This is a genomic window from Bacteroides faecalis, from assembly GCF_003865075.1.
GTDB classification, from domain to species: Bacteria; Bacteroidota; Bacteroidia; order Bacteroidales; family Bacteroidaceae; genus Bacteroides; species Bacteroides faecalis.
Genome location: NZ_BHWB01000002.1, coordinates 575,407 through 633,077, shown reverse-complemented (window position 1 = coordinate 633,077; position 57,671 = coordinate 575,407). Strand labels below are relative to the sequence as shown.

Annotated in this window: 38 protein-coding genes (2 of these 38 only partly in view); 20 read left to right on the top strand and 18 right to left on the bottom strand. The window is 39.5% G+C overall.

The window, feature by feature from the left end; genetic code table 11:
- The 4 genes from EJF25_RS05335 to EJF25_RS05320 form a co-directional block, all read left to right on the top strand.
- A protein-coding gene (locus EJF25_RS05335; protein ID WP_125040269.1) for a hypothetical protein crosses the window boundary here: on the top strand, positions 1–785 show its 3' end. Its footprint begins 826 nt before the window's first position; the window shows 785 of its 1,611 coding nt (coding positions 827–1,611); its start codon lies beyond the left edge, outside the window; it ends in the stop codon at positions 783–785.
- Positions 786–879: 94 nt separating this feature from the next.
- Complete coding sequence (locus tag EJF25_RS05330) at positions 880–3,171, top strand: NADP-dependent malic enzyme (protein WP_125040270.1); 2,292 nt, start codon at positions 880–882, stop codon at positions 3,169–3,171.
- On the top strand, positions 3,168–3,344 hold the full coding sequence (locus EJF25_RS05325) for a hypothetical protein (RefSeq protein ID WP_125040271.1): 177 nt from the start codon (positions 3,168–3,170) through the stop codon (positions 3,342–3,344). Before EJF25_RS05330 ends, EJF25_RS05325 begins: the two co-directional genes overlap by 4 nt.
- A gap of 163 nt (positions 3,345–3,507) precedes the next feature.
- Positions 3,508–4,842: an NADP-specific glutamate dehydrogenase gene (locus EJF25_RS05320; protein ID WP_025075175.1), complete on the top strand. Its 1,335-nt coding sequence runs from the start codon at positions 3,508–3,510 to the stop codon at positions 4,840–4,842.
- Between the two features lie 86 nt (positions 4,843–4,928).
- Here EJF25_RS05320 and EJF25_RS05315 read toward each other — a convergent pair whose 3' ends face one another.
- The 8 genes from EJF25_RS05315 to EJF25_RS05280 all read right to left on the bottom strand — a co-directional run bounded on the left by EJF25_RS05315 (position 4,929) and on the right by EJF25_RS05280 (position 15,266).
- The gene (locus tag EJF25_RS05315; RefSeq protein ID WP_125040272.1) at positions 4,929–5,810 is read right to left on the bottom strand and encodes a M48 family metallopeptidase; all 882 of its coding nucleotides are present in this window, start codon (positions 5,808–5,810) and stop codon (positions 4,929–4,931) included.
- A gap of 418 nt (positions 5,811–6,228) precedes the next feature.
- The gene (locus EJF25_RS05310; RefSeq protein ID WP_125040273.1) at positions 6,229–6,903 is read right to left on the bottom strand and encodes a DUF4493 domain-containing protein; all 675 of its coding nucleotides are present in this window, start codon (positions 6,901–6,903) and stop codon (positions 6,229–6,231) included.
- Between the two features lie 2 nt (positions 6,904–6,905).
- Positions 6,906–9,059, bottom strand: coding sequence for a DUF4493 domain-containing protein (locus EJF25_RS05305; RefSeq protein WP_235016721.1), 2,154 nt, complete (start codon positions 9,057–9,059; stop codon positions 6,906–6,908).
- A complete protein-coding gene (locus EJF25_RS05300) occupies positions 9,052–10,665 on the bottom strand; it encodes a PCMD domain-containing protein (RefSeq protein ID WP_235016722.1) in 1,614 nt (537 codons plus the stop codon). The genes EJF25_RS05305 and EJF25_RS05300 overlap by 8 nt, the downstream gene beginning before the upstream one ends.
- Before the next feature lie 17 nt (positions 10,666–10,682).
- Positions 10,683–11,414, bottom strand: a complete 732-nt coding sequence (locus EJF25_RS05295; protein WP_125040275.1) for a hypothetical protein — start codon at positions 11,412–11,414, stop codon at positions 10,683–10,685.
- A gap of 8 nt (positions 11,415–11,422) precedes the next feature.
- A complete protein-coding gene (locus EJF25_RS05290) occupies positions 11,423–13,093 on the bottom strand; it encodes a DUF4493 domain-containing protein (protein WP_125040276.1) in 1,671 nt (556 codons plus the stop codon).
- Positions 13,094–13,110: 17 nt separating this feature from the next.
- Positions 13,111–14,430, bottom strand: a complete 1,320-nt coding sequence (locus EJF25_RS05285; protein ID WP_125040277.1) for a DUF4493 domain-containing protein — start codon at positions 14,428–14,430, stop codon at positions 13,111–13,113.
- Positions 14,431–14,441: 11 nt separating this feature from the next.
- The gene (locus EJF25_RS05280) at positions 14,442–15,266 is read right to left on the bottom strand and encodes a DUF4493 domain-containing protein (protein WP_125040278.1); all 825 of its coding nucleotides are present in this window, start codon (positions 15,264–15,266) and stop codon (positions 14,442–14,444) included.
- A gap of 235 nt (positions 15,267–15,501) precedes the next feature.
- On the opposite strand from EJF25_RS05280, the gene EJF25_RS05275 reads away from it, so the two are divergent.
- Positions 15,502–16,788, top strand: coding sequence for an IS1380-like element ISBf12 family transposase (locus EJF25_RS05275; protein ID WP_009040242.1), 1,287 nt, complete (start codon positions 15,502–15,504; stop codon positions 16,786–16,788).
- A 338-nt stretch (positions 16,789–17,126) separates the two neighbouring features.
- Here the strand turns inward: EJF25_RS05275 and EJF25_RS05270 are convergent, their stop codons facing one another.
- Positions 17,127–20,102 (bottom strand): PEP/pyruvate-binding domain-containing protein, encoded by a 2,976-nt coding sequence (locus tag EJF25_RS05270; protein WP_125040349.1) that lies wholly within the window; start codon positions 20,100–20,102, stop codon positions 17,127–17,129.
- Positions 20,103–20,530: 428 nt separating this feature from the next.
- Between EJF25_RS05270 and EJF25_RS05265 the strand changes: the two genes are divergently transcribed.
- The 3 genes from EJF25_RS05265 (at position 20,531) to EJF25_RS05255 (ending at position 25,574) form a co-directional block, all read left to right on the top strand.
- Positions 20,531–22,642 (top strand): prolyl oligopeptidase family serine peptidase, encoded by a 2,112-nt coding sequence (locus EJF25_RS05265; protein WP_125040348.1) that lies wholly within the window; start codon positions 20,531–20,533, stop codon positions 22,640–22,642.
- A gap of 218 nt (positions 22,643–22,860) precedes the next feature.
- Positions 22,861–24,198, top strand: a complete 1,338-nt coding sequence (gene gdhA, locus EJF25_RS05260; RefSeq protein ID WP_125040347.1) for an NADP-specific glutamate dehydrogenase — start codon at positions 22,861–22,863, stop codon at positions 24,196–24,198.
- A gap of 191 nt (positions 24,199–24,389) precedes the next feature.
- A complete protein-coding gene (locus EJF25_RS05255; RefSeq protein ID WP_125040346.1) occupies positions 24,390–25,574 on the top strand; it encodes a M24 family metallopeptidase in 1,185 nt (394 codons plus the stop codon).
- A 498-nt stretch (positions 25,575–26,072) separates the two neighbouring features.
- Here the strand turns inward: EJF25_RS05255 and EJF25_RS05250 are convergent, their stop codons facing one another.
- Entirely contained in the window at positions 26,073–27,524 is a 1,452-nt protein-coding gene (locus EJF25_RS05250; RefSeq protein WP_125040345.1) for a CCA tRNA nucleotidyltransferase, read from the bottom strand.
- A gap of 163 nt (positions 27,525–27,687) precedes the next feature.
- Between EJF25_RS05250 and EJF25_RS05245 the strand changes: the two genes are divergently transcribed.
- The gene (locus EJF25_RS05245) at positions 27,688–28,527 is read left to right on the top strand and encodes an outer membrane protein assembly factor BamD (RefSeq protein WP_125040344.1); all 840 of its coding nucleotides are present in this window, start codon (positions 27,688–27,690) and stop codon (positions 28,525–28,527) included.
- Positions 28,528–28,741: 214 nt separating this feature from the next.
- Here EJF25_RS05245 and EJF25_RS05240 read toward each other — a convergent pair whose 3' ends face one another.
- From EJF25_RS05240 to EJF25_RS05215, 6 genes are all read right to left on the bottom strand, one after another.
- Positions 28,742–30,601, bottom strand: a complete 1,860-nt coding sequence (locus tag EJF25_RS05240) for a family 43 glycosylhydrolase (protein ID WP_160119376.1) — start codon at positions 30,599–30,601, stop codon at positions 28,742–28,744.
- A gap of 331 nt (positions 30,602–30,932) precedes the next feature.
- Complete coding sequence (locus EJF25_RS05235; protein ID WP_125040342.1) at positions 30,933–31,922, bottom strand: DUF3843 family protein; 990 nt, start codon at positions 31,920–31,922, stop codon at positions 30,933–30,935.
- 36 nt (positions 31,923–31,958) lie between these two features.
- Entirely contained in the window at positions 31,959–32,564 is a 606-nt protein-coding gene (ruvA, locus tag EJF25_RS05230; RefSeq protein ID WP_125040341.1) for a Holliday junction branch migration protein RuvA, read from the bottom strand.
- Positions 32,565–32,651: 87 nt separating this feature from the next.
- A complete protein-coding gene (locus EJF25_RS05225) occupies positions 32,652–33,920 on the bottom strand; it encodes an MFS transporter (RefSeq protein ID WP_125040340.1) in 1,269 nt (422 codons plus the stop codon).
- A gap of 393 nt (positions 33,921–34,313) precedes the next feature.
- Complete coding sequence (locus tag EJF25_RS05220) at positions 34,314–37,217, bottom strand: coiled-coil domain-containing protein (RefSeq protein ID WP_125040339.1); 2,904 nt, start codon at positions 37,215–37,217, stop codon at positions 34,314–34,316.
- Between the two features lie 370 nt (positions 37,218–37,587).
- Positions 37,588–38,526 carry a tyrosine-type recombinase/integrase gene (locus EJF25_RS05215; protein WP_306308331.1) on the bottom strand — a complete coding sequence of 313 codons (939 nt, stop codon included), beginning with the start codon at positions 38,524–38,526 and terminating at the stop codon, positions 37,588–37,590.
- A gap of 154 nt (positions 38,527–38,680) precedes the next feature.
- Between EJF25_RS05215 and EJF25_RS05210 the strand changes: the two genes are divergently transcribed.
- From EJF25_RS05210 to trhA, 5 genes are all read left to right on the top strand, one after another.
- Entirely contained in the window at positions 38,681–39,580 is a 900-nt protein-coding gene (locus tag EJF25_RS05210) for a diaminopimelate dehydrogenase (RefSeq protein ID WP_125040337.1), read from the top strand.
- A gap of 96 nt (positions 39,581–39,676) precedes the next feature.
- On the top strand, positions 39,677–41,689 hold the full coding sequence (locus EJF25_RS05205; protein WP_125040336.1) for a DUF3858 domain-containing protein: 2,013 nt from the start codon (positions 39,677–39,679) through the stop codon (positions 41,687–41,689).
- Positions 41,690–41,712: 23 nt separating this feature from the next.
- Complete coding sequence (locus EJF25_RS05200) at positions 41,713–43,719, top strand: DUF3858 domain-containing protein (RefSeq protein ID WP_125040335.1); 2,007 nt, start codon at positions 41,713–41,715, stop codon at positions 43,717–43,719.
- Positions 43,720–43,752: 33 nt separating this feature from the next.
- Complete coding sequence (locus EJF25_RS05195; protein WP_125040334.1) at positions 43,753–45,633, top strand: transglutaminase domain-containing protein; 1,881 nt, start codon at positions 43,753–43,755, stop codon at positions 45,631–45,633.
- Between the two features lie 161 nt (positions 45,634–45,794).
- Positions 45,795–46,445 (top strand): PAQR family membrane homeostasis protein TrhA, encoded by a 651-nt coding sequence (gene trhA, locus EJF25_RS05190; RefSeq protein ID WP_125040333.1) that lies wholly within the window; start codon positions 45,795–45,797, stop codon positions 46,443–46,445.
- A 12-nt stretch (positions 46,446–46,457) separates the two neighbouring features.
- Here the strand turns inward: trhA and EJF25_RS05185 are convergent, their stop codons facing one another.
- A complete protein-coding gene (locus EJF25_RS05185) occupies positions 46,458–46,679 on the bottom strand; it encodes a helix-turn-helix transcriptional regulator (protein WP_235016727.1) in 222 nt (73 codons plus the stop codon).
- Positions 46,680–46,683: 4 nt separating this feature from the next.
- Positions 46,684–47,121, bottom strand: coding sequence for a hypothetical protein (locus EJF25_RS05180; protein WP_125040332.1), 438 nt, complete (start codon positions 47,119–47,121; stop codon positions 46,684–46,686).
- Positions 47,122–47,329: 208 nt separating this feature from the next.
- On the opposite strand from EJF25_RS05180, the gene rpiA reads away from it, so the two are divergent.
- The 6 genes from rpiA to EJF25_RS05150 form a co-directional block, all read left to right on the top strand.
- Complete coding sequence (gene rpiA, locus EJF25_RS05175) at positions 47,330–48,031, top strand: ribose 5-phosphate isomerase A (RefSeq protein WP_125040331.1); 702 nt, start codon at positions 47,330–47,332, stop codon at positions 48,029–48,031.
- Positions 48,032–48,116: 85 nt separating this feature from the next.
- Positions 48,117–48,812: a type 1 glutamine amidotransferase domain-containing protein gene (locus tag EJF25_RS05170; RefSeq protein WP_125040330.1), complete on the top strand. Its 696-nt coding sequence runs from the start codon at positions 48,117–48,119 to the stop codon at positions 48,810–48,812.
- A 248-nt stretch (positions 48,813–49,060) separates the two neighbouring features.
- Positions 49,061–51,478, top strand: coding sequence for a TonB-dependent receptor (locus EJF25_RS05165; RefSeq protein ID WP_125040329.1), 2,418 nt, complete (start codon positions 49,061–49,063; stop codon positions 51,476–51,478).
- A gap of 1,643 nt (positions 51,479–53,121) precedes the next feature.
- Positions 53,122–54,531: an IPT/TIG domain-containing protein gene (locus EJF25_RS05160; RefSeq protein WP_125040328.1), complete on the top strand. Its 1,410-nt coding sequence runs from the start codon at positions 53,122–53,124 to the stop codon at positions 54,529–54,531.
- A 23-nt stretch (positions 54,532–54,554) separates the two neighbouring features.
- The gene (locus EJF25_RS05155) at positions 54,555–57,638 is read left to right on the top strand and encodes a SusC/RagA family TonB-linked outer membrane protein (RefSeq protein WP_125040327.1); all 3,084 of its coding nucleotides are present in this window, start codon (positions 54,555–54,557) and stop codon (positions 57,636–57,638) included.
- Between the two features lie 22 nt (positions 57,639–57,660).
- Positions 57,661–57,671, top strand: partial view of a RagB/SusD family nutrient uptake outer membrane protein gene (locus EJF25_RS05150; RefSeq protein ID WP_125040326.1) — the 5' end (the start) only. 2,029 nt of this gene lie beyond the right edge of the window; the window shows 11 of its 2,040 coding nt (coding positions 1–11); the start codon lies at positions 57,661–57,663; its stop codon lies beyond the right edge, outside the window.

Below are 57,671 nucleotides of genomic sequence, written 5' to 3'. Positions count from 1 at the left end.
TGTGGACTTATCGGTTTTATTGGCCGTTACTAGGACTGATTACGATAGTAGAAGCATTTCTGGCAACAGAACACGTATTAGAAGAAGTCTTTTATGAAGAGGTGATGAAATATGAAGAAATGGTCAGTGTACAATTAGATTGGTTTGCTATCATAGGTATTATTGGTGGTTGCCTGTTTTCTTACTGGTGGATGCACGTCAAACAATATAATTATGTACGTCTTATCATTGTCGGATTTGTTGGACTAATAGGTTACTTAATCGGATATTACCTGACTCTTTCGACTGACATTCATATCTCCCAACTCTATCTGCCAACGATTTGTCGAGGCTTTGCTTATGCAGTATTAAGTGCCACTTTCATGGTATGTCTGGAAGAGATTATGACCTTCCAACATTTCTTTCAGGGATTAAGTGTATTCAATATGCTCCATATGGTAGTCGGCGGAGTACTGGGCTGTGCAATCTATTCACAAGGATTGGCTTACTACGTACCCGACAATCTGGGACGTTACGGATCGGCGATCGATCATGTATCTTTCAGTAACAATCCATTCCATCTTGGTCATTATATGGAAGAATTTATTAGTCAAATGATGGAAGTGAGCATCAAGCAAATTTACGGCTGGGTGGCCTATGCATGTATTTTCCTCTTTCTGCTGTTATTACTCTACGACTTTCCGATACGCCGTTCTTTAAAACGTATGCCCAATTGGAAAAATGTAGCCCGAGAAGTTAAAAATACATTTTGGCGTACATCACATGCTCCATCCGATAAAAGATAATAAAATAACATATAATTTTGCCATAAAGCTACAATTCCAAACTTTTATTCCTACATTTGCAGCCAATTGATAATTTACAAAAAATACAACTAGTATGGCTAAGATAACCAAAGAAGCCGCTCTGCTCTATCATTCACAAGGCAAGCCCGGCAAGATTGAGGTAGTTCCTACCAAACCTTATAGTACACAGACAGACTTATCACTCGCTTATTCTCCCGGCGTGGCAGAACCATGCCTCGAAATAGAGAAGAATCCACAAGATGCTTACAAATATACAGCCAAAGGAAATCTGGTAGCCGTAATCTCTAACGGTACAGCAGTACTTGGTTTAGGTAATATAGGTGCTCTTAGCGGTAAACCCGTAATGGAAGGTAAAGGTTTACTTTTCAAAATTTATGCAGGAATTGATGTATTCGATATTGAAGTAGACGAAAAAGACCCGGATAAATTTATCGAAGCTGTTAAAGCAATTGCTCCCACTTTCGGTGGTATCAATCTGGAAGATATAAAAGCTCCGGAATGTTTTGAAATCGAACGCCGTCTGAAAGAGGAACTCGATATTCCCGTCATGCACGATGACCAACATGGAACTGCCATCATCTCCAGTGCAGGATTGGTAAATGCACTGCAAGTGGCCGGCAAAAACATTGCAGACGTAAAAATCGTAGTGAACGGTGCCGGGGCCTCTGCTGTCTCCTGTACTAAATTATATGTATCTCTGGGTGCACGTCTGGAAAACATCGTGATGTTGGATAGCAAAGGAGTCATCAGTAAAGCACGTACTGACCTGAACGAACAAAAGAGATATTTTGCAACGGACCGTACTGACATTCATACTTTGGAAGAAGCCATTAAAGGTGCTGACGTATTCCTCGGCTTGTCAAAAGGAAATGTGCTAAATCAGGATATGGTACGTAGTATGGCTCCCATGCCGATCGTATTTGCATTAGCGAATCCGACACCAGAAATCTCTTACGAAGACGCCATGGCTGCCCGCCCAGACGTATTGATGGCAACCGGACGTTCCGACTATCCGAACCAGATTAATAATGTAATCGGATTCCCTTATATTTTCCGCGGTGCATTGGATACACACGCCAAAGCAATCAATGAAGAAATGAAGATTGCAGCTGTACACGCTATTGCTAATTTGGCAAAACAACCTGTACCTGATGTGGTAAATGCAGCATATCATGTAAACAATTTCTCGTTCGGCCCTGAATATTTTATTCCGAAACCGGTAGACCCACGCCTCATCACAGAAGTTTCCTGTGCCGTAGCCAAAGCTGCCATGGAAAGTGGAGTAGCACGTATAGAAATCGAGGACTGGGACGCTTATCGTGTCCATCTCCGCGAATTGATGGGATATGAATCAGAATTAACCCGTCAATTGCACGACACAGCTCGCCGTAATCCACAACGCGTTGTATTTGCCGAAGGTGGCCATCCCAATATGCTGAAAGCTGCAGTCGAAGCCAAATCCGAAGGCATCTGTCATCCTATATTATTAGGTAATGACGAAGTGATCGCCAAAATGGCTCAGCAATTAGACCTTAGCTTGGAAGGTATTGAAATCGTAAATCTCCGCCATCCGAACGAATTGGAACGTCGTGAACGCTACGCTCGTATTCTAACAGAAAAACGTGCTCGCGAAGGTTTTACTTATGAAGAAGCCAATGACAAAATGTTCGAACGCAACTACTTCGGAATGATGATGGTTGAAACTGGTGATGCAGATGCTTTTATCACCGGAATTTATACCAAATACAGTAACACCATCAAGGTAGCAAAAGAGGTTATTGGTATCCAGCCCGGATTCAAACACTTCGGTACGATGCATATCCTCAACTCAAAGAAAGGTACTTTCTTCCTTGCCGATACGCTAATCAACCGTCACCCAGACACAGAAACTCTGACTGATATAGCCAAACTTGCTGACAAAACAGTACGTTTTTTCAATCATATCCCTGTTATGGCTATGCTCTCTTATTCCAATTTTGGAGCTGATACCTCAGGTAGTCCTGTAAAAGTGCACGAAGCAATCAACTCTATGCAGAAGGAATTTCCTGATCTTGCCATTGATGGTGAAATGCAAGTAAACTTTGCTCTCAATCGTGAACTTCGTGACGCTAAATATCCGTTTACACGTCTGAAAGGTAAAGATGTAAATACGCTGGTTTTCCCTAACCTGAGTTCGGCAAACATAGGTTACAAATTGCTTCAGGCAATGGATCCCGATACAGAATTTATTGGTCCTATCCAAATGGGATTGAACAAGCCGATTCACTTCACCGACTTCGAAAGTTCTGTTCGTGATATCGTTAACATTACTGCCGTAGCAGTGATTGATGCTATCGTTGAAAAGAAGAAAAAAGGAAATCAATGAGAAAACCATTATCCAAATCACAAATAGTTTGCGTCAGCCTACTTTGGCTGGCGCTTTGCTATTTGGTTCTAACAAAAGCCGAACGTATTGACGGAATGACAGTAGTAATGCTTATCATTTCGGCAGCATTAGTCTTTATTCCTGTCTATAAGTCTATCAAAAAGAACAAATAATATCTTTTTTCCCATTTTTTATGCGATAAAATATCAAATTTGATATTTTATCGCATTTTTCTTTATAAAATGTTTGCTAGTTTAATTTTTATCTTTACTTTTGCAACCGCATTAGAGAAATAGATAATCGAATTTATAACAACCAATAAAAGACAAAAAGATTATGAATGCAGCTAAGGTATTAGACGATTTGAAAAGACGGTTTCCCAATGAACCGGAGTATCATCAGGCAGTAGAAGAAGTTCTTTCAACTATTGAAGAAGAATACAACAAACATCCTGAGTTCGACAAAGCAAACTTGATTGAACGTTTGTGTATTCCTGATAGAGTATTCCAGTTCCGCGTAACTTGGGTAGATGATAAAGGCAACGTGCAGACTAACATGGGTTACCGTGTTCAGCACAACAACGCGATTGGCCCGTACAAAGGCGGTATCCGTTTCCACTCATCTGTAAACCTTTCAATTCTGAAATTCCTTGCTTTTGAGCAGACATTCAAAAACTCACTGACGACATTGCCAATGGGTGGTGGTAAAGGTGGTTCCGACTTCTCTCCACGTGGAAAATCAAACGCTGAAGTAATGCGTTTCGTACAAGCATTCATGCTGGAATTGTGGCGCCACATTGGTCCTGAGACTGACGTTCCCGCCGGTGATATCGGTGTTGGTGGTCGTGAAGTAGGTTTCATGTTCGGTATGTACAAGAAATTAGCTCACGAATTTACCGGAACATTTACAGGTAAAGGCCGCGAATTCGGTGGTTCATTGATTCGTCCGGAAGCTACTGGTTACGGTAACATCTATTTCTTGATGGAAATGCTGAAAACTAAGGGTATGGATTTGAAAGGCAAAACTTGTCTGGTATCCGGTTCTGGTAACGTTGCTCAATACACAGTAGAAAAAGTACTCGAATTGGGTGGTAAGGTTGTTACCATGTCCGACTCTGACGGCTATATCTACGATCCGGAAGGTATCGACCGCGAAAAGCTGGATTACATCATGGAACTTAAAAACCTGTATCGTGGACGTATTCGCGAATATGCTGAAAAATATGGTTGCAAATATGTAGAAGGAGCTCGTCCTTGGGGAGAAAAAGCTGATATCGCTCTTCCTTCTGCAACTCAGAACGAAATCAACGGCGATGACGCTAAGAAGTTGATTGCTAACGGTGTGATAGCTGTTTCTGAAGGTGCAAACATGCCTTCTACTCCTGAGGCTATCCGTATATTCCAGGAAGCTCAAATCCTTTACGCTCCGGGTAAAGCTGCAAATGCCGGTGGTGTATCAGTATCTGGTCTGGAAATGACTCAGAACTCTATCAAACTGAGTTGGAGCTCTGAAGAGGTAGATGAAAAACTGAAGAGCATCATGAAGAATATCCACGCTGCTTGTGTTCAGTATGGTACTGAAGCTAACGGATATGTAAACTATGTGAAGGGTGCCAACGTAGCTGGATTCATGAAGGTTGCAAAAGCAATGATGGCACAAGGTATTTTATAATCAGCCACAATACAATTATTAGTAAGCTATAGTTAATAAATCCCCGTTCTTTCTTTTTTAGGGAAGACGGGGATTCTTTATATCTCTTATTTCGTTACTTTCTCAAAGCGATAGGGTTGTTTATCGGAAGATTTTCCAGAAGTCTGCTTTAGCGACTGTCCCGGCAGTTGCGTTTGTCCCGGTTGGTAATATTTCATTGCCTCTGGTATTAATTTCTTTATATTGTTGATACGGGACACATCCGAAGGGTGAGTACTCATAAACTCCGGTATTTTTTGTGCTCCCGCTGAAGCCATACGTTGCCAAAAAACTATAGCTGCTTCCGGATTGTATCCTGCCATTGCAGCAAACACCAACCCCAGATGGTCAGCCTCACTTTCATTTTTACGGGAATAAGGCAACATCACTCCATATTGTGCTCCCAATCCGTAAACCTGTTGTGCTAAAGCTTGTGTAGCAGTAGATTTGTTGGAAAGCACTCCATTTAATATTTGCCCGCCATAAGAAGCCACCATTTGCTGGCTCAGCCGTTCAGCAGAATGTTTGGCTACAGCATGGCCAACTTCATGCCCCAAGACAATGGCAAGTCCTTCTTCTGTTTGGGTATAAGGTAAAATACCCTCATTAACCACAATCTTTCCACCCGGCATACAAAAAGCATTCGGTTCTTTATCTTGCACCAGATGAAACTCCCAGGCAAAATTCTGAATCTGATCAGCCATACCGTTATTACGCAGATATGTCTCTACCGCATTGGCTATTCGCTTACCTACCCGGACAACCATCGCAGTATTTGCCACATTTGTAGAGGCTTTCGCAGTTTTCATATAATCCTGAAAACTTGAATTACTCAAGCTCATGACTTCAGAATCAGAGACCAGTAGCAGTTGTTTACGTCCTGTCAAAGCAACGCTACTGCATCCGGATAATAACAAAAGCATAGAAACAGCAACAATTCCTTTTTTCATAATTATATTATTATAGTAATACCCTTTTTTCATTAAACAAAAATAGCACTTTTATAATAATGAACAATCAGGAATTTATTTTGATTTAATAGATCCAAAATATTTAGTTCACTTCGGAAACCTTAAGTCTCTGGATATAAAATGATAATCAATTAGAAAAAAGAAGTGCAATAGTTGGTCAAGAGATATTCCGGTAATTGCAAACCTAAATAAAACAGTTAATTATTACAGATATACAACTATTGACAAAGCAACATATTAGAATTAAATGGACCAACTGTTTTTCTAAGAATTCGGAAGTATAAAAAAACAGTGTCAACAAAGAATAATTTCACTTACTTTGCTAACACTGTTTAGATTACAACAAATCTTTATTTTTCTATAATCTGTATTTCTTTTACTCCTGTAATAATCAAATTCAATTAGACAAATCCAGATGAATGGAGTAATTCTTAGCCGAAACAATGTCCACTATTTCTTTTGTTAAAGTCATTTCTTCTTCATCTGCATTGTAAGCCGTTACAGTATATTTTAGTTTTCCGTCAGAAGGAATAGCAAAATAATAATACGGAGACGAAGTATCTATATCTGCAATAACAATCGAACGTCCAGTCACAGAAGCTATAGTAACAGATAAATTATGAAAATTCACCTTAAATTCATCTGATACATTAACACAAACTCCTACATTAACTTGTGGAACAACCAAAGAAATGCTAGTTATATCCCCTTCCCTTACTTCAAAGGAAGAAATTGTTTCATAAACAGGTACACCTATTTGACCATTAACCGCTTCCGATTGATCTGGAGTAAAAGTTTTTAATGTATACTCCCCTACTGGAAGCACAATACGTTTCGATAAATCTTCTCCAGGAGCATAATCCTTTACGATTTCTCCCCCTTGACAGATCTGTAACTGAAGAGATGTATCCACGGCACGAACCAAAGGATGAACCTCTTCATCGCAACTCAAGAAAAGGTTCGAAATAGAAAAATATCCAAAAGACTTATTGGTATAATGTTGCTCTTCACTACAAGATACAAAAGAAAAACTTACCAATAAGAAGATTATAATAATATAAATCTGTTTCATATTTATTTATCGTAATGCAATTCAAAAGAATCGAGCCAAAATTGGCTACCTCTGATATAATAGTTAGAATAAAAACTTCCACTTCCTTCCTTAGTAAACTTATCTTCCAAATGATCCTTATCTTCTTTCGTTCCTGCTTTAAATATTATTCTCAAATGAGAGATAGGTAAACGTTCCTGAGTCGGATCATAATCAAAAGACAGACTTTCTGTTTGATAAGAAGAATAAGCAATGCCGGATTTCAGAAAGGCTTTTCCTATCACTACAACCTTACCATCAGTTATATTCTCCAAATAAGCCTCTACCTGATATTCATCTCCATTGTAGGGAGAGGCTTTATATACAAAAGATAGACTGGTAGGACGGATATATGCCGCTTTACCATAAACGGAATCTTCAGAAGCGCTATATTCTCCCACACAAACAATACCAGCTGAAATGTTATTTATGATACTTCCACTTTTGTTCCCAAAACTACAAGAGTTTCCGGCTCCCCACCCTATTGTCATCATGTGTGCTACCGTACTTCCATTATCAGAAATAGGAAGAGTACTCGATTTTGAAACATAAAAAGCATTCACACCGTTAGTATGACAAGTCAATGGATTTCTGGTTCCAATCCATCCGCCCTGAAATGTATAAAGCGGATTTTTACTTTTAGGATTGGTAGTATCATACCCATCATCCAAAGAAGCATTGGGTATAGTAAGAGCCTCATATGTCCTTACCTCTGTAACACCACTAGTTAATTCATCACGATACAAAGCCCGTACATAGTATGTTGTTCCGGGAGCAAGTCCCTCTTTACGCAAATCTGAAAGCAAAGGAATCCATGAATTACCATCTGTGCTAAATTGATATTGAACGTCAGTTACAATTTTATCAATATTTCCTGTTTTTATATCGGTTGCCATAAGTGGATTAGCCGTTAATTCTTTAGTCCAGATATTGCCCGGATAGACTGATACTGCAAACTCAGGTTTTAAAGTCCTTATTGTATACGTTTTTTCTTCACTCCATCTTCCGTTGGCCTTTACCTTTACACCAATTAGGTTATTTACATCGCCTTCATTCTTTGCCAGTAAGTTAGCAGTCATTGCAGATAAATCCAATACACCCTCTACCACATTCAAAGTTGGCAAAATAATATTCACAGCTTCCAATGAAGTACGTTCGTCTATTGTAAGCGTAGACAATAAGTACGTTTTATTCAGTGAAGAAAGCTTCTCATCTTCAAAATTCAAAGTAAACTCAACATCTTCTACCGGACGCACAGCTTTATAGGCAATTTTAGCTGTAGTTGCATCAGCCGTTTCTACATATGTCAATGCATTAGAATCATCAAATCCGATTGCTTCTACTTTAGGCTTTGGTAACCACTCTTGGGGGACAGTTTCATTCACCGTAACCGTTTCAATAGAGGTTTCAATCTGTAAATCAAAAATCACACCTGTCATATTGGATGTATCTATATTGAGTGTATACACATAGTTTTTACCTTTCTGCGCCGGCATGATTACAGCAAAATTTTTGCTATACCCTTTATTATTCTCTATCCACGTTCCTTTCAAATAAAGTTCAACCGTGGAACCTGCCCTGAAATAAGGGTTCTCTATATCACCCGGATGCCAAACCACAGATTGGTCACCTACCACTAATTCTATATAATAATCCTTCAAAACCTTCTCAAGTTTATCCTGATTTCCAAATTTGAAAGAAGCTAAAGAATTGCCAACAAAACAAGGAATCGTCAATTCCTTCGTCTTACCGGATTCTATATCAAACGCAATCGTTTTCGACGTATAATAAGGAGCATCCAATGCAAGTTCCGGATTTGTCCCATACGAAGCTACCACTTCATACTGCCCCGCCACAAACAAATGAGGTGCAGAAACGTTAAAAGCAGAAAGAGTATTATCAAAAACAACTTTATCTTTCTCGAGATTTTGCATCTTAATAATAAATTGCCCTGCCGTCTCAACTGATAAATCCGGTAAAGAACGAACTTTTAGAGCTGCTTCTCCATCCGTTAGAGTAATAGACAGATTTCCGCTTTCAGAAATCAATTCCTCCCTCTGACATGAAATCACGAAAAACAAAATGACTAAACAACTTATATGTAAAGCTTTGATCCTCATTCTTATTCTTCTATTCATATAACAATTCAAATTCATCTACATAAAGAGTACTGCCGTGCCCAACTTGCCCAACGACTTTAGCTCCTTCAAATTCTCCACCGTAACGACTGGATGTAGCTACAATAGTCATGGCAGCAGGACGAGCATTCAAATTCTTATAATCAATATCAATTGTAAATTTAGTATATGATGTTACTTCTACCGAACCAACAAACTCCCCATAAGCAAATTCATTGCCCGCAGTATCCCATAATTTTATATATATATGGCATTGGTCTTTGGTCAAAGTACCCGGAATGCTTCCTCCATTATTTATCGGTTCAGGCTTATACTTATAATATCCCGTCATCTTTGTGGGACGCGCACCCGTATAAGGCCGTCCAAAAGTGACACTGGCAGAAGGTTTCATCATATTCGTTTTATACTTCCCAATAAATAAATTACCTGCCGCAGCACCAACTAACGTAACTCCGGTAATACTACGTAAACGGGCCGCTTTTCCTTTGTAAGCGTCACTTCCTTCTACCGGAACCGTAATAGGATCATTGCCACCAGCCAAAGAAGAAGTAACACCCTCATTTCCCGTAGCCCAATAGGCTCCGGCAGCTTCATAATCATCAGCAATCGAATTTGCAAACCAGTTCTTTCCACTCTGTATCCAAGTATCGAAGTTTAGATTGGGAACCACTGTTATCTTCTCTGTAGTAAAAGATCCTACACTGCCGGCAACACCATCTACTAAAATGCGCCACTGATAAACCGTACCGTCCTCCAAACCTGCAATCGTTGCTTTAAAGGAAGTAGCACTTAACATATTTACAGCAGATGCGTCTAACTGACTCCAACTGCTATCCAACGCTTTCTTATATTCAATGGTAGGCGTACTCCCAGCTTTCACTCCACCGCTCACAATTGCTTTTTTCGCCCAGATCTCCACCTCTCCAACAGAAGAAGTAGTCTCAGTTTGGACAACATCCACAGTCCACAGACCAAGATATTTTTCTCCGCGATAAACAGCAAACTGTTGCGGACGGCTGAAATCCTTCACACCGCTTGGGTCAGGCACTAATCTCCCATTGCGTCCTCCTAATTCCAATGCGTTAATCTTCACATCTTTCAGCGATTGAGAAGCTGACACATAGATCAAGACAATATGGTTCAGTTCATCTATAACTGGCTGTCCTACCTGATTTTCTACATTTATAGTACGGTTAATCACTTGATTGACCGTAACAGTCCACGGATAATCCTGATAAGTACGTAATAGAATCTTAACCGGATTTGTGAAGTTTATCTTTGTATTGGCATTACTGGGCAAATCACTCAAAGAGGTAAAACTAAAATCAGGAAACTGCTTGGCAGAAGCGCAAACAGCTTCATCCGGAAGAATTTTTGCTTCAGAATTAGCCACCAACTTTGTGACTTTCAATTCTTCCAGTTCCACCAACTCGTCCACAGTAAGTACAACGGTACGTTTGGTTGCATCAATCTTTGTATCCTCGGTCTGCCCTTCTATTTCAAACTCTTGAATTTCACCTGGAATATAGGGATAAGGAATATCATTTTCAATACAAGCTCCCAATAGAAAAGCCAGTAAACCGATGCCCAAAATATATATTCTCATTTTTTTCCTCATTTGAATTAAAGATAAAAACACATTCCGATATTCAGCGAAAATATATCAATCTTAAAATTCGCAGAACTACTCCTGCGATATCCACTCTCTACCTGATTGGTTTTCTGGTTTATCCATTTAAAATCAAGTCCAACAAGACCGATGGAAACTTCTACTGCTATATTATTTGTTACAAAAGCTGTTAATCCGGGGGCAGAGCCCAACTGCAAGCGATGTATATACTGATATGTACCTGTCAGATCATTCTCTACTCCGGAAGTGTTTTTCCCTTGTCCGTAACCATATGACAAACGAAGTTCATTGAAGAAGCCGAAAATTTTGCTGTTTCCCAACCCCATATAGGTACGCAGAAATCCGGAAGCATAGACAGTATGTTCCAAATATTTATAATCTTTTATATCAAAGGTAAGATCGTCTCCCAGATCCAAATCGAGATTGCCGATGTCAATGTAAGAGCGTGAATAATTGAGTCGTGCTCCTGCCGCCATATTATCAGCAAAGAAATATCCGGCATACGGACTGACTTTGAAATTATATCCGCTTGCTTTGACATTATCCAGAACTAAGAACTTGTAATTGTCATTTGTTTGCTCAGAATAGGAAAAGGAGCAGCCACCCATCCAAGTGCCTTTAGGAACAAAAAGAGAGGATTTTATTTTACGGTCAAATCCCCGTTGTGCGCAGACGGTTGCCACGCACAATAGGGAAATGAAAAAGATGACATATCTTTTCTTCATTCAGTTAATTATTTATAGTATGACAACTCAAACTCATCTATCCAGAGTGTACTACCATTTCCAACCTGCCCTACAACAGCAGAGCCGCTAAAATCTCCACCATAATGACTTGACGTTGCAACAATTGTAATCGTTGCCGGTTTTGCCGTCATATCCGTATAGGTAATATCAAAAGAAAATCTCGTATAAGATGTAACTGTCTCTGTTCCGACAAACTCTCCAAAACCAATCTGGTTACCGGAAGCATCCCACAGTTTTACATAAATATTGCATTCATCGGTAGTCAATGTACCCGGCTTAGAACCTTCGTTAATAGGCTGCGGACTATACTTATAATATCCTGAAAGTGAAACAGGACGAGCTCCAGTATAAGGACGGCCGAACGTAACACTGGCAGAAGGATTAGACATATTCGTTTTATAACTTCCGATAAATAAATTACCAGCAGCAGATTTTACTAAAGTAACCCCTGTTATCGTTCTCAATTTGGCGGCTTTACCCGAATAAGCATCATCTCCTTCTACAGAAACAGTGATTGGATCTTTAGAACCTGCCAAGATAGAAGTAACACCGGTATTGCCCGTAGCCCAATATGAGTCACTTGCATCTGCGTTTGCAAAATAGTTCTTTCCACTTTGCGACCAGGTATCAAAGTTTAAATTCGGTATTTCCTGATACACCTCGGTAGTGAACATATCGGTAGCTCCTACCTTTGTACCACAAGCAAGGCGATAAACATAGCTCGTTCCGAATTCCAATTCTTCAGTTTTCGCGCTATATACTCCGTTCTCTACTGTTGTACTTACACTTTTCCAAACTCCTTCTGATGATTTTTTATACTGAAAAACAATAGGTTCAGTTTCTCCGGTCAAAGTGGAAGCCCCATACATATAAGCAAACTTACCAAATGCGTTTGAGCCTGTCACCTTTAAATTCGGATCGGCATCAGATGTCATAGGAACAGTTATATTTACCTCATACTCATGAGTCGTTTCATCTACTGTAAAATTAAAGCTACCATTACCTTCATTAGTAACATCGTACTTAACCTTATAATAATAACGTTTTTCAGCCTTTTCTGTTATTACTTTATTAAAAGTAAAGGAATTTCCATCGGTATTTGTCACTTTCAAAACAGCATTCAAAGATTTCCCAGTACGACAATAAGCAGGACGTGTTTCCTGAGATGTAAAATCTATGCTTCCATATTCATTGGAAACCACACAGTCATACGAAGAGAAAGCATTTTTAAAGTTTTGTGAATAGCTGACAGCTACCATGCTTTGAACCATAGAACAAACAATTTCCACCGAGCGAGAAATGTCTTTCTCTATCTTCACAAGTGTTTCACCGAGATAATAGGGCGCAACCTCAAATCCTTGCTGCGTGGAATCCTTATCCATTGAATATGCTCGCAAAAAATAATTGCCTACAGGAAGCAACAGACTTTCACTTTGTAATAGCGTCCAGTCATCTACGTGCTTCACTACTGTTCCCTCTTGCAAAATGTCCAGTCCCATCTTCTCTACAGCTCTTGCCTGTGGTATTACATTTTTATCTAATCCCACAGAAGAAACCTGAAGATAACCGTAACCATCACTCGAAGAAGTCTCATCCTGACAAGCTATCATAATAGCTAACAAGCACAAAGTAAATGTGCTAAAAATAAATCGTCTCATTATGATTATAGTTTAGGTTATTCTTGCGCTGTTACATTCACTTTCAAATCACCTTGGATATCCGAATTGATACCATCAGATACAGTAATAGTAAAAGTATTCTCACTTGCACCGTACAATCCCAATAAGGACATAAAAGAAGTAACATCAAACGAATAACTTGTTTTATCCTTGATAGGGTCATTAGCATCGATTAATCCTATTCCTTCCTGTGTCTCCAAAGACCCGGACAATACTCCCTGTAAATCACCCGGATTGGCCAAATCGAATTCACCACCTAAGCCAAAACCTTCTAAAGTCTCCATAAAGCCCTCGTTATCAGAATTAATCTTTACCAACAGCTTTTTAATTCCATTAGGAACCGAGAAATCAACTTTTACAGTAGGAACATCTTCTGACAAAGCTACAAATGAATAAGTTTTATCTAAGCCGACAACATTCATTTCTCCTTTATTTGTATCTCCTCCTTCTGAACCTCCTCCGGGATTAAATACAATATTTTCCGTTGGAATCTCCACAGTCGTTCCGGTCTCAGTCCAAGTTAAATCAACGGTAATCCCCAGATTTATCTTCGTCACAGGATCAATGACTGGATTATCTCCCGGATTGATTGTCACTTTAAACGAGTCCCCGTTTTCCAACTTGCTACTATTTTCAGAGTTCTCCGGTTTAGTAATTGTATAAGACTGTGCAATATCCGTACCATCTGTAGAAGTAGTCGCTTTCACACTCATCAATATGCTAGATGCATTTTCCGGTACATTAAAATAGATTTTCTTACCCACGTTCTCCTTCTTAAAAACGTAGTTGCCCGTACCGCCGTTCGTGATGGTGATCGTATAATCATCTTTGAAGTTTTCTTCGAAACTCTTAGCCAGAATCAGATTCACCTCCACACAACTTAAACGACAAGTCGTATTAACCGTTGTTGTCTTTCCCGGCAATATCTGAAAATCAGTCTGTCCTTTAAAATACGGACGTTCCGAAGCACCTACATTTTCACCATTATAATTGTAAGCCCTCACACGATACTTCCCGGCAGTCAGCTTCACTGAACCTCCCTCTGCTCTTAAATCGCCATAGGAAGTCTCTTTTACCACACCGTCAGTAGATGCATTAACAATTTGAACCGTATAATTTTCCACATTCACTTCCTCATCAGGAAAAGCTCCACGAGAAATTACGATATTAGAATAGTCCTGAGCCAATAAATCCAGACTTACTAACCCTTCATTATCATTCAATGCATTTTTCCCTTTCAATTCATCGCGCATTTCACAAGCGCTCAATCCAATCACGAGACTAATTCCCGTCAATATATAGGTAATTTGTTTCATGCTGCAATCTTTTAATTATTAACAGTGGTATCCTCGCCCGGCATAAACTCATCCGGTAGAGTAACATCTATATTCTCCTCTTGCACTCCATTATCTATTGTTACAGTGATACCACTGATTTTTCCACCCTCAATATCTATCAATTTAGGTTTTACTGTAATAGTCAGAAAATCACGTGGTTTGATGGTCACAGTCTGAGCACCGAAATTAGCAGGCGTAACGGTAATACCATTTTTATCCTTCAAAGCAAAAGTCAAAGAAAGATTTTCGTTACCGACTGCCTTCAAAAACAAATCTTTATCTACATCAGCCTGCGACATCTCAAAAGCTTCCGTCAGATATTGGGTTTTCAATCCCACCGTACAATCAGAATAGAATGTATAGAAGTCATCAGAATATTTCAGATTCACTTTAACATTTGCCGGAGTACAAGCAAAAGAAACAGTTTTATTATCTCCTTTCACTACTGTAATGGTTTGTGCACCTTCCATATACAGCTTATCATATCCGGCATTTACGTTTTCACCATAATACGCACGTACTGTATAAGTACCGGGAGTCACTTCCTGAGTCAATTCCATTTCGGAATAAAGTTTTGACTGAAGAACATTTCCCGAAGCGTCTTTCAACTCCACCGTATAATTTGCTACATTTTTATACGGGGTCAGATCCATAGCTCGTGCCTTACTCCCTTTTGAAGCATATGACACGTCAGAATTTAAGTCAATCATCATTTTTCCCTTTGCTGCTGAAGCATCGTTCCCCTCACTACTTTCACAAGCGATAAAAAACAAAGAAGAGAAAAACGTGAAGCATAAAATAAAACTTTTCTTCATAATAATCTCTCATTATTTAATATAAAGTTATACACTATATAACTTAACCACTAATATTTTATACAAAACTCAGGCAAATATAATAGTTTTCAATATTTAACCTTAATTCCGCAACACTATTATAAATTAAACTTTTTAAGTACCTGAGCAACAAAAAGTTGCTCAGGATTTTGCCATGTCAGAATTTTCACTTATCTTAGTGTTGCAAAAAAAACAAGAGAATCCGACGATAGACATGGCGAAGATACAAATTAAATCTGAGAGACTCACTCCTTTTGGGGGATTATTTTCAATCATGGAGCAATTTGACTCCACATTATCATCTGTAATCGACTCAACCCTCGGTCTAAGGTGTAGATCGTTCGGTTATCAGTACAGCGAAATCATCCGTTCTCTCATGAGTATCTACTTCTGTAGCGGTTCATGTATTGAGGATGTCACTACTCATTTGATGAACCACCTCTCGCTTCATCCGACACTTCGCACTTGTAGCTCTGATACTATCCTCAGGGCGATAAAGGAGTTGACGCAAGAAAACATTTCATACACATCAGATATGGGCAAGACCTACGATTTCAATACGGCTGACACTCTCAATACTTTATTGCTCAATTGTATATTTGCATCTGGCCAACTGAAAGAGGGTGAGATGTATGATGTTGATTTCGACCATCAGTTCATAGAGACAGAGAAGTATGATGCAAAGCCTACATACAAGAAGTTCCTTGGTTATCGCCCTGGCGTGGCGGTTATTGGCGATTTGATAGTCGGTATAGAGAATAGCGATGGTAACACAAATGTTCGTTTCCATCAGAAGGACACGCTGAAGAGGTTCTTTGCGAGATTTGAACAGAATGGGCTCACTATCAATCGCTTCAGAGCTGATTGTGGATCATGTTCCGAGGAAATCGTGGAGGAAATAGAAAAACACTGCAAGTCCTTCTATATCCGTGCTAACCGCTGCAGTTCGATCTACAATGACACCTTTGCTCTCAAAGGCTGGAAAACTGAGGAAATCAATGGCATTGAGTTTGAATTGAACTCTATCCTTGTTGAGAAGTGGAAAGGTAAGGCATATCGACTTGTGATTCAAAGACAGAAACGGATGGATGGTGTGCAGGATTTTTGGGAAGGAGAATACACATACCGTTGTATCCTGACTAACGACTATGATTCTTCCGTAAGAGAAATTGTCGAGTTCTATAACCTTCGTGGAGGAAAGGAACGTATCTTCGATGATATGAACAATGGTTTCGGGTGGGACAGATTGCCCAAATCCTTCATGGCAGAGAACACAGTGTTCCTTCTTCTTACAGCACTTATCCGTAACTTTTACAAGGCCATTATTCAAAGACTTGACGTAAAGAAGTTCGGGCTCAATGCAACAAGTCGCATAAAAGCGTTTGTCTTCAGGTTTATCTCTGTACCAGCCAAGTGGATCAGGACATCAAGGCGGTATGTGCTGAACATCTATACCTGTAATAATGCTTACGCAGATGTTTTCCAGACTGATTTTGGATAATGCCTACAACTTATGGGAATGATATTGTGTATTGCCTCAAGTCACATTGTGGGGTAAGGGGATATTGTAGGCAGAAGTGGGTGCTTCAAGTTCAAATTATCTGCAAATTCAGTAATGAGAGGACGTGTAAACGCAATAAGGACGTTCAAGGGCTTAGTTGCGGATTTGAGGTTTAATAAATAAGCCTTCACCTTTTATTCCTCAAAATCTGAAAATAAGGCCATAAATAGTTTTTAAGATATTAAAAATAGACCATCTATAATGATAATAACAAAAAAATTCTGTCTTTCATATGAAAAACAGAACTTTTTTGTCATTACTGGTATTAAAATTAGAATCTACTTATCCTCTCCCGGCATCAATACTATTCCCAATTTTTTCTTGCCATCCATCTTGACGACAATAGGTTTTTCGAAGCGTACATGACGGAGAAACTTCGTCTCTTCCACAGCAGGAAGTCCGTTCAGGAAGTCCTGATTATAGACCCCATCATTCATAAAAGCATTAATTGTGAAATAACCGACTCCAAAAGAAGTAAGATTCTGGAAAAAGTGTGTTCCCTGACTCGGATCTACCCGGTAATTCGTCAATCCTGCCTCCACAATTACACGTGCGGCAGAGATATGAGGCCACTTCACCGGAATGCCCAACCATGTATCACTACTTCCCCAGCGTCCCGGGCCGACAAGCACATAATTCCTTCCTTCATTCAGAAATTGCTGGTTGATCTTTTCTATTTCCCAAGCAATGGTTTGATTATTCGAGGCACTATACCCATCCGTCTTCACATAAACAATATCATAAATATCATTCATGATGCCATGTCCTAACGAATTCTCGGAACGCAGAAGTAAATCCTCATCCGGTATTAAAGACAAATCCTCATCCAACATCTCTTTACTATCTACTATCGGACGAATTTGCAGCAAATAGAAAGTTCCTGTTTTATCCTGGTCGCGACTCAAAGTAGCAGCAAATTCAATTTCAACCGGACGACGCATTTCCTGTTCACTATATTTCAACACAAGTTGCAGAATACGCGCTAATGGGAAAACGTCGTGTTGCAGAATATTTGCAAAAGTAATCACTTTACGTCCACCCGGATACAGACCGTCACGAATAATCTGGTCATATGGATCATAGGTAGAAGCAATGTAACGCAACGAACCATCACTTTCAGCCTCTTTCACATGAAGTTTCAGCAAATTAAAGCCATCGTCTATTGAGAAGTCCTGACCGACATTCTTCAAATCCAACGCATAGAAACGGGTCTGAGTCTCTTTAAGAGCAATTTCCATTTCACTCGTCTGAAGCACCTGATTCGGATGATAAGGAGAGAAACGAAGAGTCATTCCTCCATCCACAATATATTTGCCAAGTCCTAAAGCCAGATTTACAGTACCTTCTTCCGCTTTCTCGTCACCCAACGGATAGTAATTCAACGAACGTGCCACTCCCGACATGGAAGGATAGTAACGGTCCCCATACTGATTTCCTACCACCTCCTGCAAGATGACTGCCATCTTTTCCTGATCGATTACATTTGACGTGGCTTGCATATAGGCTTTACTGTCCCGGAAATACACAGAAGCATATACTCCTTTAATCGCATCGGAAAGCATACGGAGCATTTCATACTTATCATCCAAATAAGGAATCATATACGTACTATATATCCCGGCAAAAGGTTGATAATGCGAATCTTCCAACAAAGAAGAAGAACGAATGGCTATGGGAGATTTCACCACATCAAAGAAAGTAAAAAAGTCCTCTACCAAACGGTCCGGCAACTTTGCCTTCAAAAAATATTTCAAGATCAGATCATCATCTGCATCCGACAAAGCTATCTGATACAGATTGTTCGTATCCATAAATTCATCAAACACATCCGTACACAAAACCACCGTTTTCGGAATAGCAATAGACGCATTCTCAAACTCCTCAAACTCAGGATGACGTTTCACCATATTATCGATAAAAGCCAGCCCACGTCCTTTTCCTCCCAGCGAACCGTCACCGATACGGGCAAAGTTTGAATAACGGTCAAAGCGGTCGCGTTTGAAGACGGCCACCACTCCCTGATTCTTCATCTTACGATATTTCACAATGGCTTCGAAAATTATCTTCCGGTGAGCGTCTACATCCTGAAGACTACTCCAGGTGATTGGCTTAAGAAACTCCGCCACAGGAAACATAGCCCGCGAATAAAACCAACGGGAAACGTGATTGCGACTAATATGGTATAAAAATGACTCCGCAGGTACAGCAAACAGAATATTTTGGAGTTCCTTCAAGTTCCGTACGCGGGCAATCTCCTCGCCTGTCTCCGGATTACGAAAAACGAAATCACCGAAACCAAAGTTATCTGAAACAATACGGCGCAAATCGACATCCATCTTTTTCGAGTTTTTGTCGATAAAGCTGGCTCCATATTTAGCTGCATACGATAAGTTTTCCGATTCTGAAGACTGAATAATCAAAGGTACAAACGGATCGTTTTTTCGTATTTCGGCACAAAGCTTAATACCGGCCAGACTATCTTTCTCTCCCCGTTCTACTTTTGGAAAACGTACATCGGTGATGACACCTAATATATTATTTTGATATTTCTGATAAATGGCCATTGCTTCCTCATAAGTACGCGCCAACACGATTTTAGGACGTCCACGCATACGGAGAGTACGCTGGTGGGCATTCAGTGCTTCCGTAGAAAACTCCTGGCTCTGCTTCAATACGAACTTATAAAGATTAGGCAATATGGAAGAATAGAAACGGATTCCATCTTCTACCAGAAGGATTAACTGTACACCGACCTCTTGCACATCATGTTCGAGATTCATTTTGTCCTCTATCAACTTAATGATGGAGACTAACAAATCAGTATTACCCAACCAACAGAATACATATTCAAAAGCGCTCAAGTCTTCATTAATAATACGTTTCGTTATACCATGACTGAAAGGAGTCAGGATGACTATCGGAATATGCTCATATTTCTCCTTAATATGGCGACCAATGTCGAAACTATCATTATCTCCTGTACTCGGCATACAAATCACAAGGTCGAACGGCATATTTCCCAACTGTGCCAAAGCCTCCTCTTCAGTAGAAACCTGAGAAAAACGAGGTGGATAACGAAGAGACAAAGAGGTATATTCATTAAAAATCTTCTCGTCAATACGCCCATCATCCTCCAGCATAAACGCGTCATATGGATTTGCTATTAACAGCACATTAAAAATTCGCCGGGTCATCAGATTGGCAAATTGCGTATCTTTGAAATAAAGTTGATTTAATTTATATTTACTGAGCATAAAGGTCTTTTGTCTATTTAGTACATAAACTATCCACAAAATTAGCGAAATTAATTCATAGTGTAACAGTTATCAATCATTTCTTTTAGGAAATCCTGCGTTACAAGCCCCAGTTGCACATCAAGAGATGAAAAGGTTATCATATTCTTTCCGGATGATTAAACCGGAAGTTGTACATCTTCTATTTCACTTCTATATATCTTTTATACAACTCTTGTACTTATTTCGGGTAACTCTTATACTTATTTCAAGTAACTCTTGTACTTATTTCAAGTAACTCTTGTACTTCTTCCGAACAACTCTTTTACATCTCCCGGATAGTTTTTGTACCCCTCTTCCACTTTTTATCTTCATCATTTATTTGACTGTGTTCTATATATTGCGTAGATTTGTAACTTTAAGTTATATTTCGAACAGACTTTATTCAAATGAAAAAAGTAATTTTATTAATGAGTGGAATCATGGTTATATCATGCACCCCCCAACAGAAAAAGCTTGTTTACCCTGAAACAGCAAAAGTAGACACAGTAGATGTGTATTTCGGTACACCCGTTCCTGATCCTTATCGTTGGTTGGAAAACGACACCAGTGCCGCTACTACTGCTTGGGTAGAAGCCCAAAACAAAGTTACCAACGAATATCTGAGTCAGATTCCCTTTCGTGAAAATCTGCTGAAACGACTCACAGTACTGGCTGACTATGAAAAGATCAGCGCCCCTATTAAAAAACATGGCAAATATTATTTCAGCAAAAATGACGGATTGCAGAATCAAAATGTGTTCTATGTACAAGACTCGCTGAATAGTGAACCACGTGTTTTCCTTGATCCAAACAAATTATCGGAAGACGGAACTGTTGCACTCACAGGTCTATACTTTTCACACGATGGCAAATACACTGCCTACAGTATCTCACGTAGTGGTTCAGACTGGTCAGAAATCTATGTAATGGACACAGAAACAGGAAAATTACTTGAAGACCACATCGAATGGGCCAAGTTCTCCGGTGCTTCCTGGCAGGGAGACGGTTTCTATTATAGTGCCTACGACGCTCCTACAAAAGGAAAAGAGTTCTCCAATGTCAATGAAAACCACAAGATTTATTATCATAAGATCGGTGAACCACAGTCAAAAGACCAACTCATCTACCAAAATCCATCTTATCCCAAGCGTTTTTACAGTGCCAGTGTAAGCGAAGATGAACAAGTTCTCTTCCTCTTTGAATCCGGGGCTGGTAGAGGAAACAACTTATTCATGCGTGATCTGAATAAACCGAATTCTCCCTTTATACCATTGACCACTGATTTCGACTATCAATATTCTCCTATCGAAGTAATCGGCGACAAGATGTACATCTATACCAACTACGGTGCACCGAAAAACCGAATCATGGTAGCCGACATCAACCAACCGAAGCTGGAAAACTGGAAAGAACTTGTCCCTGAATCAGAAGCCGTTCTATCAGGAGCAGAAGTTATTGGCGGCAAACTATTCCTTACCTATGATAAAGATGCCTCCAACCATGCTTATGTTTACGACCTTGACGGTAAGCAATTGCAAGAAATTGAATTACCCTCACTCGGTTCGGTAGGATTCAGTGGAAACAAAGACGATAAAGAATGCTTTTTCGGCTTTACTTCGTTCACCATCCCCGGAGCAACCTATAAATACAATATGGATACAAATACCTATGAACTCTACCGCGCTCCTAAAGTACAGTTCAACTCGGATGATTTCGTTACAGAACAGATCTTCTTCCCGAGCAAAGACGGTGTAAAAATTCCGATGTTCCTTACTTATAAGAAAGGATTAAAGAAAGATGGTAAAAATCCAGTATTCCTTTATGGATACGGAGGATTTGGAATCAGCCTCAACCCAAGCTTCAGCGCAATGCGCATTCCATTCCTCGAAAACGGAGGTATCTACGCACAAGTCAATCTACGTGGTGGAAGTGAGTACGGAGAATACTGGCACGTAGCAGGAACCAAAATGCAGAAACAGAATGTGTTTGACGACTTTATCTCTGCCGCCGAATACCTCATTGACCAAAAATATACCAATAAAGATAAAATCGCCATCGTAGGTGGTTCTAACGGCGGATTGCTGGTAGGAGCTTGTATGACACAACGTCCTGACTTATTCCGCGTAGCCATCCCGCAGGTAGGCGTTATGGATATGCTTCGCTATCATAAATTCACAATCGGATGGAACTGGGCAAGCGATTACGGTACAAGTGAAGACAGTAAAGAAATGTTCGAATACCTGAAAGGGTACTCTCCGCTACACAGCCTGAAACCGGGAACAAAGTATCCCGCTACCCTGGTTACTACTGCCGATCACGACGATCGTGTTGTTCCTGCCCATTCCTTTAAGTTTGCCGCTACTCTGCAAGCCGATAATGACGGAACTAATCCAACGCTCATCCGTATTGACAGCAAAGCTGGTCACGGAGCCGGTAAACCAATGGCAAAAGTATTGGAAGAACAAGCAGATATCTACGGCTTTATAATGTATAACTTAGGTATGACTCCAAACTTCTAAAGAAGAAAACTTTCTATCTGTAAACCATATCGAGCCTCATCAACTATTTTTCACTCAATAGTTGATAAGGTTTGATGATTTTCCACCGAAATACTATCATTTTATTATTATTTAATCAAAATATAGGAATAGGATTAACCATGATTGAAAAAAATTCCTATATTTGCAGTATACACAGTTTACATTTTATCAGAATAACCTTTTTAAAGCATACTATTATGAACATTCAAAAAATCATGTCCTCTCTGGAGGCCAAACATCCCGGTGAATCAGAGTATCTTCAAGCAGTAAAAGAAGTGCTTCTTTCCATTGAAGATATCTACAATCAACATCCTGAATTTGAGAAGGCCAAGATCATAGAAAGATTGGTGGAACCTGACCGTATTTTCACTTTCCGCGTGACTTGGGTAGACGATAGAGGTGAGGTACAAACAAACCTCGGTTATCGTGTACAATTTAATAATGCAATTGGTCCGTACAAAGGCGGTATTCGCTTCCACGCTTCCGTAAACCTCTCCATCCTGAAGTTCCTGGGCTTCGAACAGACTTTCAAGAATGCGCTGACTACTCTGCCTATGGGTGGCGGTAAAGGTGGCTCAGACTTCTCTCCGCGTGGAAAGAGCAACGCTGAAGTGATGCGTTTCTGCCAAGCCTTCATGCTGGAATTGTGGCGTCATCTGGGTCCGGATATGGATGTACCTGCCGGTGATATCGGTGTTGGAGGACGTGAAGTCGGTTATATGTTCGGTATGTACAAAAAGCTGACTCGTGAATTCACTGGAACATTCACAGGAAAAGGACTAGAATTCGGCGGCTCATTAATACGACCTGAAGCTACCGGTTTCGGTGGATTATACTTTGTCAATCAAATGTTGCAAGCCAAAGGAATCGATATAAAAGATAAAAAAGTAGCCATTTCCGGTTTCGGCAACGTAGCTTGGGGAGCCGCAACGAAAGCTACCGAACTGGGTGCAAAAGTAATCACCATCTCCGGTCCGGACGGATACATTTATGATCCGGATGGTATCAGTGGCGAAAAGATAGACTATATGCTCGAATTACGCGCTTCCGGCAATGATATCGTTGCTCCATATGCAGAGAAATATCCGAATGCCACCTTCGTTGAAGGTAAACGCCCATGGGAGGTAAAAGCCGATATTGCATTACCTTGTGCGACTCAAAATGAATTAAATGGAGAAGACGCACAAAATCTGATAAAAAATAACGTACTTTGTGTCGGAGAAATTTCCAACATGGGTTGTACTCCGGAAGCAATTGATTTGTTCATCGAACATAAAACGATGTATGCTCCGGGTAAGGCAGTCAATGCAGGTGGTGTTGCTACCTCCGGTCTGGAAATGTCTCAGAATGCCATGCACCTGAGCTGGAGTGCAGCCGAAGTGGATGAAAAACTCCATGCTATCATGCACGGTATCCATGCACAATGCGTGAAGTACGGCACAGAACCCGACGGGTATATTAATTACGTAAAGGGTGCTAATATAGCCGGTTTTATGAAAGTAGCTCACGCAATGATGGGACAAGGCGTTATTTAAAAAATACTTTGTTTAGTTGTATTTGTATTTGTGGTTTGCGCTGCTCGCCCCCTGTGATAGGACGCGGGTAGCGCTATTTTTTTGAAATTCATATTATTTTCAGTTGAAATAACTACCTTTGTACTCTCACAGGTGTTATATCTAATATCTGTAAAGATCAAAATAGAAAACAATAAATTGAAAATAATTCTATGCTACAACCTGAATTAAAATTCCGCCGCGACAAGATTCGCAGTTTAATGGCGCAACAAGGTATTGAAGCTGCGCTTATCACTTGCAATGCTAATTTGATTTATACTTATGGATGTGTAGTTAGCGGATATCTTTATTTACCCCTCCACTCACCGGCACTACTCTTTTTCAAACGTCCGAACAACATCACAGGAGAACACTCCTTCTTCATTCGTAAACCGGAACAGATTATTGAGTTATTGAAAGAACAGGAACTACCAGTACCAACCAAATTAATGTTGGAAGGTGACGAACTTCCTTATACGGAATATGTACGTTTAGCCGGCTTATTCCCAGACACAGAAGTGGTAAACGGAACCCCACTCATTCGTCAGGCTCGTAGTATAAAGACCTCCATCGAAATAGAAATGATACGCCGTTCCGGAATGGCTCATGGCAAAGCTTACGAACGAATACCAAGTGTATACCGTCCCGGAATGACCGATATCGAGTTTTCAATTGAAATAGAACGTCTGATGCGTCTGCAAGGAAACCTGGGAATTTTCCGCGTCTTCGGCCGTAGCATGGAAATCTTCATGGGTAGTGTACTGACAAGTGACAATGCCGGTTACCCTTCGCCTTACGACTTTGCATTAGGTGGACAAGGTCTCGATCCGGCTCTCCCGGGTGGTGCCAACAAGACTCCATTAAAAGAAGGTCAAAGTGTCATGGTAGACTTAGGAGGAAACTTTAACGGCTACATGGGTGACATGAGCCGCGTATTTTCCATTGGCAAATTATCCGAAGAAGCTTATGCAGCACATCAGGTTTGTTTAGAGATTCAAGAAAAGATTAGCTCGATTGCACGTCCGGGCATAGTCTGCGAAAATCTCTATAATACGGCTGTAGAGATAGCAACGAAAGCCGGATTCGCGGATAAATTCATGGGAACTAACCAACAAGCTAAATTTATCGGTCATGGTATCGGATTAGAAATCAATGAAGCCCCCGTTTTGGCTCCACGCATGAAACAGGAATTGGAAACGGGTATGGTGTTTGCCTTAGAACCCAAAATCGTTATTCCGGGTGTAGGACCTGTCGGAATAGAAAATACATGGGTGGTAACCAATGAAGGAATAGAAAAGCTGACAAACTGTAACGAAGAAATTATCGATTTGGAAGCCTTTTACAAACAAGAAGAATAAAATTCAGACTTTTCGGACTACAATTATAAAAAAGAATACTTAGAAAGAAACTGTTGCAAAACTGTATTTCGGAAGTGAAAATTTTATAGATAAAACCTCTTAGAGAATCCCCTTATTTTTCCTTTATATAAAATAAAGCTGAAATAAGGGGATTATTATATCCAGACTTAAGATTATAAATGAAAGCAGTTTATTTTTTGACCTGAAGACAGGCTCTTTTTCAGATCATACAAGTAATAAGGGCACATATACTATTCTTATTTCTTTTATTCCCTAATCTTAATACTTTGAGATGCAAATACCAATTCGGAGCACTATAGTTGAACATAAGAATCACTATAATGTATTTTTCGTCACACTATAGTGCTCCGCAATATACACTATAATGTAACGAACTAAAAATAGCGAATGGAACACTTAAGAATAAGGAAGTAACTACCTAAAATACCTATAAAAGATACCAAACATATATTCCCCAAGAAATAGCTCAAAGTTTATCTATTCTACTTTTGAAGAAGTCTGTGAAGGAACTAATCCCATCTTCTTTGCCCGCTCCAGCATAAACGCATACGCCGCCTCATATTCATTGGGAATAATTCCGTCCAAGATTGCATCTTTAATAGCACTTTTCAAAGCACCTACCTCACGACAAGGTTGTAAATCGAAAATCTCCATAATCTCTTCTCCGCTCACAGGTGGCTGGAAGTTACGGATACGATCCTTTTCTTCCAGATCTTTCAATTTTTGACGTACCAATTGAAAGTTATTCAGGAAACGTTGTTTACGCTCCATATTCTTAGAGGTAATATCTGCTTCGCAAAGCATCATCAGATCGTCAATATCATCCCCTGCCTCAAAAAGTAGCCGCCGCACAGCAGAGTCGGATACCACATCATCCGCAATTACAATAGGGCGCATATGCAGACTCACCATCTTCTGAACATACTTCATCTTTTCATTCATTGGCAATTTCATCTTACGGAAGATATTTGGAATCATCTTCTCACCGATAAAATTGTGATTGTGGAAAGTCCAACCGACTTTAGGTTCCCAGCGTTTAGTTGCCGGCTTGGCTATATCATGAAGTAAGGCCGCCCAACGCAACCATAAGTTGTCTGTTTTCTTACTTATATTATCGAGTACCTCTAATGTATGGTAAAAGTTATCTTTGTGTGCCTTCCCATTTCGAGTTTCCACTCCCTGCAAAGCAGCCAATTCGGGGAAAATCAACGGTAACAGCCCACTTCGTTCCAACTCAACAAATCCTTTTGACGGAATGGGTGAGAGGATGATCTTATTCAACTCGTCTGCAATTCGCTCACGGGAAATAATCTCGATCCGTTCTTTATTTCGGCAAAGTGAATCAAAAGTATCATCATCAATATAGAAATTCAACTGAGTGGCGAAACGTATACAACGCATCATGCGCAACGGGTCATCGCTGAATGTAATATCAGGATCTAGCGGCGTACGGATAGTCTTTTCCTTCATGTCCGCCATGCCACCGAAAGGATCAACTAACTCACCAAAGCGGGATTTATTAAGACAGACAGCCAATGCATTAATTGTGAAATCCCGGCGATTCTGGTCATCCTCCAACGTTCCATCCTCAACGATTGGTTTACGTGAATCACGCTGATAGGATTCCTTACGTGCACCCACAAATTCCACTTCCGTTCCTTTATATTTTACTTGCGCCGTACCGAAATTCTTAAAAACAGAAACATGAGCACCACGTCCCAAGTGTTTTCCCAACGCTTCTGCCATAGCGATTCCACTACCCACCACTACTACATCTATATCTTTAGAGGGACGTTGCAGAAAAATGTCACGAACATAACCGCCAACCACATAACATTCCAATCCGAGCATATCAGCAGTTTCTGCAATCTGGCCAAAAATAGGTTCGCTAAAATACTGTTTCAATTCCTCCTGAGTCAATTCAATCATTCTTTCAATTATCAGTTATCAACTATCAGCTATCAACTTAATAAGTTTTAAAGTCGCAAAAGTACAAAAATAAGGGATAATATTTGTATTTTTGCCACCAGAATCATCTAGATTCAGCTTTATCCAGATAGAAACAGTACAGTTTTATAAAACGAATAACAGGATGAAAAAACTGATTACCCTTTATTGTGGTGCATTCCTATTGGCTGCGTGCGGAAACGGCATCGAAAAAAAAGCTAATGAAAAACTGACAGCAGCCCGCACAGCTTACGAACAAGGTGACTATAAAGAAGCCAAGTTACAAATCGACAGTATCAAAATACTGTATCCTAAAGCATTTGAAACTCGTAAAGCCGGTCAGGCTTTGATGTTGGATGTGGAACTTAAAGTACAACAACAGAAATTAGACAGTCTGAACAATGCACTCCAGGCAAAGCAACAAGCATTCGATGCTATTAAAAATCAATATATTCTAGAAAAAGATACTGCCTATCAGCAACTGGGTAATTATCTCTGGCCAACCCAGACTGTTGAAAAGAACTTGCACCGTTCTTTCCTTCGTTTTCAGGTGAACGAACAGGGTATTATGAGCATGACTTCTATTTATTGTGGAAGTAACAATATCCATCACACAGCCGTCAAAGTATCTGTTTCCGACGGAACATCTGCTGAAGCTCCCAGATCCAGAGACAGTTATGAAACCACCGATCTGGACGAGAAAATAGAAAAAGCTGATTATAAGTTGGGAGAAGACGGAGGAGTTATCGATTTCGTAAATCTCAATAAAGACAAAAATATCCGCTTGGAATATATCGGTGACCGTAAATATACGACTACTATGAATCCAACCGACCGACAAGCAGCAGTCGGAATTTATGAATTGGCACAAATTCTTTCCAACATGACTCAAATTAAAAAAGAACAAGAAGAAGCTAACCTCAAAATTGGATTCATCAATAAGAAAAAAGAAATTAACGCAGAGAAAGCTGCAGCAGAGAAATAATTAATATAACTATTATTGCCACAAATAAAAACTAGATGAATCCATTTAAATTGCATAAGCTTAAATAAAAATATAAAGCCGACTCAAAAATTAATGAAGAGTCGGCTTTACTTATCTTAGAATAATTCTTCTTTCAACTGAAATCTGTGAATAATCCAATCTGTTAATATCTCATTTCAGATCTTCTCATAATAACTCAATTGATGTCACAGACTTATCTAAAAACAGGAATAAGAGATGATACAGAAGGAGCCAAATCTTTCACATAAGGCCAACCATCATCAGTCCAATGTAAACGATCAAGTAATACAACACGACCATTATTGGCTTCCGTTTTTTTATATCCATGATAAATCAACCATTCAACCCCGTCATCATCTACCTGTATAATCGAGTTATGACCAGGACCTGCCCATACAGAGTTACCTTGTAGTACCACTTCATACTTATCATAGAGCATATCACCACCGGCTTTATTCAAATAAGGACCTAATATATTTTTAGAACGTCCCACTACTGTAGTGTATGAACTTTTTGCACCTTCACAACAACTTCCTATAGAAGCGAAAAGATAATAATACTCTCCCTTCTTATAAATATTAGTAGCTTCGAAATAATTTCCACAAATACGCTCTTTTAATACCGGAGTACCATCTGCGTTCATCTTTACACGCAAACCGTCATCGGTGAGTTCCGTTACGTAAATCCCCCGGAAACTTCCCCAAAACATATATTTCTTTCCACCATCTTCGTAGAAGAATTGATCGATAGAGTTCTGTACCCCCATATCATGCGCGTCTATCACACATCCTTTATCGATAAATGGACCAGTAGGCGAGTCAGATACGGCTACTCCTACATTACTGTTCCATTCATCCCCCCATTTAGCCCAAGAATAGTAAAGCACATAATGCCCGTCGAAGTAACGGATTTCGGGTGCCCACAAACTATGATCACCATCCCAGGTAGGACGTGTCTCGTTAGTAAACGCTGTCCCCATATATTCCCAGCTCACCATGTCTTTTGAGCGGTATATAGGCATGTTACGTGTGTCTTCAGTACCATACAGATAAAAATACCCATCTTGTGTATGAATTACTGTCGGATCCGGAACGCTTAAAGCAATAATTGGATTATTATATGAACGGCTTACTAAACAATAAAGAATGTCATTGTCACACATCACAACACTTGAAGAAGGTGCCGATAATTTTAATGGTAAAATATAGTATTTTACTTCCATTTTATCTCTGTCGATAACCACAGTTACTTCGGCCTTGGTATCATTGATACTATAATGAACTTTTTCGGTAAGATTATATGCTTCACTAGGTAACAATTCATAATCAGTTTTATGAGATTGATTGTAGGTTGCAACTAGATCCAACGCGTTTTCCGGAACAACCAGTTCACTTGTGAAATCCCATTGACTACCCGAAACCTTCCCATCAATTTTATAATTCAGTACTGTATTTACATTAAATTCAGTACTTTCTCCTTGTACAAGCACTGTTTTTTCATAGGAAGCAAACTTCAACATTGGAGCTTCTAAAGAAATATATAGAAGTAAATCTTGACGGTTTGCTTTTACTTCGACATTATCACTTTCCAGTCGCAAAGGAATCACATACTCAACTTTATTGTTTTCTTCTACAACCTTCAACAACTTTTCAGGAATAAGCTTTACATCAACATTCAGAGACTTTTGTTCTTTTGTAAAAGTTAGTTTTTCCGGAATTACCGAATACAAGTCAGAAGCTATTGATACATAAGAAGTTCCTTTATTCTTATTATACGCCGTTAATTCTTCTTCTGTCCATGTACTTATTTTCACATCACCCTCAAATGCCGTATTATCACCTCCTTTAAGGATTGATAAAGAGTAGACATATTCTTCTTTCTGAATAGAAACCTTGATTATCTCCAAACCATATTTTTTCAAATATACATAAGAGGTTTTTGAGTCTTTATTACCATTGTCATCTGTCTGAGGAACATTATCTTCTTTACCGCAAGCTGTAGCTAATAAGAAAACAGCTAACATACAAAGACCTTTCGTCAATACTTTTTTCATTGTTCTACATTTCATGTTTTTCATTTTAATTAAATTAGTCTAAGTTCTATATTAAAAAGACATGTGATCTAAATTCAAAGTTAAAGAAATATTCTATCATTTAGATAATATTTTTCAAGTATCTTATATTACCATTAAAAAAAAGTTTGTATCTATAGATTAGCATCGCTCAACTAACGTTAGTTTTTCTACTTAACCCTTCTATTTAGTTGATTATTCGCCTTTCCCGGCTTAGATTTACCTACTCTCTTTCCCGTAACTTTCTTTTTTCCAGCCCCGGACTTTGCCTTTTCTGCAAAAGGATTATTATTCTTTTTAATACTCATGTCACTTATTCCCCTTCATAATATTCTCCTAAGAACCAACGAGCCACAAAATCCCAATTCTCGTGAAGCAAAGCCTTTCCGTTTTCAAATGGGAACTGAGCATCGGGCAATAACTGATGTTCCATACCATATTTTAATAAGTCGAACGGACAAAGCCCCTGTTCACAAAAGAGTTCATAGGCTTCTTCTTCCGCTGTTTCTGCATTATACAACTCATTCCGTTTATCTGCAAAATACTCCGCTACATCGGGGCCTATCAATATTCCTTTCATATTAGCATACAATACAAAATTCTCACATTCCTGCAAATCCGGCAGTAAAGAGTCTTCTTCATCTTCCCATTTCAAAGCTTGTATAAAGAAAAGTTTCAAAGCAGCATAAGAATCAAAAAACATTAAAGCCTCGCCTCCACTCGCTTTCATAAAACGTTCTACATTGACAGGCAATTTCTCATCCTTCAAAGCAACAGGCAAAGCAGTACGTTGTTTTTCCATCAATTCTGTTTCCATCAGCCAGTCACCGGCAAGTCCGTCACTCATAGGAGCTTCTTCGAATACTTCATCCAGTAATTTATAAAGTATATCTGCAAATTCCAGCAAATCTGCATCCAACGGATTCTCAATATAATCTGTCTCTTCTCCAACTGGAGAATTGATTGCCCAAAGCAAGAAAGCAACATCTTCTTTATTAATCTCATCCGGAAAATAACTTCCGGACACCGTATAAAAAGGAAGATACTGACCATAACTTTTCTTGTGCCAACGGATAAACTGACGCCAATTGCCACTATCCGCCACACAATCTTCCAGATAAAGTGCCATCGTAATGGCAGCCTGTTGTTGAGTCTCTTGCGTTTCTTCCCGATATAGATCCGACTCACTAATCACCAATAACAAATTATTAGCTAAATCAAGATACCATTGATCTGTATCCACTAATTTCAGACGGCTGTGAAAGTCCAGCCATGTTTTCATATATATTTTCTGCTGCTTCATATTCTTTTTACTATCCAACCTGATTATTCCCGATTCTTACAATCTCTTCAAAGCCAATTTAATAACCTTCTCTACAGGTGCCTCCGGTTCCTCCTTCAAAATAGCGAACACCACTTTTTGCGAAGGAGCCGTAGCAAAACCAAGCATAGTTAATGCAGCCACAGCTTCTTCCTGCACCTCTACATTGACAGATGATGACAGTATTCCAACAGAAGCACCTCCACTTGCGGCAATTGTTCCCAGCGTTTTGATTTTATCTCTTAAATCGACAATAACACGTTGCGCTGTTTTCAAGCCAATCCCTTTCACCGTTTTCAACAGATTAGCGTTTTCCGTACTAATCACATTCACCAATTCAGCGGGAGAGAGTGCAGACAAAATCATACGCGCTGTATTTCCACCAATACCCGATACGGAAATCAACAACAAAAAAAGCTCGCGTTCCTGCTTTTCAGCAAATCCATACAACACATAAGCATCTTCACGAATAGCTTCGTAAATATACAACTTGCAACTTTTCTTTCCCTGAATAGCAGAATAAGTATTCAACGATATATTAGCAATATATCCCACCCCGTTACAATCAATTACTGCGGTTGCCGGACTTAGCTCGGCAAGCTCGCCTCTAAGATATTCTATCATAATGGGACAAATGTATACTTTATTTTTCAGCCTCGCAAATGAAGTTTATTAGCAATAAAAACATTTTTCATGCACAACAGCAGATGTCTAATTCCTCAATCGGTATCCTTTCAAACCATAATACAATATATAGACTTCCCCTGCAATAACGAGTACCCATGTCCAATACCAATTGCCACCCATTAAATCTGCAAAAATTCCTTGTAAGAAAGGGATAATACCGCCACCAATCACACCCATTGTTAATACTCCGGATGCTTTAGTCGTATATTTTCCAAGCTTATCGGTTGCCAGTGTGAAGATAGCCGGCCACATAACAGAATGAAAAAAGCCTACTCCTGTCAATATCCATGGATTTGCTGCCAACATAGCCAACACAAGTAACACAATGGCTCCTATAGAGGCAACTACCAGTTGCTTTTCAGAAGATACCCTCTTAATAAAAGAACCTAGAAAACGTCCTAACAACAGTAATCCCCAATATAAAGCAGCCATATGGGTAGCATTGACTGCAAACGATCCTCCCAATTCAGATGCATACATATTCACATTTGCTCCAACGGCAACCTCAATGCCGACATAAAAGAAAATACCCCATACCCCTAATTTGAAATGTCGGAAAGACCATACACTTTTTTCAAGTGTCTCTCCCGGTGCTTGCCGGATATTATCGATAGTTGGCATTTGTATTTTGCTCACGAAGATCGCAACAATCAACATCAATAATATTAATATGAGAAGCGGAAGAATAAATTGTTTCGTAGTAATATCATGCAAAGGCGTTCCGCGAAAAATCAAATAACTAATAACAAGTGGTGCAATAGCCATACCAATCGAATTGCTTGTTCCTCCTATCATTTGTCGTTGTAAAGCTGTAGTATTACCGATCTGGCAAACAGCAAGATATAGATTGAGTACCACTTGTAAAACAGTCGCAGACATACCGATTACAAAAGAGCCGATCAAGAAAATGAAGAATCCGAGAGATATCTCGTTTCCGACAATTGAAACTTGTACCGGAGTATATATATGAAAAAGTACAGCTGCTTCATAAATCGCTAATCCAACGACAAGTATCAGTAATGCAAGAAAAGATGTTTTCCGATACCCATACTTTTCTAACCAGCGCGTCCCGAATCCCTCAGACAAAGGATAGGCAAGAAACCAAGAGAAATTTAACATGGTAACCAACGCATTTGTAATATTGCCATCGTGAAGTAACATAGCTGTTTGTAATGGTATCTGAAACTGCTGATTGATGACCGTAAAAAGTCCCACGATGAAGTAAAGAATCAACATGACTATAAACACGACAAACACATTAATCACTTTACTCCGATTATTATTCTGGATCATAACGAGATAATTTTTATTGTATAACTGATTAAGGAACAACCTCTCTAAAAAAAGGTTGTGTAATAGAATACCATATTTCCAAATTATGGTAAAAGAGAAGATGTCTCCATTAAATCTCCAAAATAAAAAAGAGGGTGGTATCAGGGAAAATTTCAACCACCCTCTTAAAGGACCATAAATAAAGCCAGACTTTCTCAAGCACAGAATTCTTCATCAGTCCCAGGAATTGCATCTTCTAAATTAGTGGGGAATTAAAAAAGTATTTAGAAGAATCCCTTCGCTATCAAACAAAATTAAAATAAGGGTATTCTCATTCGGAAATACCCTCATAGATTATTATTTTCTTCCAAAAGAAGAATGCCTCCCACAGAAATGGAAAGGCATCCTATTCTTTTAGTTCTTAGGAACGGTTACTGTAATAATGCTACTTGCATCATTGTATCCAGTGATTGTACCCCACTGAGAAGTAGCAGTCACTTTCACCTTAATGGTATAGTCATTAACAAATGAATAACCCTTACCGATAGTAGTGAAACTAATCTTACCTTCTGGAGTAACAGTCAAATATTTATCAGAAGTACTTCCAACAATGCTAAATGTAGGAGCAGACAGACCATATACCAAAAGAGCGTTTGCATTAGCAGCAAAGTTATCACCACCTATAATAGCATTACCCTTTTCCCACATAGTTTTGCCACGATAATCACTCCAAACAAAACCGTCAGCCAAGTTAATTGTAGCAGCTCTGTCAGTCAATGTTACAGCAGTCTTACCAGCTTTCCAAGTACCACTAATCTTAGCAATTGTGATATCAGATTCCAATGTTTGAACAGCTGTAGTACCTAATTTAACTACTGCTTTCATCTTAACGTTTTCTGTTACGCCATCTTTTTTCTTGAATTGATCTTTGTTGAAAGCCAATGTAGTAGTAGTGAAAGTCAAACCTTCAAAGTTATCCTTATTCGGTATAGTAATTTCGATAGAACCACCGGCAGGTAAAGATTCTTGCACGTTATCATAATTGCTAAATACAGACTTTAAGTCATATGAAACAGTGATACCATTAGGTTTACTACTGTCCGGAGTCGGAGTCAATTCCAGATTAACACCTGTAGAGCTACTCCATAATACATTGTCAAATGTCAAAGTTTCCAATGCAGGATAAGCTACTTTCACAGGAGCTGTAACTGTTACTGTATAACCGTCAGATACAGATTCAAATACAATTTTTGCAGTATAATCACCGGCAGCAATACCTGCAGGTACGTTTACAGTCAGTTCGTTACCTGATCCAACAACAAAGTATACTCCGGTTGTCGGGCGTTCTTTTACAGTCAAAGCCTGATAGTCAGCTACAGGGATATTCACGCTCGGATCTCTGTATATTTCAGAAGAAGGCAAAACTTTTGTCTGATCTGTGTTCGCCCATACTATATCCAATGCATTATAAGCATGACTCAGATTTTTAGTCTCACGAATGACAGTTACAGTACCCAAAGTTTGAGGATTTGCAGCTGTAGCAGGAGCAACCTCCATTGTGTAAGTGTTATCCTTCAAAGCCACATTAGCTTTTACTGTAGCATTTTTGCCAATCAGATCCACTACTCCTTCGTTTGCTTTCTTCAAGCTTACGCTACCGGCTGTACCTTTTTCATTCGATACATCAAAAAGATTCTTGTCAGTACCTTCCAAAGAATAAGTAGTCACAAAAATATTTTCCACGTTTAACTCACTAAATGCTTTCGTTTGTGTCTGTGCAGTAGCGTCTGTTGATGTTGTATAATCAATCGTCAATACACCAGCTTTAGAGAAATCAACTGCTTTAGGAGCATCATAAACGATTTCTCCAACTTTAGCAGTGGCTACAGTATAGTAAGCAGTCTTCAAATAATAGTTAGACTGAATTACAGCCAGATAATCAGAAGAAACATGAGTCGGAGTCAAACCAGCGTTACCGTCTTCATCTTCTTTACTATCAATATTCAAAGAAACGGCATGGCTTGTTGAACCTGTTGTAGTCAGACTGACGGTCAATATACCAGCATTATAGCTTTCTACTTTCACATCAAACTCATTTACACTACGAGTCCAGTTAGGACGTTCTTCTGCATTCAGGCTAATAGTATATTTTTTATTGAAATCTTCTACAGATGATACAGCAGAAGCCGGAGAAATGCGGAATTCCATTTTTTGAGTATTCACGCTCTTTGCAGCTACTACATATTGATCAGCAGAATTAACATCCGTAGTCTTTGCGTACAAAGTATAGAAATCCACGCTACGATCTACAGTAGAAGGAATAAATACCACACTCTGAATCATGCTATTAATAGCAATGCCCAAGCTCACCAACTCTTGTTTCAAACCTCCTAAAGCTGTATCCGCATCCTTCAGTTGAGCATTGATAATACTTGCAACTTCAGTATTTACAGCATTCTTAAACTGATCGCTTGCATAAAGTTGTGTATAGTTCTCCTGTAATTCCTTCACCTTAGCGATCACCTTTTCTACGCTTTCGAAACCTTCGGCAACAGCTTTTGTTTCCAATGCATCCTGATAATCCTTCAGTTCTACTAATTTAGCAAGAATACCTGTCTTATCGTTGTTGATAACATCATAAATATTTTTGATGACATCCGCTACCGTACCATCTGCTCCTGCAAGTTTGGCAACTTCACTCATACCACCCAGAGTTACCAATACCTTTGTCTGGATCGCGTCATTGATGGCAGTTGCAATCTTACCGTTATCACCTAAAGCATCAACAATTTCCTGGCTGATAATACCGGAAAGTTCCTGAGACTCAACATAGTTTGCGAGTTCTGCTTTTGTTGCAAAAGTAGCCTTCAAACTTTCCAGATCTGTAGACAAACCTTCAAGTTCGGAGATTTTATCTTCCAATTTTTCAATATCAGATGCCTGAAGGCTTTGAAGAGCTGACAAATCATTCTTGGTATTAGTCAATTCAGTAGTCAATTCATTGACTGCTTCTTTGTCGGCAGCATTCTCCAAGACTTTTTCCAGATTAGAAATCTTTGATGTCAATTCGGAAATCTGAGCATCCTTATTTTCCAGATTACTCTTCACAGTGGCCAACTGAGTTTCCAGTTCGGATTTAGCAGCATTGACAGCAGCTTTCATATCAGCTACACTCACAGGATTGTTCGATGTGATCTTGTCAATCTGTTCTTGCAAGTTGGACACGTCATCATCGTAATCTTTACAACTTGTCACAGTTGCCGTTGTCGCAAGCGCTAATGCTCCGAAGAGCATCACTTTAACAAACTTTTTTTTCATAACTACTTAAAATTACATTAATAATATATTATTAAACACTACGTTTCAATAATATTATTCCGTTACTTCGTAGGTAACAGGCGGATGCGTTTTACATCCAGCAGAATCTAATTAGTATGAAAAAACAATGATCAGACATGAAAACATTTTTACCCCTGCTTCCCAAGCACAGCAGAGGGGAGGGAAGTCTTTTATCTAAATCGAGAGTTCAATAGCAAACCAAAGAGCAAGACATCCACCGTTTTATCGTGCTACAAGCATTTTTAGCAATTTATATGAAAAAAAATCTATTTTGTTTGCATGTTTTCCAAAATATATCCATCTTTGCAGCATTATTCCGCCTGTTACCTACGAAGTAACAGACTAATATTCAGAATGCTACAACAGGAACTGAATATCTTATAAACTCTATTACCTGTTTATTAGCTTCATCTATTTTCTTATTCTGAAAAGGTTTGAGATAAGTTTCAGTCACCGTAATCGACGAATGTCCCATAGCCTCTGAAATAATTCCGGGATGGATCTCACAGTAATATGCTGTAGTTGCCCATGTATGGCGCGCTGTATACGAACTAAGTTTATCACCCAATCTCAATATCTTACCAAGCAACGCCAACTGTTTGTTGAAATTGCGCAAAGCCAGTTGATATTCGCGATAAGCTTCTTTCGTCCCCTCCTCACTGGTCAGCAATGGGAATAAATACGGAGAAGTTGCATCTCGGCTGATATGCCTACGCAAAAGTACCATTGCTTCCGGAGTCAATGTCACCGCCAAAGGACTTCCTGTTTTACGCCTGCGATATGTAATGACATTACCACGCAGATCACTTTTACGCAAATACGCAAGATCAACAAAAGGAAGACCACGAAGCAGAAACATCAGGATAAACAACTCTTGTGCACTTTCCAAAGAACAGCGTCCTTTGTGCGAATGAGGTAATTTTGCGAACACCTTTTTTATATCCTCTCCACCCAATGCCCGTTTACGATCGGCGCGTGTACCGGTATACACAGAACGGAAGAGATGCGGCACATAAACCGCTATACTTCTATCTACCGCACGATTATAAACAGCCCGAAACGTACGCAAATAAGTTGAAACCGTATTCCAACTACATCCACGACTACGAAGTTGTATTTCGAACCCTTTCAACCATTCCGGATTTACTTGTGAAAAACTAAAATCTTTTTTCCCATGATAAGCAATAATGGCATTGAGACTACTACGATAGACGTGAGCAGTACCAAAGTTCCCTTCCATTTGTAACCGATCGGCTACTTGTTTCATAAATGCTACTACTTTCATTATTCTACCAATTATTTACCTATAAATAAAACTATAAATACACACATTCTCATTAAACTAATAAAAAAAATATTAGTCAGAAAAACAATAGTTTATAATAAAATGTTTATTTTTGCAGCAATTAGAAAGAAATTTGTTCATTAAGACCTATTAAAGGATGAAAAAAGTAAGAGCCGCCATCGTTGGTTATGGCAATATCGGGCACTATGTACTTGAGGCCCTTCAAGCTGCACCAGATTTTGAAATAGCTGGTGTTGTTCGTCGTGCAGGAGCAGAAAACAAGCCGGAAGAACTAGCAAATTATGCAGTAGTGAAAGATATCAAAGAGTTGGAAGGTGTAGAAGTTGCCATACTTTGTACTCCGACTCGCAGCGTAGAAAAATATGCCAAAGAATACCTGGCAATGGGTATTAATACGGTCGATAGCTTCGACATTCATACTGGTATTGTAGATTTACGCCGTTCATTGAATGCTACAGCCAAAGCACATGGAGCTGTATCGATCATATCTGCAGGCTGGGATCCGGGAAGTGACTCTATCGTACGTACGATGCTCGAAGCAATCGCTCCGAAAGGTATCACATACACCAACTTCGGTCCCGGTATGAGTATGGGACACACTGTTGCCGTAAAAGCTGTTGATGGAGTGAAAGCCGCTTTATCTATGACTATCCCGACAGGAACTGGTATTCATCGCCGTATGGTATATATCGAACTGAAAGACGGATATAAGTTTGAAGAAGTAGCAGCAGCCATCAAAGCAGACCCTTATTTTGTAAATGACGAAACACATGTGAAACTCGTTCCGAGCGTAGATGCATTGCTTGATATGGGACACGGTGTAAACTTGACTCGCAAAGGAGTATCAGGAAAAACTCAAAACCAGTTATTCGAATTTAATATGCGTATCAACAATCCTGCACTGACTGCACAAGTATTAGTATGCGTAGCACGCGCTTCTATGAAACAGCAACCGGGTTGTTATACCATGGTAGAAGTTCCGGTAATCGACCTGCTTCCAGGCGACCGCGAAGAGTGGATCGGACATCTCGTATAAATCTTTGCTTTAAAGATGAAAATAAAAAGAGAAAGGCTTGGTTCTTTCTCTTTTTTTTTCCTAAATTTGTGATAATATGAAACAACACACAAGAATATGGAAAAACTATTCACACTATACACTTATTTATTTCTGTGCATATCGTATGTTCTAGCACAACAAAGCGATCCCGTTCTCAAGCCCAACTTGAAATACGGCAAACCCACTAAAGAAGAATTATCCCTGATTACTTATGCTCCCGACACCACAGCTACAGCCGTATGTCTTCTTCATCAGGGGAAAACCTATTTCACTTACAATGACTTTTTCAAATTACATACCGAACAAGTAATTCGAGTGAAAATTCTGAAATCACAAGGAACCTCTTACGCAGATGTCGCCATTCCATACTACTCTCCTACAGACACACATAAAGAAGCTGACAGAATAGAAAAACTGGACGGAGCCAGTTATAACATGGAAAATGGAAAGATTGTCAAGACTGCACTCACCAGTGACCTGATATCCGACGAACGAGTAGATCCCAATATCAAAGTCTTGAAATTCTCTCTTCCCGCAGTAAAAGCCGGAACGGTAATTGAATACCGTTATATGACAACAACCAGTTATATCGAAATACCCAACTGGTTTATGCAACAAGAAATCCCGGTGGTTTACAATCAGTACGAAGTCACCATTCCACTGGTATATATTTTCAACATCGAAAGTCGTGGAAGCGACCTGATAAAAACAGATAAAAAACAGACCACCATGCGTGCGTCCAACTATGGACCTGGTGGAGCCGGTTCGGCAGATGTATTCTCCGTAAACTGTGATCAATTAACCTTCACTAGCGAGAACCTTCCAGCTATTAAACAAAAGGAAGACTACTGCTGGTGTCCGGAAGATTACAAAGTACAGATTAGTTTCGACATGCAAGGCACCAACTTTCCAGGACAGGAATACCGTCCTATTAGCAAGAAGTGGTCGGATATAGAGAAACGACTTATGAATATCGAATACGAACCGTTCGGTCAGCTTATGGCGATGACCAATCCTTTCAGAGAGGAAGCCAAACGCGATTTTTCCAGTGACATGACCACCAACCAAAAAATTATCACTGCATTTAAGGTACTGAGAAAGAATCTGGCATGGGATGGTACTTATAGACTATACGGTATAAATCCTTCTAAAGTGTTAAAAGAAAAAAGAGGCAGTAATGCCGATCTAAACTTCGTGCTCATTAGCATACTCAAGGACTTCGGCTTCTCAGCCTATCCCGTTGTAATGAGTCACCGTTCAGCAGGAATACTTCCCATCAATTATCCCTCTATTCAGAAACTGAATACATTTGTTGTTGCCGTTTACGATCAAGACAACAAGAAATACATCTACCTAGACAGCTCGATGGAGATTCCTACACTCAATGTATTGCCACTTGAACTAACCGTAAGCCAAGCGTATATACTTGGATCACCGGAAGCCGAAGAAAAAAAATGGGTGGATCTGACTAAAATTTCAAATAGTGCCGTATTTGTTACCATTGAAGCTGCTATAGAAGGAACAGAGATTAAAGGAAAGCGTAAATCCTCCTTTACCGGACATCAGGCATTGGAATTCCAGCGACGGAAGCTACACAAAAAAGAATCAGCCGATTCTCAGGAAAATGACAAGAGTGTCTTCAGTAATACGAAAATCCAAAACATTTCTGACGATCTCGCGCAATTGGAAGAATTAACAGATTTCACCATAAAAACGGGAACATCTGGAGACCGGCTATATGTTAATCCAATGATTTTCACCCATGTAGACAAGAATCCTTTCTTCCAGACAGAAAGAGTGCTTCCTGTCGAGTTCCCCTATCCATATAGTTTTGTAGTATCATCCACATTGACTATTCCGGAAGGATACACAGTGGAAGAGCTCCCCCAGTCGCAACTTATCAAAAACGACAACAATGATCTGCAATGCAGATATATGATAGAGAAAGCAGAGAATCAGATCCGCTTGAATTATCTATTCAGTATGAAATCCTATCTATTCCCTGTCGATAAATACAAACAGATACAAGATATATGGACCAAAATGATTGATAAGAATAAAGCAACTATTGTACTGAAAAAAATATAATATAATCTCAATCTGTAAATAATATGAAGCTGATACTGCTGTTTGCCATGTTATTATTAGGCTGGCAGAGTTCCGCCCGTCAGGCTAAGCTCGCTAATATTGAGCCTAGCACAAAATACGGCCATCCCACCAAAGAGGAGTTGGCTATGACCGAGTATGCTCCTGACACATCCGCTACGGCAGTAGTACTTTATTCCAAATGTAGTGTAAACTATATTTTCGTCGAACGGCAGTTCCGCCTTGTATATGACTACGAGTTCAAGGTTAAAGTACTCAAGCCTAATGGGGCATCTCATGCTAACATCAGCATTCCATATTACCTGAATACTAAAGACAATCGTTTAAGAGAGACAGTCAAACAGATTGACGCATCAGCCTATAATCTGGAAAAAGGAGAAATTGTACGTACCAAACTAAAAAACAATCTCATTTTTAAAGAACGGCTTAACAACGATTATATGCTAACTAAGTTTTCCATACCTGCTGTCAAAAAAGGAACAGTATTCGAATATAAGTTTCAATTACATTCTGATTTTTTCTTCAATATAGCTCCTTGGAAAGCTCAAAGGAATATTCCGGTCCTTTTGGCTCAATACGAAATAACAATACCCGAATATTTTAAATACAGCCTAGAGGTACAAGGCAGCTATAGCCTAACTCCCCAAAAAGAAACAACCCGTCAATTATTCATGCTCGAACCGCCCTATCCTCCAGGAACGATAGAATGCAAAGGAGACTATTTACTATTCACCGGCAAGCAATTACCAGCTCTTCATGCTGATAATTATGTCTGGTGTGCGGATGACTACCTGAGCGGTGTCAATCTCGAAATCAAAGGACTTGAAATTCCGGGCAGGCCCTATCATTCATTTACCCAAGCGTGGAATGATATCGATAAAATGCTGTTAGAAGATGAAAGTTTTGGCGGGTTACTCAGAATGCGCAATCCTTACCACAAAGAAATAAAGTCACTGCACCTGGATAAATTACCTAGCCAACTGGAGCAAATATCCGCAATCTTTCTTTTCCTCAAAAAGAAGCTATCCTGGAATGGACAATACAGCCTATATGGAAATGAAGTAAAAAAAGTAATAAAAGATCAAACAGGCAGCAATGCCGACTTCAATTTTATATTGATGAGTATGCTGCGTGACGCACAGATTCCCTGTTATCCAGTGGTAATGAGCAGGAGAGATGCAGGAAGATTACCCATCAGCCACCCTTCTATTCTGAAGTTAAATACCTTTATTGTAGGTATTGCTGATACCGACAGCACATTTGTTTTCTTAGACGGTTCAATAGATTACGGGTTCATAAATGTCCTATCTCCTATATTAATGGTAGATCAGGCACGTATCATCAATGATATGGGAGCAAGTTATTGGGTAAACCTGAACCGGCTGGGTAAACATCAAATCGACTCGAAAGTAGACGGATACATTTGTCCGGAAGGAAAAATCAAAGGAACCAGACTGACTAAGTATACCGGATTAGATACGTATTCGTTTCGAAAACGTTATCATAATGCCAAAGACAGTACCGCCTTTATAAGCGAACTGGAAACAACAGAGAGCATCAGTGTCAAGCAATTTCAAGTAAAAGATGTGCGGTCATTCTCACCTAACGTTACAGAATTTTTTGAATTTGAGAAACAACTGACAGTAAGTGACAACCACATTTACGTGAATCCGCTTGTATTCCTCCATGTCAGCAAATGCCCATTCACACAAGCAGAGCGAAAGCTTCCCATAGAAATAACATATAACAATCAACTGTTTCTGACTACACTTCTAAGAATTCCAGAAGGCTATGTAATCGAAGAAATTCCCAAATCTATGAAACTCATAGCAAAAGACGGACAAAGTATCTGCCAATACAACATATCCCAAGAACATGATGCAATAAAAATAGAGTATGTATTTTCTTCCAGCAAATCATTCTATCTGCCTGATGAGTATCAAGACGTGAAAGCTTTCTGGGAAAAGATCACCAATAAAAACAATGAAATGGTAGTACTGAGAAAGTTATAAATAATACCCATCTTAAAAAACTTTATATACATCATGAATCATTCAACCAGACTTCTATCCTGCGCCTGTTTAATCCTCTTTACACTCTTCGCACAAGCGCAGGATGTGCAGTCCGATCTCATCTCCATCGTACAGGATATGCACACAGAAATCATTTGCAAGTCGATGACGCAATCGGTAGAAAAGCAGAGCATCACCATCACCATTCTCAATCGCAAAGGGATGGAAGACGCCCGGTTTATTTGTCGTTGTGACATGTTCAATTCCTTGCAGAAGTTTTCCGGAGAGATATTTAATGCCACTGGGCAAAGCGTACGGAAGATTAAGAAATCAAATCTTCAGAAGAGTGAGTACTCCGGTTCACTCGCTTCGGACGATTATTTCTATGTGTACGACTGCAACTATCCTTCTTTGCCTTTTACTGTGAGATACGAATGGGAAATAAAATGCACCAACGGTCTCATCGGTTATCCACCTTTCCTACCACAATTCAGCTTCGACCAAAGAGTAGAAAAAGCTTCTTACCGGATTGAGCTACCTGCCGAACAAACATGTCGGTATTATGAGCAACATACCAAAGGAAAAAACATTCAGGTGAAAGAGTCCATCGGTCCGAATGGACAGCAGATTATCGAAGCCACAGCTACAAAACTGCCACCAATCGCAAAAGAACCGTTTGGCCCTTCTTTTGCGCAACTGTTTCCACGTATTTATTTTTCTCCTTCTGCTTTTCAATACGACAAGACGGTAGGAGATATGAGTACTTGGCAGAAATTTGGAGAATGGCAAAACAAACTACTCGAAGGACGTGATCTGCTGACCGAACCTTTCCGGAATTCATTGCATGAACTGACAGCTAATTGCTCCACCGATCGGGAGAAAGTGAAAGCAGTGTACGACTATCTGGCAAAAAATACACGTTACGTCAGCATTCAGTTAGGAATTGGAGGTTTACAGCCCATCGCTGCCACTGATGTTTGCCGTACAGGATTCGGTGATTGCAAAGGACTCTCCAATTATATGCGTGCTATGTTGAAGGAATTAGATATTTCTTCTACTTATACCGCCATCAGCACCGAAAATGAACGGCTCATTCCCGATTTCTCAAGTCCGAATCAGATGAATCATGTTATTCTGCATGTTCCTCTTCCACAAGATACACTTTGGCTGGAATGTACCAATGCAGAGCTTCCTTTCGGATATGTCCATCAAGGTATTGCAGGTCACGATGCGTTACTTATTGAGCCTACAGGAGGACGTATATATCGTCTGCCCACTTATCCGGATTCACTAAACACGCAATCTATTACGGCCAAAGTCCTCCTTTCTCCCACGACTGAAAGTCGCATCGAAGTAAATGAGATTTCCCGATTGTTTCAATACGAAGACGAAGCAGACATCATGTACTTGGAACCCAATCAAAAGAAAGACCGTATCCGTTCGAATATTAATTTGCCTCAAGCCGATATTCTCAATCTGCAAATTAACGAACAGAAAGAATCCAATCCGTCTATCACTTTCAGTTATGTGATCAGTAGTAACCAGTATGGCAATAAAACAGGCAACCGACTGTTCATCCCTGTCAATGTTTTCCGTAAAGGATTCAGTGTACCTCGTAGCGCAAAGCGTACATATCCTATTCATATCAATTATGGTTTTTCGGATACAGACAGCATTTGCATCCCATTACCTGAAGGTTATGCCATTGAAGGACTTCCTCGTCCTGTTAATCTGCAAAGCAAATTCGGTAAATTCCTATCTTCCATTCAAGTGAAAGACAAAGAAATATTTGTTATCCACCGACTGTTGATGAACAAAGGTGTTTATGATCCAGAAGAATACCCAGCTTTTATCGACTTCCGCAAACAGGTGGCAGAACAATATAATGGAACAATTATTTTAAGAAAGGAATAAGCCAAAGAGTCGATGTAACAAAAGTCCTTTGTTCTTTCTCTTTTTAGAAAAAGCACTACCTTTGTGACCAATTCTAATCACACCCTTTAAAAGGTCACCATGACTGGCTGAATTCTAAAACAGTAAACATTAGGACAATTTGAACATACGGAGGAAAAACTTTGAAAAATAAACGATACAGCAATAAGGAAGAATGGGTTAATGCCCTAAGTCATGGATCAGGTATTCTGCTTGGAATTATTGCAGGATATATACTGTTAAAAAGAGCTGCTGAAAATATGGAACCAACATGGGCGGTGACCTGTGTTTCAGTCTATCTGGTAGGAATGTTATCTTGCTACATTAGTTCAACGTGGTATCATGCCAGTCGTCCGGGACGATTGAAAGAGTTACTGCGTAAATTCGATCATGGAGCTATTTATTTACATATTGCTGGCACATATACCCCTTTCACATTGCTCGTTATGCGCCATGCAGGTGGTTGGGGATGGGGAATATTCTCTTTTGTCTGGCTATCGGCAATCGTCGGATTTATCCTGAGCTTTACAAAACTCAAAGAACATAGCAATCTGGAGACCATTTGTTTCGTAGGAATGGGGTCTGCTATTCTCGTAGCTCTCAAACCACTAATGGACTGTTTGACAGCAATGAATGCTACTCCTGCTTTCTGGTGGTTATTGGGAGGAGGAGCATCCTACATTATTGGTGCTGTATTCTATTCACTTCGCAAACCGTATATGCATGCAGTCTTTCACTTATTCTGTCTGGGAGGAAGTGTTGGACACATCATTGGTATCTGGCTGATATTATAATGAACAGTTCATTTAGCCCTCCATATCATTTAATTCAAAAATTTCCTCTACCGGAACTTCAAAATATCGTGCTATCCTTAAGGCAAGGATAGTAGAAGGTACAAACTTGCCCGTCTCCACCGTATTAATCGTTTTACGAGTCACGCCAATGGCTATGGCAAGTTCCTCCTGACTAATATTCTTCATAGCCCTGAAAACTTTGATTTTATTAATTAATTCTTTATTCTCCATCATCCGACTAAGGCTTATATAAAATCAATCTTCGAATTTCAACAGAAAAAAAAGAGATAGCAACCACTAGCAAACATCCCACACGAATAGAGAAATTAAAGAGTCCACCGAAAAAAGATAAAAACATACCGCTAATGATAGCAGCGTAGAAACCTGTGGACAAAGCTTTATAGTTATAGACAGAATATATTTCACTGTCTAAAGCCCCTGCCAATTTCCTGCTTTTTTTTATTGTTTCCAGAATAGAAGAAGTTCTCCATACAATAATCATATTCAGTATATTAAAAAAAACAAACCATTTGCCCATAAACCTGCTAGGTATATCATTATCCAAACAAAACACTCCCCATATTGCCATTGCCATAAGTAATACACCAACAATAGTTCGTATCAAAAGTGCATAGAACCTTTTAACCTCCATTTTCTCAATCGTAACATTTTCCATAATAAACAGATTTTTATTTGCATTACTAGAATAGAAATATCACTTATAAGTTCCAAAAAGAAACCTACAGGTTACAAATTTAGATATAATTTATAGAAAAACAAATAGAATGAAGTTTTATTAATCTCTTGCCTTTACTTATTCCAGACTACTTACTGAACCAAACCACCCCTCTCATTCGTTATATAAGTAAAAAAACATACAGAAAATGAAGTGGGAAAACCAACTGATAAATCATCTGCAATGGTCGGATACGATTATCAACCGAGAAAATAAAGAGCGCGTAGCCCGCGAAATGGCAGCTATGGCGAAGGATGGTGACATAATAGGAGCTGGATCAGGTTCCACTGTCTACCTTACTTTGTTTGAACTATCCAAACGAATTCACAAAGAAAAACTGCACTTGGAAGTCATCCCCGCCTCACAAGAAATCTCGATAACCTGTGTTCAACTAGGTATCCCACAAACCACTCTTTGGGAAAAACGTCCCGACTGGACTTTCGACGGAGCAGATGAGGTAGACTCAGATCACAACCTGATAAAAGGACGTGGTGGAGCCATGTTCAAAGAAAAACTACTGATAAAAAGTAGCGTAAAAACCTTTATTCTTATTGATTCGAGCAAACTCGTAAACTCATTGGGAAGTCATTTTCCGATACCTGTAGAAGTCTTTCCTGCGGCACTGAGCTATGTAGAACATGAATTACAGAAGATCGGAGCCTCAGAGATTGCTTTACGTCCTGCCCACGGAAAGGATGGAGCCATTCTGACAGAAAGCGGTAACTTCATTCTTGATACTCATTTCAACTATATCGACGCTTCGCTGGAACAACAACTGAAATCAATCACAGGTGTTATTGAAAGCGGACTTTTCATCGGATATGACGTAAATGTAATAGTATCTCCATAAGAAAAAGCTATAACAGATAAAAAATATGAAATATCTTATCTAAGTAGTTATTATTATTGTTGTGCTACCATAAAAACTATATAATATGGATAACTTGAAGATACTGGCAATAGTAACCGGAACCAGTATGTACGCCAATGGAAATTTAAAAACGGGGTTATGGCTTAGTGAACTTACCCACATATATCATAATGCAAAAGAACAAGGATATGAATTTATCATAGCTAGCCCTAAAGGTGGCAATACTCCCATAGATCCTGAAAGTTTAAAACCGATAGTTTTAGACAAACTTTCTAAAGATTATTGGAACGACTCTAAATTCAGAGAAATGATGCAACATACAAAAAGTTTAGATGAGATTTCCGAATCGATGTTTGATTGTGTTTACTTAGCAGGTGGGCATGGTACTATGTATGATTTTCCTAACAATATTACTCTACAAGAGATTGTAAAAGTCCATTTTGAAAACAATAAAGTGGTGGCTGCTATCTGTCATGGAGTTGGTGGATTATTAAATGTCAGACTCTCCAATGGTGAATTTCTGATAAAACACAAAAAAATTACAGGATTTACATGGTGTGAAGAAAGTATAGCCAAACGAAAAAAGGAAGTACCTTTTAATCTTGAAGCAGCACTGAAAGAAAGAGGAGCTAATTATCAAAAGGCACTGATTCCGATGACATCAAAAGTTGTTTCTGACGGTAGTTTAATAACAGGAGAAAATCCGTTTAGCTCAAAAGAGATGGCAAAAGTTGTGATACAACAATTGAATATAAAATAGAAAAAAAATATATATAGTAAATAGAAAAGAGTTTTTTAGAAATAAATATCAGGTATGCCGAAAAGTTATTATCTTTGAGGCCATTATTAGAGAAACAGAAATAAACATGACTATTCTTCTTATTATCGGAGTGGCTGCTAAACTAAGCTTCAGAGAAACCCATCAGGATATCAGACCAATCTTGAAATAAGAAGTATTTACTACTACCAGTAATCCGAGCCGGTTACTGCTAAAAAGTATATTGTACAATGAAAAAATTATCCACGTTGTTGGTCTTATGCCTGATATCTGCTATGATATGGGCTGCACCTACTGATCCTCAGATTAAAGGTCGCTTAATTGATGCGACTAGTAAACAAGTAATAGATTTCGCCGATGTGCTCTTGTTCAAAAGTGGAGATACCAACCCACAGATGCATACTTCCCCTGATGCAAAAGGAGTTTTCAGTCTTCAGAAAGTGAAGCCCGGAACCTATACTCTGATGATTCGCCTGGTAGGGTATGACATTGTTGCACGTGAAAATCTGGTTATTTCAAGTAACACTGTTCTCAATTTGGGAGACATAGAGATGAAACCATTAGAGAACGGTCTGGCAGAAGTAGAAGTAGTTGCCGAAAAGCGACAGCTAGTCTATAAGTTGGACAAAAAAGTAGTGGCAGCCTCCACCAACATAGTAGGTAGTGTCGGTTCTGCCGTAGACATTCTGGAGAATACTCCTTCCATTCGTGTAGATGCAGACGGAGAAATAACCTTTCGCGGCAGTGCAGGTTTCAAAGTATATATAGATGGCAAACCAAGTGTATTTTCGGGTACACAAGCATTAGAACAGATTCCGGCAGGACACATCGAGAACATTGAGATCATCACTACTCCCTCTGCCAAACATGATACTGACGGCGATGTAGGTATCATCAATATTATCACCAAGAAACATTCATTAAAAGGACTAAGCGGTATGGTAAACCTGTCAGGAAGTACCTGGCTTGCCCGTAACATCGACTTCTTAGTGACTCAACAGAATAATCGTTCACGTTGGTACGTAGGCGGACAATGGACAGACCGTTTACGTAAAAGTGATTTCGATCAGGAGAAAACAACCATTGTCGGAGACCAGACCACGATTTCCCATTCAGTAGGTCCTCGTACGGGTGATTCTTATTATTACACGTTGAAAGGCGGATGGAATCTGGAACTATCAAAGACTTCCATCAATGTAGATCTTGAAGGCGGCTATGGCGGTAATAAACGAAAAGGGGACATGTCTTACAAAGAAACGCGCACTATCAAAGGCAGCGAACCTGTAACCGAGTTTTATAACAGTATCGACGACTATGATAACGATGAAAATATCGGTTTGGGAAGTTTTTCCGTTGAACATCGTTTTAATGAAAAAGGTCATCAGATTGCTGCATCCGGATATTACAAATACGGAGGTCATGCACTGGAGTATTTCTTCAATGACCTGAATGACTTGGAAGGAAACCGCCAACAGGGACACCGTGCCTATGAAGCAGAACACCGGGAAACGTTAAGAGCTAATCTCGATTACAGTCTTCCTTTCGAGAAAGTAGGTAAACTGGAAGCCGGATATCAATATTATTCATACCTGGAAGACGGCAATTACAGTATGGAGTGGTGGAACCCGGAAAACCAAAGCTTTTATTGGCGTGACGATATTTACAATACATTCTATTTTCAGGAAGGTGTAAATTCTATTTATACCATCCTATCAGGCAATTGGAAACGTTTTGAAGCACAAGCCGGTGTTCGTGGAGAGCATACGCATACCGTATTGAAAAGTTCCGTTTCCGGAGCCAACCGAACAAAAAACCGTTTCGAGTTTTTCCCATCCGTACATCTGGGCTATACATTCGCGAACGAACATCGTCTGCTATTCTCTTTCTCACGACGAACCACTCGCCCACAATTGTTCTATATGGAACCTTATATAACATATCGTGACTTCTATACAGCCGAGATCGGTAACCCGGATATTCGTCCCGAATATATCAACTCTTTTGAGATGAACTACCGCAAATCCTTTGGTGAGAACAGCGTTTCAGCCACTCTTTTCCATCGTACACGTAAAGATAAAATCGAGCGTTTACGCGTTCCTTATATTGCAGGTGTCACGTTAGACTCAATGGCCAATGTAGGGCATGATTATTCAACCGGTATCGAACTAAGTACATCACTCCATCCCGTCCGTTGGTGGAATACGACGATTAATGGCAACGTCTATCATTACAAAGTAAAGAATGAACTGGCTGCCGGAGGAAAGAACGAATCCAGCACCAATTATGATATTTTGTGGAACAACCTCTTCACATTAGCAAAATATACACGTCTACAATTGGATGGTAGCTTCGTGGGACCGTCTGTTACCACCCAGGGACGAACCGACGCTTACTGGTATGCTAATCTAGCTGTCCGGCAACAGTTACTGAAACGCAAACTCACGGCAACACTAGCATTTAAAGATATCTTCCGGTCGGCTTGCTATATCAGTGATATCCAAACGGCTGATTTGCGTTCGTATACAAAGATCAAACCCAAATATCCGCAAATCATGCTGACATTGAGTTATACATTCAATAGCTTCAAAGGCAAATCTTCACAAGCCAAAGAAGACAGAAATGATATGTTTGAGGGAATTAAGCACTAATTGTATTGTTCATTAGACTAGTATTTCATTCTATTCTCTCTTCTACTTCTTTTATTAAGGGCTTTTTCAAAGACCTATTATTAAGCATAGTGCAAAAAAACATTAAAATGCATATAACAAATAGAACTTTTCGAAACCTCATTAGTAATTAATTGAGTTTGAAGGCGGAAGTCACGTCTCTTTCCTATATGATGCAACAGGTAAAAAATTACGAGCTATACATTGCATTGCAAGAACCACCACTACTACTGCTTATTGCAGTAGCATGATCTTTGAAAATGGAATTCCAAAAGCAGTATCGACAGAAGCAGAATGCGCATCTTTGGATAAACGAAGTATAACAAGTAAGAAACTGGATACAAAGAACGTACTGACAGACAAAAAACTGAATAAACTTAATCCGAACAGATTTGCAAAAAAGACAAGGTTCGGAAAGATGCCCCTTTATCCCGAATGTAAGTAGTCTGATGATTCGGGTAAGCAACTTTTTTTCTTGATCAGAATAAGATTCGTTCACCTGTCGAGCAAAAGGAACATAAAAATTTCTCAATACATCTTCTAGAAATAACAAACATTATACTCGCATATGCGAACTAATCGGTTGTTCTTTAAGCGGACACCTCACTGACATTCTTTTTTTTCATAACTTTAATCTATGATAGATCAAGAAACTATTCTGATTCAAAAGTAAAAAGTACTTTAAATAAGCCCTTTATACAAAGAAGCTGTTACGTATTTATGCAAAGTACGGTCAGTATTACAATTCTATCATAATCAAAACCTCTATTTAAAACCTACAAAAGTCAGAAATACGTTGTTTTTCTCCAAATCAATAGTCAAAAGTTTCCAAAACAGAAAATCCTATGTACCAATAAAAAAGAAAGACTTCCTGAAATTTAAGACTTGAAGTCATACAGGTTATCATATCATCCACTACCGGTGCATCCGGTTTCAAAACCAAAAAGAGGTTTAAGCATGAGAGAACACTGTACACATCAGTAAATACATAACATGAGAGAGGCGTTAATGAGTATCTCCAAAAGAATATTTCCAAAAGAAATAATTACAATCAAATTCATTAACACCAAGTTTATTAGCACTGTAAAGATTAAATATTCAGTACATGGTAATTTTCACAATATATTATCGAGTGATATTTCAATATATTGTTTCTTTTCGTCAAGGAATTCCCTCACTTCCCAACAAACTAATTAATTATTAAGAATTTAGCTGCAAACTTTTTCATAAAAATGAAGTTATTTTAAGAAAAACACGATTTTTTTGTTCACAAATTCTTTGTTTTTTTGCTCATAGATTATATATTTACACTATTAATTAATCTATAATCAATAAAAAACACAAAGAATTTTAAACATAACACAATTATGGAATCTAAAGATCTAATACAAATAATTAATTACACAAGAATTATAGTATATCAATACTTCATTCTTTATTCTGAAGGACCAGGAGTCCGAAAAAAGAGATAGGAAAGTCATTTATTTCATTTTATAAATTTATGTGCCTTTTAACCAAAATATTCTTCATTTAGAAATTATATAAAATTAAGAGAATTAGAATATTAGTTTTATTCTAACTCTTTATTCGATATAATATATTTCAACCATTTAACTATTTTTTTTATGAAAAATCACTTAATCACAGCACTTATTTGCTGTTTATCCTTTATCGGTTGTAAGGATGATAAAGTCGATTCTACCCAGTACGACCCATCCCAGCCGGTAGTGTTTACAGATTTCAGCCCAAAAGAGGGAGGTATGCGAACTCGCCTATACATTGAGGGCAGCAATTTTGGAAGCGATCCTACCAAAATTCATATCACGATCGGTGGTGAAAAAACCAAAACTATCGGAGCCGATGGAAAAAACATTTATTGTATGGTTCCTCCCAAAGCTTTTAATGGAATAATTAATGTTCGCGTAGATGGACCGGATGGCCAAACAGTTGCAGAACATACATTCGAACAAGAATTCCTGTATGATCCTGCAACGATTGTAGGTACCTTGTTACGTAAAGTAGATGAGGATAATAACTCTGCATTTCAAGAAGGTTCGTTCGATGAAGGGGCCTCTATTCCTTCCAACGACTGTATGGTGTTCGATCCCCAATACAAGGAGGGAGACGACCGGTTACTCTTCTCTTCAAACTATTACGACGGCCTTCATTTAATCAATTTGACGCAACGGACTGTAAAGCGTCTCTTCCCAAGAACGGGATATAGTACAATGTACTCTTTCACGTTCAGTGCTGACGGAGATACTTTATTGTTTACCGATGACCATGGTCAAGACAACACCACCCGGGCAAACATCTATTATTCTCTACGTCGTGAGAATTTCCGACGGATCCGTCCTTACAACTATGGTAAGACGTCTTACAGCTTAGTGTACATGGATGACGGAACTATCTTTTATACTACCTGGTGGGAAGGAAAAGTCTACAAAATGATACGTAATGGAGCCATTCCCAATATCGATGATAATGCGGAAGTTGCCTTTAGCCTGAGCCAGATATCGTCAGTGGGCGGTTCACATACGATATTATTCAAACACCCGTCCAATAAATTCATGTATATGCTTTCCGACGGACTCGGAGCGGTGTTCAGAGCCGATTATGATCCGGTGGCCAAAACATTCGGTAATCCTACGGTTATCGCCGGAAACATGAACGATAAAAACTTCAAGGAAGGAACCGGAGGTGCTGCCCGATTCAAAAAACCAGAATTCGGTGTGTTCGTTAAAAATGAAAAATACGGAGAAGGAATTGGTCCTGACCAAGATCAGTACGACTTCTACTTCTGCGACAGAGACAATCACTGTATTTGGAAATTGGACCCTTATGGAGTAGCCTCCCTTGTAGCCGGTAGAAGCAATGAAAACGCTGACGGTAGAGTCTGGGGATATGTAGACGGTAATCCGTTGAACGAAGCACGTTTCAATCAACCGTCCGGTCTTGCTTACGACCCTGATGAAGATATCTTCTACATTGGAGATATTGATAATAAAGGTATTCGTTATATGACAACAGAATAATACTATCTAAAACACAAATGAATATGAGAAATATAATCTTATTATTTTTATTGATAGTAGGCTGGACAACTACAGCCTACGCTCAAAACGAGCAAGAAAAACTTGAAGTGACGGGAATCGTCACAGATGCAAGGAATGAGCCTCTAGTGGGTGTGAACGTGACGGTGAAAAATGTGCCGGGTTTCGGTGCGATAACTGACATAGACGGACGTTATAAGATTAAGGTCCCTAATTATTCTTACCTGGTCTTTTCTTATGTAGGCTTTGACAAGCAGGAAGTTTTCGTCAAAGATAAAAAGAATATCAACGTAGTCATGACGGAAACCAAAGCAACGGCAATTGATGAAGTCGTTATCACAGGAACCGGTGCCCAGAAAAAGATAACCATGACGGGTGCTGTTACCACTGTCGATGTATCCCAGTTGCGTACTCCTACGGCAAGTATCACAAATGCCCTTGCCGGTAACGTGGCGGGTATTATGGCACGCCAAACTTCCGGACAGCCGGGTAACAACATTTCCGAGTTCTGGATCCGCGGTATTTCCACTTTCGGTGCCGGCGGTAGCGCATTGGTACTGGTCGATGGTTTCGAACGTGACATGAATGAGATCAATGTAGAAGATATCCAAGACTTCTCTGTATTGAAAGATGCCTCTGCAACAGCTATCTATGGTTCTCGCGGTGCAAATGGTGTTGTCCTGATTACCACTAAACGCGGTAAAGAAGGAAAAACGCGTGTGAATGCCAAGGTGGAAACTTCGTATAGCACACGCACCAAAACTCCGGAATTTGTAGACGGTCCTACATATGCCCGTATGATGAATGAGGCTTTGATTACTCGCAGCCAAGCTCCGGCTTATTCTGAAAGCGACCTGAGACTGTTTGAAAACGGTTTGGATCAAGATCTTTTCCCGAATGTGGACTGGATGAATTTAATCTTGAAAAAAGGTGCTCCCACTTATCGTGCAAATATAGACCTGACCGGTGGTGGTACGGTAGCCCGTTACTTCATTTCTGCCAGTTATGTAAATGAAGGCGGTATGTACGAGACAGATCGTGCTATGACAGACTATAACACCAATGCCAACTATCACCGTTGGAATTACCGTATGAATGTGGACATAGATCTGACAAAAACCACATTGCTGAAAGTAGGTGTAGCAGGCTCTCTGGACAAGCAGAACCTGCCGGGAAGCCAGTACCATGAAATCTGGAACTCACTGATGGGATACAACCCCATCGCTTCTCCGGTACAATACAGTGACGGAAAATGGGCAGCGTATGGCACTGCAGGGCAAAGAAACCCTTGGGTACTGACCACTCAGCAAGGATATCAGGAAACATGGAAAAACAAAATACAGACTACAGTTAATCTTGAACAGGACCTTAAGTTTATCACACAGGGACTGAAGTTCTACGGACGCTTCGGATTCGATACTTATACAGACAATGGTGACAACCGTTACAAATGGCCGGAAAGCTGGATGGCAGAACGTCAACGTACCTCTGACGGAGAGCTCCAGTTCAGAAGAATAGAAACGGAACAACTGATGAATGGAACGATGTATTCAAGCGGACAACGGAAGGAATATCTGGAAGCAGAGTTGCACTACAATCGCACGTTTGGTGACCACATGGTAGGGGGTGTGTTAAAGTACACTCAGGATAAGACCACCAATACGTCTCACAATGGCAACACCAATAGCTATGATAAGATTGTACAGAGTATCCAGAACCGCCACCAAGGATTTGCCGGACGTTTTACATACGGATGGAAATACCGCTACTTCTTTGACTTTAACTTCGGTTACAACGGTTCCGAGAACTTCGCTACAGGACACCAGTTCGGATTCTTCCCTGCTTATTCAGTAGCATGGAACATCGCTGAAGAAGCAATCATCAAGAAGAATCTCAAGTGGCTGAATATGTTCAAATTACGCTACTCTTACGGTAAGGTAGGTAACGACGATGTGGGAACCCGTTTCCCTTATGTTGAGAAATTCGGAACTTGGGATGAAGACGGATACTATTATGGTGACATCGGCACCAGCAACTATTATTATCCCGGCTTAACCTATTCGAGAATTGCGTCCAAAAATATCTCTTGGGAAATAGCCAAGAAGCATGACCTCGGACTTGACTTCTCTCTGTTTGACGATAAGTTCAGCGGTACCATCGACTACTTCCACGAACAGCGTGAGGGTATTTATATGCTGCGCAGCTTCCTTCCGCAGATTATCGGTCTGAATCATATCTCTACAAAACCCTACGCTAACGTAGGATCTGTTTTGTCCGAAGGTTTTGACGGTAACATCGCTTATAAGCAGAAACTAGGTGAGGTTGACCTTACGGTACGTGCCAACATGACTTATAGTAAGAACGAAATCAAGGAGTATGACGAAGAAAACAGCCGCTATCCCTATAAGATGCAATACGGATTTCGTGTAGACCAGGCACGTGGTCTGATAGCCGAAGGATTATTTAAGGATTACGAAGAAATCCGTAACAGCCCATCACAGGGTGATAACATCATGCCGGGAGATATCAAGTACAAGGACGTAAACGGTGACGGAGTAATTAACTCAGATGACGAAGTGCCTATCGGTGCTACCACCCGTCCTAACCTGATCTACGGTTTCGGTATATCTGCTCAATGGAAAGGATTTGACGTGAATGTTCACTTCCAGGGAGCCGGCAAATCATCTTTCTTTATCAACGGATTTACAGTATATCCATTCAGTGAAAAGTCCTGGGGTAATATCCTGACAGATGTAGTCGGTAACTACTGGTCACTGGGAACCAATGAAGACCCGAATGCCAAATACCCACGTCTGAGTTATGGTGGCAACAGCAATAACTATCGTGCTTCTACTTATTGGCTGAGAAACGGTTCATACATGCGTTTGAAGAATGTTGAGATCGGTTATACTATTCCGAAACAATTTGTCAACAAGCTCCATTTGGACCGCGTACGTCTCTACCTGATGGGAACGAATCTGCTGACTTTCTCCGACTTCAAGCTCTGGGATCCGGAATTGGGTAGCTCTAACGGACAGCAATACCCGTTATCTAAAACTGTTACCATCGGACTAACTATAGGAATCTAAAACAATCATAAAAAGAAAAGTTATGAAAAAAAA

Bases quoted from the DNA above. Each gene is read 5' to 3' on its own strand.
- EJF25_RS05180 (WP_125040332.1), bottom strand. From the start codon at position 47,121: ATGGAAAATGTTACGATTGAGAAAATGGAGGTTAAAAGGTTCTATGCA.
- EJF25_RS05255 (WP_125040346.1), top strand. From the start codon at position 24,390: ATGCTACAACCTGAATTAAAATTCCGCCGCGACAAGATTCGCAGTTTA.
- EJF25_RS05210 (WP_125040337.1), top strand. From the start codon at position 38,681: ATGAAAAAAGTAAGAGCCGCCATCGTTGGTTATGGCAATATCGGGCAC.
- EJF25_RS05300 (WP_235016722.1), bottom strand. From the start codon at position 10,665: ATGAGAATATATATTTTGGGCATCGGTTTACTGGCTTTTCTATTGGGA.
- EJF25_RS05155 (WP_125040327.1), top strand. From the start codon at position 54,555: ATGAGAAATATAATCTTATTATTTTTATTGATAGTAGGCTGGACAACT.
- EJF25_RS05200 (WP_125040335.1), top strand. From the start codon at position 41,713: ATGAAGCTGATACTGCTGTTTGCCATGTTATTATTAGGCTGGCAGAGT.
- EJF25_RS05290 (WP_125040276.1), bottom strand. From the start codon at position 13,093: ATGAGACGATTTATTTTTAGCACATTTACTTTGTGCTTGTTAGCTATT.
- EJF25_RS05325 (WP_125040271.1), top strand. From the start codon at position 3,168: ATGAGAAAACCATTATCCAAATCACAAATAGTTTGCGTCAGCCTACTT.
- EJF25_RS05250 (WP_125040345.1), bottom strand. From the start codon at position 27,524: ATGATTGAATTGACTCAGGAGGAATTGAAACAGTATTTTAGCGAACCT.
- ruvA (WP_125040341.1), bottom strand. From the start codon at position 32,564: ATGATAGAATATCTTAGAGGCGAGCTTGCCGAGCTAAGTCCGGCAACC.
- EJF25_RS05240 (WP_160119376.1), bottom strand. From the start codon at position 30,601: ATGAAAAAAGTATTGACGAAAGGTCTTTGTATGTTAGCTGTTTTCTTA.
- EJF25_RS05205 (WP_125040336.1), top strand. From the start codon at position 39,677: ATGGAAAAACTATTCACACTATACACTTATTTATTTCTGTGCATATCG.
- EJF25_RS05275 (WP_009040242.1), top strand. From the start codon at position 15,502: ATGGCGAAGATACAAATTAAATCTGAGAGACTCACTCCTTTTGGGGGA.
- EJF25_RS05270 (WP_125040349.1), bottom strand. From the start codon at position 20,102: ATGCTCAGTAAATATAAATTAAATCAACTTTATTTCAAAGATACGCAA.
- EJF25_RS05245 (WP_125040344.1), top strand. From the start codon at position 27,688: ATGAAAAAACTGATTACCCTTTATTGTGGTGCATTCCTATTGGCTGCG.
- EJF25_RS05185 (WP_235016727.1), bottom strand. From the start codon at position 46,679: ATGATGGAGAATAAAGAATTAATTAATAAAATCAAAGTTTTCAGGGCT.
- gdhA (WP_125040347.1), top strand. From the start codon at position 22,861: ATGAACATTCAAAAAATCATGTCCTCTCTGGAGGCCAAACATCCCGGT.
- EJF25_RS05295 (WP_125040275.1), bottom strand. From the start codon at position 11,414: ATGAAGAAAAGATATGTCATCTTTTTCATTTCCCTATTGTGCGTGGCA.
- EJF25_RS05225 (WP_125040340.1), bottom strand. From the start codon at position 33,920: ATGATCCAGAATAATAATCGGAGTAAAGTGATTAATGTGTTTGTCGTG.
- EJF25_RS05285 (WP_125040277.1), bottom strand. From the start codon at position 14,430: ATGAAACAAATTACCTATATATTGACGGGAATTAGTCTCGTGATTGGA.
- EJF25_RS05160 (WP_125040328.1), top strand. From the start codon at position 53,122: ATGAAAAATCACTTAATCACAGCACTTATTTGCTGTTTATCCTTTATC.
- EJF25_RS05170 (WP_125040330.1), top strand. From the start codon at position 48,117: ATGGATAACTTGAAGATACTGGCAATAGTAACCGGAACCAGTATGTAC.
- EJF25_RS05195 (WP_125040334.1), top strand. From the start codon at position 43,753: ATGAATCATTCAACCAGACTTCTATCCTGCGCCTGTTTAATCCTCTTT.
- EJF25_RS05235 (WP_125040342.1), bottom strand. From the start codon at position 31,922: ATGAAGCAGCAGAAAATATATATGAAAACATGGCTGGACTTTCACAGC.
- EJF25_RS05330 (WP_125040270.1), top strand. From the start codon at position 880: ATGGCTAAGATAACCAAAGAAGCCGCTCTGCTCTATCATTCACAAGGC.
- EJF25_RS05280 (WP_125040278.1), bottom strand. From the start codon at position 15,266: ATGAAGAAAAGTTTTATTTTATGCTTCACGTTTTTCTCTTCTTTGTTT.
- EJF25_RS05315 (WP_125040272.1), bottom strand. From the start codon at position 5,810: ATGAAAAAAGGAATTGTTGCTGTTTCTATGCTTTTGTTATTATCCGGA.
- EJF25_RS05265 (WP_125040348.1), top strand. From the start codon at position 20,531: ATGAAAAAAGTAATTTTATTAATGAGTGGAATCATGGTTATATCATGC.
- EJF25_RS05220 (WP_125040339.1), bottom strand. From the start codon at position 37,217: ATGAAAAAAAAGTTTGTTAAAGTGATGCTCTTCGGAGCATTAGCGCTT.
- EJF25_RS05305 (WP_235016721.1), bottom strand. From the start codon at position 9,059: ATGAATAGAAGAATAAGAATGAGGATCAAAGCTTTACATATAAGTTGT.
- EJF25_RS05165 (WP_125040329.1), top strand. From the start codon at position 49,061: ATGAAAAAATTATCCACGTTGTTGGTCTTATGCCTGATATCTGCTATG.
- rpiA (WP_125040331.1), top strand. From the start codon at position 47,330: ATGAAGTGGGAAAACCAACTGATAAATCATCTGCAATGGTCGGATACG.
- EJF25_RS05310 (WP_125040273.1), bottom strand. From the start codon at position 6,903: ATGAAACAGATTTATATTATTATAATCTTCTTATTGGTAAGTTTTTCT.
- EJF25_RS05320 (WP_025075175.1), top strand. From the start codon at position 3,508: ATGAATGCAGCTAAGGTATTAGACGATTTGAAAAGACGGTTTCCCAAT.